Below are 46,697 nucleotides of genomic sequence, written 5' to 3'. Positions count from 1 at the left end.
CTGCTCGTTGCTAGGGCGGCGATTCTGGAAATCGAAGTCGCCGGCCTTGTAGCACTCCAAGGCTTCGACCACATCTGTCTCGGCCTCGAAGAAGTCCAGCGCGAGATCTATGCGCGTGAGCTTTCCGTCCAGTTCGCGGATGTAGCTCTCTATGCGCTGCTCCCACCCTGGAAGGGCGAAGGTGCATCCGGCGCCGGAGATGTTGACGCAGACCGTCCCGCGCTGCCGGTCATTGCCGGCGGAGGCATAGCCCATCTCCACACCATCGCCATTTGTGATGAGCACGGTGTGCTGGTAGAAGTCGCGCCCCTTCCGGGTGTCTCCAACACTGAAGCCCATCAGCGCAGCGACTTCGCCAGCAACGGCGCGTGCGAAGTGCTCGGCCGTGAGGCCCTGATACGTGCCGGTCCGGAGATGAACAGCCTTTGCTTCGAGGAAGGTGAAGCGGAGCCAGTCCACGACGACACCTTGATGCTGGCCAGCGGCGAGCTGCCGTTCCGCGCAGAGCACCTTGAGGCGACGGCCTTCCAGGACGAGGCGTTCAGACTTGGTGTCGCTCATCGCGCGTTCCCCGCTCCGCTCTTCTCATTCCCCGTGTTACCCGCGGGGGGAGCCTTGCGGCTTGCCGGCACCGCGCTGCGCTCCTCGCTGACGCTGCGGTGCTTCGCGCGGCTGCCGACCAGCCGTGCGACTGCGACCATTGGCGACGAGGAAAGCTCAGGCCAGAAGTCCAGTTGGCGCTGCGGACGAACAGATCCAGCGGCCTTCACAGCACGAACTCCTGCGCCCGTTCTGCGGCCTTCAGGCGTACGGCTTCAACGTTGATGAACACGCGCTTGCCAACCGTGACCTGAGGCCAGTAGCCGCGCTCGGCCTGAGCAACCAGCACGCCGAGAGGAAGGCCAATGGCAAGCGCGAACGCTTCCCGGGTCATCACTGGCACGACAAAGGCGTGCGGCTGTGCAGAGCTTTCGAACGAACCCATAATCGCTACCCCTAAGCCCCTTCGACTCAATCAAAGTCCACAGGGCTACACTTCATCCGTTATGGCTAAATTTTAGCCGTTTTGGACATTCTACAGTCGGAGGTAGCTGTGTCAAGCAACGAAGTTGGCATCTCGGCGCGGGTGCGCGAAGTGATCGAGGCGAAGACAGCAGAAAAAGGACGCGTCAAAGAACTTGAGGCGCTGACGGGCATCGCGGCTAGCAGCTGGAAGAACTTTTTGAATGGGCAACAAAAAGCGACCATTGCCATGGCTGAAAAAGTCTCTCAGGCCTTTCCTGAAATGGCCTTCTGGATTGCCACAGGAATTAGCGATGACCAATATGGTCACGTAACGCCGAAGTGGAGTTCAAAGCATTACGCAGGAAGCAGAAAAACAAAGGCAAGTTCAACCTACTTTGAAGAGGCATTAAAGCCTCCGCCCGAGGAGCTTGAAAACGTTCAGACTGCGCTGCAAGCGCTGGATGGCCTAGGCCTGTTAAAGGTCGGCCAGGGCGATCCAATGCCGGCATCAGAAAGATCTTCACTTCTGAAAGCATTCCGCTGGATGCACATATTCCTAGATGAATACATATTGAATCTTGGAATAGAGACCTCCATTTCCGCCTTCAATGAAATGAGAAGCGAGGCGCAGAGGATGAAAGGGAGCGCAATAGATCTAAATGAAACAGAGGCGTATGAAGCCTTGCAGGCGCACTTTGCAGAAAAGAAGGCAGAAATCGAGAAATTAGCAGGAAGACTCAACCGGGAACTAGAAGAGCGAATGAAGCAGATAAACATCACCAAAGATAATGGCGATCACAAAAAGTAATGGCGGCTGGCTAGTCGATGTGCAGCCCGGCGGGCGAGGAGGGAAGCGCTTTCGCAAGACGTTCAAGACGCAGGCGGAGGCCAAGGCCTATGAGGCCTGGCTGACAACTCAGGTCAACCAGGACGCCAAATGGCAACCCGAACGCCGTGACACTCGACGCCTCTCTTCATTGGTCGAGCTGTGGTTCACTCATCACGGCTCGGGGCTTTCAGCTGGCCATGACATGCACCGCCGCCTAAAGGCAATGGTGGAGGCAATGGGTGATCCAGTTGCCGACCGCTTCAAGGTCGAAATGTTCGCCACGTATCGCACGGCACGCATGGAGGCGGGCATCACAGCCAGCAACATGAACCGAGAACATGCCTACCTGCGAGCAATGTTCAACGAGCTGGTGAGACTCGGTCACTGGACAAAGGACAACCCGCTCGCCAATCTGCGCCAGTTCCGGGTCCAGCAGACCGAACTGAGCTATCTCACGGATGCGCAGATCGCGTTACTTCTCGCCGCGCTGAAGAGCTCCCGAAATCCGCACGTGCTGCTGATCAGCAAAATCTGCCTCTCAACTGGGGCCCGGTGGAGCGAAGCCGAGGAATTGCGTGAGAGCCAGGTGCGAAATGGTCTCATCGAGTACGCCCGAACGAAATCCGGCAAGACACGCGCCGTGCCTATCAGCGACGAGCTGGAGCGCGAAATCCTTGAACATGCCAAGGTCCACGGCAGCATTGGCCGAATCTTCGGCTACGCGATTTCAGCGTTTCGAGAGGGGGTCGAGCGAGCAGGCCTGGAACTTCCAGATGGCCAGATGACTCATGTGCTAAGGCACACCTTCGCAAGCCACTTCATGATGAACGGCGGCAACATCCTCACGCTGCAGCGCATCCTTGGCCACGCCAACGTCACGATGACGATGCGCTACTCACACCTATCGCCAGAACACCTCCAAGAAGCGAAGGCATTGAACCCGTTGGCGCGGTTGACACTTGGTTGACACCACAAAGAAAAACGGGCTACGCCGCTAAGCGTAACCCGTTGATTTCTTTCGCGAATTCTGGTGGCCAAGGGCGGAATCGAACCACCGACACGCGGATTTTCAATCCGCTGCTCTACCAACTGAGCTACTTGGCCATCTTTGCTTCCTTGACCACCCTGTCTTGCAACACAGCGATCAGCGAAGACCATGACTATAACACTAAATTTGGCTGTTGCGCTTATTTCTTGAAAGATCGACGCCCAGCTGCTTCAGCTTGCGGTACAGGTGGGTGCGCTCCAGGCCGGTCTTCTCGGCCACGCGGGTCATGGAGCCGTTCTCCTTGGCCAGATGGAACTCGAAGTAGCTCTTCTCGAAGGCGTCGCGCGCCTCGCGCAAGGGGCGGTCCAGCTCGAACAGCTGCTCGGAAGCCAGGGCCTGCACAGGCGCAATGGCCGGGGCGACACTGTGGCCGCCGTGGCTCATCACCGCACTATGCGCATGCAAGGGCAGCTCAGGCCGCACAGCGTAGCTGGGCAGGCCAGGTGGCGGCGCAACCGGGCGAGGCGCCGTCTTCACCAGGGCCTGCTCCACGGCTCGCAGCAGCTTCTGCAGGGTGATGGGCTTTTCCAGGAAAGCAATGGCGCCGAACTTGGTGGCCTCCACCGCGGTGTCGATGGTGCCGTGGCCGCTCATCATGATCACGGGCATGGTCAGCTGGCCGCTGCTGCCCCACTCCTTGAGCAGGGTGACGCCATCGACGTCAGGCATCCAGATGTCCAGCAGCACGAGATCGGGCCGCATGCGCTCGCGAACGGCGCGCGCCTGACCGGCGTTCTCGGCCAGTTCGATGGTGTGACCTTCGTCGGTCAGGATTTCAGACAACAGGGCCCGGATGCCCAGTTCGTCGTCAACAACAAGAATGGTTGCCATGTATGCCTACTGTTCACGCGGCCCCGGGAGCTTCGCTCGGCTCGGCCGGGCTCGGTGCAGTCGCGAGTTTTGAAAATGATAACGAAACTTGGGCGCCGTTCGGCGGCAAGGACTCGTCGCCGTCAGGATGCAGATTGCTGAGGCGGATACGCGCCCCATGCTCATCGGCGATCTTCTTGACCACGGCAAGTCCCAGGCCCGTGCCCTTGGACTTGGTGGTCACGTAGGGTTCGAAGGCTCTCTTGAGCACCTTCTCCGCAAAGCCGGGACCGTTGTCCGAGATCACGAGGCGCAAGCCACGCAGCTCGCCAGTGTCGCCGACGGATTTGAGCGTGCGTACCCGAACATGCCCTTGCTCTCGGTCAGCAACCGCGTCCAGCGCGTTCTGCACGAGGTTGTGGATGACCTGGCGCAGCTGGGTGGCATCCCCCACGATCAGGGGGAGTTCGGGGCTCAGCTCGGCATGCAGGCGGCCGGCCTCCTGCGCCGAGACGTAGAGCAGCAGCACCTCGCCAACCAGGGCGTTGAGGTCCAGGGGCTTGAGCTGGGCGGCGGGCAGGCGGGCGTAGTCGCGGAACTCGTTGACCAGCTGCTTCATGGCCTGCACCTGGTTGACGATGGTGCCCACCGAACGCACCAGCATGGCCTGGTCCGGACCTTCCAGCTTGGCCTCGAGCTTGTGCTGCAGGCGCTCGGCAGAGAGCTGGATGGGCGTCAGCGGGTTCTTGATCTCGTGGGCCAGGCGCCGCGCCACCTCGCTCCAGGCGGCCGAGCGCTGGGCCGACACCACCTCGGAGATGTCGTCGAACACGATCAGGCGCTCGCCCTCGGGCAGGCTGGCGCCGCGCACCAGCAAGTTCAACGCCTCCGCATTGCCGGGCAGCTTGAGCTCGAAGCTGTCCTGCCAGGTGCCGTCGTTGTCCACGCTGCTGGCGAAGCGCTGGGCCACCTCCGCCGCGAAGTCCTGCAGCTCGGGCACGGCCTCCATGCGCTGGCCCTGGTAGGCCGACAGCGGCAGGCGCAGGATGCGGGTGGCGCCAGGGTTGATGGTGTCCATGCCGCCGCGGGCGTCGAAGCCGATCACGCCGGCGGTGAGGTTGTCCAGGATGGTCTGCAGATGGGTGCGGGCACTCTCCAGCTGGGTCACGCTCTGCTCGACCATGTGGCGGGCATCGGCCAGCTGCTGTGTCATGTCGGCAAAGCTGCGGGTCAGGCCGCCCAGCTCGTCGCGCGAGGCGATGGTGGGCTTGGCGGTGAGGTCGCCCTGGGCCACCTGGCGCATGCCGTCGGCCAGCAGCAGCAGAGGCTGGGCGAGTTGGTCGCCCAGTGTCACAGCCAGCAGCAGGGCCGCGAACACGGCCAGGATCAGCACCAGGGTCAGGGTGCCGAGGTAGATGCGGCGCATGCCATCGCGCTCCAGAGAGCGCTGCTGGTACTCGACGTTGGCGTTCTGCACGGCCAGGGCATTGGCCAGCACCGAGCCGGGCAGGCCCTGCACCACCATCAGGTAGCGATCGCTGGCGCCCAGGCTGAAGTCATTGCTGGGCACCAGGGCCAGGGCGCGGATGCGGGCCTGGCCCTCCAGCGCCTTGGCCTCGTCCTCCAGGCCTTCGATCTTGCTGATCACGCCCTGGCGCCGGGCATCGCGCAGCAGGTTGCTGCTGGTGCGGCTGAGGGTCAGCGCGGGGTTCTCGGCGCCCCCCACCACGACCAGGGGCTGGCCGTTGGCGCCCAGCAGGCTCACCGAGCGGGCTGAGAGCTGGTCCCGCAAGCGCTCCAGGGCCAGGGTCATGGGCGTGCCGCCCTGCTCGCCCAAGCGCTCGGCGGCGCTGCGGGTCTTGCTGCCCAGCTCGTTGACCAGGCCGTCCAGCGTGCCCTGGCCCAGCTTGAGGCCGGACTCCAGCGCGCTGGCCAGGCGCACGTCGAACCAGCTCTCGATGGAGCGGTTCACGAACTGGTAGGACACGGTGTAGATCAGCACACCAGGCACCACGCCCACCAGGGCGAAGATGCCGGCCAGCTTGAGCAACAGGCGGCTGCCGAACTTGCCGCGGCGCACCCGCAGCACCAGGCGCACGCCGGCGCTGATGATGACGGTGGCCAGCACGCCGGCCACGCCGATGTTCAGCCCCAGAAGCCACTCGTAGTGCCGCTCGAAGAAGCCGCGCTCGGCGGTCGCGCCGATGGACAGCAGAAAGGCCAGCAAGCCGCTCGCCCCGGCAACGGCCAGCAGCGAGACCAGCCAGGCCCAGCGTCTCACGCGGCTCATTGGGGCACCCTTCGCACTGCGTGCTGTCCCGCCAGGCGGGAATGAACGCCTTCGGGCGGCCGTGCGGCGCGCACTTGGGGCACCCTTCGCACTGCGTGCTGTCCCGCCAGGCGGGAATGAACGCCTTCGGGCGGCCGTGCGGCGCGCACTTGGGGCACCCTTCGCACTGCGTGCTGTCCCGCCAGGCGGGAATGAGCGCCTTCGGGCGGCCGTGCGGCGCGCACTTGGGGCACCCTTCGCACTGCGTGCTGTCCCGCCAGGCGGGAATGAACGCCTTCGGGCGGCCGTGCGGCGCTCATGGCTGCAGCCGGGCGCTGAAGTCAGGCGCGAGATTGAGCTTGTGCTCCACGCTCAAACCCCAGCCCTGGGGTGCGCCCAGGCCGATCTGCATGGGGCGGGGCAGCTGGGAGGTGTCCAGCTTGTAGCTGAACTCGAGGTAGTACTTGCCGTCTTCGTCGATGTCGCGCGGCTCGGCGATGCGCCAGCCGGAGACGCCCCGCATGAAGGCCAGGGCCTCGGGCAGGCTGTCGAAGTTCTGGTGCAGGCCTTCGGTGGTCACCCGGTACTGGCGGGTCAGGGGCTGCCAGACCAGACGCCAGCTGCGGGCCGCCCGGGCCGCCCGGGCGTCGCGCCAGTACCAGCGGCCGCGCATGACGTTGACTTCGGCCTGGAAGTAGACGGGCAGGCCCTTCAGCAGGGCCTCCTCGACCGGCTTGGTCAGCTCGAAGCGGGCGCTGAAGCTCAGCAGCAGGCCCTCGTCCGTGCGCTCGGTGCGCAGGTCGGTGAGGTGAATGCCCTCCGCCCGAGCTGTCGACACCGCTCCCATCAGCAGGGCCAGCGTCAACAGCAGCCCCACCACCCACCGCAGGCCCCGCTGCCCCCAGGCCACGGCGCGGCCCAGGCCCTTGGCAGACCAGGCACAGCGCAGCAGACATGGCGCCTCGGGCGCCAGGGGGGCGAGAACCATCAGCGGGTGGAAGCAGGCGATTTCAGGAGCAGGGCATAGAAGAAGCCGTCCAGCGGAACAGCCTGCCCGGCCGCGTCTTGGGCGCCATTGTCAGGCACGGGCAGCAGATGACCCGTGAGCCCTGCGCACTCCACGGCCCCGGCATCGGGCTGGCGTTGCAAAAACGCGTCGACCTGGTCCTGGCCCTCGGCCTTGAAGAGCGAGCAGGTGGCGTAGACCATGCGCCCGCCCGGCTTGAGCAGGGGCCACAGGGCATCCAGCAGCTCGGCCTGGATGCGGGCCAGTTGAGCGATGTCCTCGGGGCGACGCAGCCAGCGCACGTCCGGATGGCGGCGCACGATGCCGGAGGCGCTGCAGGGGGCGTCCAGCAGGATGGCGTCGAAGGAGCGGCCGTCCCACCACTGCGCGGTCTGGCGGGCGTCCACGGCGCGGACCTGGGCCTGCAACTGCAGGCGGCGCAGGTTGCCTTCCACGCGGGCGAGGCGCTCGGGGTCGGCATCCAGGGCCAGGAGGTCCAGGGCCTGGAGCTCCAGCAGGTGCGCGGTCTTGCCCCCGGGCGCGGAGCAGGCGTCCAGCACCCGGGCGCCGGGCGGCAGGGCCGGCAGGGCCAGGTCTTGCCCCTGCGGTGTGCGCGCCTGCAGCGCGGCCACGGTCAGCGGGGCGGCGATCTGGGCGGCGGCATCCTGCACCGAGACAGCCCCATGCTCGAAGCCCGGGAGGGCCGCCACAGGCTGGGGACGGTCCAGCAGCAGAGCCTGCGGCAGGCGGTCGCCCAGCAGGCGCGAGGCCATGCCCTGCTCCGCCAGCCGCGCCTGGTAGGCCGCGGCACTGCCCTGGCGGGCGTTGGCGCGCAGGGTCATGGGCGGTCGGCTGTTGTTGGCAGCGAGGATGCCCTGCCAGTGCTGGGGCCAGTCCTGGCGGACGCGGTCTATCCACCACTGTGGATGGTTGTGGTGCGCCACCGGATCGCGCTGCAGGCCCTGCACCAGGGCCTCGCGCTCGCGCAGGAAGCGGCGCAGCACGGCGTTGACGAAGCCCGCGCTGGGGGCAGCGCGCTGGCGCATGGCGCGCACGGCCTGGTCGACCACGGTGTGGGCGGCATAGGGCGGGTCGTCCGACGGCCACAGCAGGGCCAGGGCGCACAGCAGCAGGTTCTCGACCTTGGGCGGCGGCGCCTTGGGCGCCAGCTGGCGGCGCAGGGCCTGGGCAGCGCCGAGCTGGCGCAGTACCTGGAAACTCAGGGCCTGGGTGCCTGGACGCAGCTCGCGCGGGCAGCGGGCCAGCACATCGGTGAGCGAACGCCCCTGGCGCACGGCCTGGACGGCGTCCGCGGCCTGCAGCAGGAGACGCTGCAGGGGGATGCCGGCAGCGGAGGGAGAGGAGGTTTCTGACACAGGGGCAGTGTAAGTGCGGGCCTCGGGCCAGGCTTAGGCGGGCGTGAAGCAGGCGGCGGGCGCTTGTCCGGTCAAGGTCTGGGGCCAAGTGCGCACCTCACACGCCCGATTCATTCAAAAGGGCCACAATCCGCGCCATAGAAGAACCGAGAGGCCCCCATGCCTGGCAAGACCGCCCCCCTCCCCGCCCTCAGCGCCGACGAGCTGGCCGCCCTGCCCGCCTCAGAGCGCGTGCGCTACCGGCTGCTCGCCGCCGACTGCCGTCACCACGCCAATGACAACATCGCCGACTTCATCGAGGCCGGTGAGCTCGACGAGATCCAGGCCGAGGTCCAGCAGCAGCTGCAAGGCGTGCTGCGCGCCCTGGTGATCGACACCGACAGCGACCACAACACCCAGGAGACCGCCAAGCGCGTCGCCAAGATGTTCGTGCGCGAGGTCTTCAAGGGCCGCTACGTGCAGGCCCCGGACGTCACCGAGTTCCCCAACATCACACGGCTCAACGAGCTGATGATCGTGGGCCCCATCACCGTGCGCTCGGCCTGCTCGCACCACCTGTGCCCCATCGTCGGCCGGGTGTGGATCGGCCTGCTGCCCAATGAGCATTCCAACCTGATCGGCCTGTCCAAGTACGCGCGGCTCACCGACTGGATCATGAGCCGTCCCCAGATCCAGGAAGAGGCCGTGACCATGCTGGCCAACGAGCTGCAGGAGCGTGTGCAGCCGGACGGCCTGGGCATCGTGATGGAGGCCGACCATTTCTGCATGCACTGGCGCGGCGTCAAGGACAGCGAGTCCATGATGACCAACAGCGTGATGCGCGGCGCCTTCCTCAAGGACCCCAATCTGCGCCGCGAGTTCCTCTCCCTGCTCAGCAAGAAGTAATCCCACCCCAGGAGCCAGCCATGCTCGTCCGTCTTCTCTACGCCAGCCGTGCCGCCGAAGGCACCAAGGAGGCCCAGCTGGCCGCCATCCTCAAGCAGTCCCGCGAGCACAACCCGCCCGAGGGCATCACCGGCCTGCTGTGCCTCAGCGACGGCGTCTTCATCCAGGTGCTGGAGGGCGCCCGCGATGCCGTCAACGCGCGCTACAAGGCCATCGTGCAGGACCCGCGCCACCACGACGTCATCCTGCTGAGCTATGAAGAGATCGACGAGCGCCGCTTCGCCGGCTGGAGCATGGGCCAGGTCAACCTGCACCGGCTCAACCCCGCCCTGGTCCTCAAGTACAGCGAGACCACTCGCCTGAATCCCTATGCCATGCGCGGCCAGGCCCTGATGGCCCTGTTCCAGGAGCTGGTGAGCTCGGGCGTGATCGAGTGCAGCTGATCAGCCGCGCCGCCTGATCACAGCGAGCGCGCCTCGCCAAAGCCGAAGAAGCTGGCCAGCAGCCGCGTGGGGAACTGCTGCACTGCTTCGTTGTAGACGCCCACCGCCTGGTTGAAAAGCTGGCGGGCGAAGGCGCGCTGGCGCTCCACCATCTTCAGCTCGTCCACCAGGACGAAGACCTCCGGATGTTCGGCCAGGGCGCCATGGTGCTCGACCAGGGACATCAGCCGCGTCAGCGCCGCCGCATGCACCGCCGCGGCCACGGCCAGGGCAGCCACCGGGTCGGCCGCATAGGGCCTGGCGCGCACCGCATTGGCGGCGGTCTGGGCCTCCCCCTGCGCGTTCTCCAGCGCGTCGAAGGTGGCCTGCTCGTTCTGCAGCAGGGGGCGCAATTGCTCCAACAGGCGGGCGCAGAGCTGGGCCCGCTGCACCAGCAGACCGTCCAGCTGGGCATAGGCCGTGCCGATGGCATTGCGCAAACGCATCATGCGGTTGTAGCCCCCCACGCCCCAGAAGAAGAGCATGGCGGCCAGCAGCCAGGGGGTCCAGGACCAGGAGCTCATCCAGGACATCATGCGCCAGCGCGCCCCTGGACCCGATAGCCCTCGTAACCCTGGGCCCGCAGCTCGCAGGCCGGGCAGCTGCCGCAGCCGTAGCCCCAGACATGGCGCTGCTGGCGCTCGCCCAGGTAGCAGGTGTGGGTGTGCTCGATCACGAGCTCGTTCAGGGCCGCGCCGCCCAGTTGCTCGGTCAGGGCCCAGGTCTGGGCCTTGGTGATGAACATCAGTGGCGTCTCGATGGTCATGGGCTGGTCCAGGCCCAGGCTCAGGGCCACCTGCAGGGCCTTGAGGGTGTTGTCGCGGCAGTCGGGGTAGCCGGAGTAGTCCGTTTCGCACATGCCGCCCACCAGCACCGAGGCGCCACGGCGGTAGGCCAGGGTGGCAGCGAAGCTCAGGAAGAGCAGGTTGCGCCCCGGCACGAAGGTGTTGGGCAGGCCGTTGGCCTGCATCTCGATGGCGCGGGATTCAGTCAGCGCGGTGTCGGAGATCTGGCCCAGCAGGGCGAGGTCCAGCACATGGTCCTCGCCCAGCTTTGCGCCCCAGGCGGGGAACTGGGCGGCGAGCTCGCGGCGCACGGTCTGGCGGCAGTCCAGCTCGATGCGGTGGCGCTGGCCGTAGTCGAAGCCCAGGGTCTCGACCTGTGCGTAGCGCTCCAGGGCCCAGGCCAGGCAGGCGGTGGAGTCCTGGCCGCCGGAGAACAGCACCAGGGCCTTGCGGGTGGAATTGGCTTGCGGAGGAAGACTCATGGGCCGCAGTGTGCCATTGCCAGGTGTCACGGCGTCCCGGGAGCCCTCTCCACGGCGGCCGGCAGCGGGCCGGCGGTGTTAGGCTGAAGGCCCCATCGAAAGCCTCTCAGCCATGCCACAAGCGACACCCCTGCTGTCCCTCCTCACCCTGGCCGGCCTGGCCCTGCAGGCCCAGGCGGCCGACACCCTGCGCCAAGTCACCCTGCACCCCCAGGGCGCCACCATCGAGCGGGCCCTGACCCTGGCGCCCAATGCCCGCGAGGCGCGCTTCAGCTGCCTCAGCCCCGAGCTGGTCGCCGACTCCCTCCAGCTGCTGCCCGCCCCGGACATGGGCGTGGGCGAGATCCGCCTGGAGCTCAAACCCGCCGAGCTGCTGCCTGAATGCGACCGCGGCAGCAAGGTGCGCGAGCTGGAGCAGCAGTCGAGGCAACTGCAGGCGGAGTCGGAGGCCCTGGCCGTCTCGCTCAATTTCCTCAAGCAGCTGACCGGCAAGGAGCTGCCGCCCGGCGCCAAGCTCTCGGAGACCCTGGAGACCCTGCGCCGCCAGACCCTGGACCAGTTGCAGCGCCAGCAGGCGCACAAGGAGCGCATGGAGTCCCTGGACCGCCAACTGGCCCAGGCCCGCGAGCAGGAGGGCGACCAGCGCCAGTACCAGGTGCTGAGCGTGCCCGTGGACACCCTCCAGGGCGGCGAGCTGCGCCTGCGCTACCGCAGCGAGCAGGCCGGCTGGACGCCGCTCTACCGTGCGCGCCTGGACACGGCCACGGGCCAACTGAACCTGGAGCGCCGGGCCGAGGTCTCGCAGCAGACGGGTGAGGACTGGAGCAATGTGAGCCTGCGCCTGAGCACCGAGCTGGGCCGGCCGCAGGGCGGCCCGGGCTATCTGTCACCCTGGCTGCTGGACATCCGCCCCAAGCAGGAGCCCAACCACGTCTATGAAACCAGGCCTGTGCCCATGGCGGCACCAGCCCCCATGGCCAAGGCCGAGTCCGTGGCCGTGTCCGGCTCGCGCGTGCGCACCGACTTCCGGCCCGAGGTCTTCGTTGGCGAGTTCGCCAGCGAGTACGCCATCCCGACCCGCCAACGCCTGCTGAGCGGCGCGCGCCCGCTGCAGCTCTCGCTGGGCAAGGAGGCGGTGGACACCACGGTCTACAGCCGCGTCCAGCCCCAGGTCGACAGTGCCGCCTTCCTGATCGCCGAGCTGGCCCGTCCCGCCGGCAGCTGGCCGCGCGGCAAGCTGCAGCTGTACCGGGACGGCCTGCTGGTCGGCGAATCGCAGCTCTTCTTCAGCGGCGAGCAAAAGGTGGACTGGGTCTTCGGCCGTGACGACCGCCTGCGGGTGCGCCGCCTGCCCGAGCGCCTGGAGGGGGCGAACGCCGGCCTGATCAGCCAGCGCCAGGAGCGCCAGGTGGAACGGGTCTACGAGGTGGAGAGCCGCGCCGACAAGCCCCTGCCCCTGCTGGTGCTGGAAGCCAGCCCGGTGAGCCAGCACGCGGACATCCGCATCGAGGCCCAGCTCAGTCCCGAGCCCCAGGCCGGCGACTGGCGCGAGCAGCGCGGCATCCGTGCCTGGCGCCAGACCCTCGCGCCCAGGCAGACGCAGCGCTTCACGGCCCGCTACAAGCTGTCGGCCCCGGCCGATGCGCAGGTGACGGGCTGGCGCTGAGCCGGCCGCCGGCTCAGCGCTTCCCGGCGGCCTTCTCGCTGCAGCGCTGCAGGTTGAAGCGGGCGGCGCGCAAGAGCGGCAGCAGGTTGTCGTGGTCGGTCGGCGCGGTCTCGCGGAAGACCTGCAGCTGCTGGTCATCGGCCACCGGGCGCGAGAGCGCCACGCAGGCCGCGAAATCGCCCAGGTGATAGGCGGCCACGGCGCGGTCATTGTTCAGCGCGTAGGACTCCGTCCAGTGCATGAACACCCCGCAGGAGCGCTCCAGTTCGGCCCAGCGGCTGGCGGCCTCGGCATGGCGGCCGGCCTTGTAGGCCTGCAGCCCCTGGGCCTGGCGGGCATGACGCTGCTCGTCTTCGCAGCCCTGCGGCATGGGGTGGTAGACCCCGTCGAAGCTGGCCCGGGCGCCGCAGAACATGCGGCAGGCCTGGTCCATGGACGGCGAGGCCGGCAGCACCTCCAGCCGCCCGCCCGGCAAGGGCTTGAACTGCAGCTTGCAGCCTTCGCCTGCGTCTCCCACAGAGCCCTGGCGCGCGCCGTCCAGCACGCAGCTGTGGCCGTTGCTGCCAGTGGCCAGCAGCTCGAAGCGATCGCCCTGCAGGCTCAGATGTCCCCAGCCTGCCTGCGTGACATAGATCGAGGCGGACGGCGCCGACTGGGCGCACAGGGGCAGGACCAGGGCGGCCGCCAGCGTCAGCGCGAGACGGAAGGTGAACGGGCGATGAGCAGTCATGGCCGGACAAGGGATGGAGAGGCGAGGACCATAACACGCTGGCTGCGCACCCTGCCCACCCATGCAGGCCGGCTGTTTCAAGCAGCGCCCTTCAGCCCCGCACCTCGCCCTGCCCCAGCACGATCCACTTCATCGAGGTGAGCCCCTCCAGGCCCACCGGGCCGCGGGCGTGGAACTTGTCGGTGGAGATGCCGATCTCGGCGCCCAGGCCGTACTCGAAGCCATCAGCGAAGCGGGTGCTGGCATTGACCATCACGCTGGCGGAATCGACCTCGCGCAGGAAGCGCATGGCGTTGGGGTGGTTCGTCGTGAGGATGGCGTCGGTGTGGTGCGAGCCATGGCGGTTGATGTGGGCCATGGCCTCGTCCAGGCTGTCCACCACCTTGATGCTGATGACGGGGGCGAGGTACTCGGTGCTCCAGTCGGCCTCGGACGCCGCCGCCAGCGTGGCGCCCGGCACGGCCTGCAGTGCGGCCAGGCTGCGCGGGCAGCCGCGCATCTCCACGCCCTTGGCCGCGAACACGGCGCCGATGCGGGGCAGGAAGGCCGCCGCCTGCGCCGCATGCACCAGCAGGGACTCGGTGGCGTTGCAGGGGCTGTACTTCTGGGTCTTGGCGTTGTCGACCACACGCAGGGCCAGGTCCAGGTCCACCTCGGCGTCCACATAGCAGTGGCAGTTGCCGTCGAGGTGCTTGATGACGGGCACGCGGGCCTCGGCAGCGATGCGCTCGATCAGGCCCTTGCCGCCGCGCGGGATGATCACATCCACGAAGTCCGGCATGGCGATCAGGCGGCCCACGGCGGCGCGGTCGGTGGTGCCGACGAGCTGCACGGCGCTGCCCGGCAGCCCAGCTTCATCCAGGCTCTGGGCCACCAGCGCGGCCAGGGCCTGGTTGGAGTGGAAAGCCTCAGAGCCGCCGCGCAGCAGACAGGCATTGCCGCTCTTGATGGCCAGGGAAGCCGCCTCGATGGTCACATTGGGCCGGCTCTCGTAGATCATGCCGAAGACGCCCAGGGGCACGCGCATCTGACCCACGCTGATGCCACTGGGGCGGCGCTTGACGCCGGTGATCTCGCCGATGGGGTCGGGCATGGCGGCGATCTGCTCGCAGCCCTCGGCCACAGTGGCGATCACGGCGGGCGTGAGGCGCAGGCGGTCCAGCATCGGTCCGGCCAGGCCGGCGGCCTCGGCGGCCTGCAGGTCGCGGGCATTGGCTGCTGCCAGGGCCGGGCCTGCCTCGCGCAGGCGGCGCGCCAGGGCCAGCAGGGCGGCGTTCTTGGCAGCCGTGGGGGCGGCGGCCATCTGACGGCTGGCGGCGCGCGCGGCGGCGCCCAGGGCGTCCATGTAGGCGGGAAGGTCCTGGGCGGGATCGGGCAGGGAAGCGAGCGAAACTGCGGTACTCATGCGCCCGATTCTCCGACAAGCGCCCCCGGCATGCCCCGCGAACGGCTTTCGCCGCTGGACAAGCCCTTCTTTCGACGCCGCGGTCTGCCCAGGTCCGCAAGAGCGGCACGGCGGGTTTTCGCCCTTGTCCCTAGGCTTCGCCCCACGATGAACGCGCCCGAGAAGCCCTCCTCCACCGAATCCCTGCGCCGCTGGCAGGCCCGCATGCAGCAGGTGCTGCGCCATGTGGACAGCCAGCCTGAGGCAGCCCTGGACCTCGGCGGCCTGGCCGCCCTGGCCCACAGCTCGCCCTTTCACTTCCACCGCCAGTTCGCCGCCCTGTGCGGCCTGCCCCTGGCCCGCTATGTGCAGCTTTCACGCATGCGCCGCGCGGGCCAGTGGCTGGCGCACCGGCCTGCCATGCCGGTGCTGGAGGTGGCCCTGGCCAGCGGCTACGAGAGCCCGGAGGCCTTCACCCGCGCCTTTCGTCGTCTGTTCGACAAGACCCCCAGCCAGTGGCGGCGCGACCCGCGCTCCGCGGCCTGGGCGGCCTGCGAGCGGCTTCTTCATCAAGCGGAGCAATGGCCCATGCATCACGATCCCTTCCAGCTCGACCAGGTGCGCCTGGCACAGACCCCTGACATCCCCGTGGCCCTGCTGGTTCACCGGGGGCCCATGCAAGACCTGGCCCCCAGCCTGCAGCGCTTCATCGCCTGGCGCAAGGAGCGCCAGCTGCCGCCGGCCAAGGCCGCCACCTACAACCTGCTCTACGACGACCCGGACTCGGTGCTGCCCGCCGACTGCCGCTTCGGCCTGGCCGTGGCCTGGGCGCAGCCGGTGCCGCCGAACCCGCAGGGCCTGGTCGCCGACCGCATCGAGGGCGGACTGCATGCGGTGCTGCGCCACGAGGGGCCGGATGCCAGCCTGGACCAGGCCATACGCTGGCTCTACGGCGTCTGGCTGCCCCAGAGCGGCTTGGAGCTGCGCGATGCGCCGTCCTTTCTGAAGCGCCTGCGCTTCTTCCCCGAGGTGCCGGCCCACGAGGCGCTGGTGGAGATCCACCTGCCCCTGCAGCCCGCCTGATCACAGCGCCCGTCGCATCCAGAGTTGGTGCAGGGGCATGCGCTGCAGGCCCAGGCGCTCCAGGGCCTGGCCGCCCACCGAAGGCCGCAGCAGCTGGGGCATGCGCCAATCCTGCCACTGCGGATGCTGCGCGGCCAGACTCTGCAGCAGGGCCTGTGCGTCGACCTGGCGGGGCGAACGGTCCACCAGAGCCCCGATCTGGAAGACGCCAGCATCGTCCGCCTTGGGCGCCCCCGTCAGCAGTGCCGATCCCCAAGCCCAGGCCCGCTGCCCCTGGGCGCTGGCCAGACCCAGGCGCGTCTGCTGCAGCGGCAGTGCCAGGCCGTGCGCCTCGGCCTCGTCCAGCCAGTGCAAGGCCTCTTCCCAGGCCAGCTTGCGCTGGGGCAGCGCCGGGCCGGCAGGCACCCTGCCGGTGTAGCCCTGCAGTGCGTCCTGCACTGCGAAGCCGTGGCGCTCATAAAGCCGGCATGCCCGCTCGTTCTGGGCAAAGACCTCCAGCTCCACGCGCCGGCAGCCGGCCTGGCGCGCACGCGCGAGGAAGTCCTGCAGCAGGGCCGGCGCCGCGCCGCTGCCCCGCGCAGCCGGCAGCGCGCCCATGGTGCCAAGACGCCAACTGGCCTGCAGCAGCCGAGGTGCTGTGAAGGCAAAGGCCAGGACGCGGCCCTCGCCATCCAGGGCGACGCGACTCAGGCCCAGGTCCACGCCCTGGCGCGACAGGAAGCCGGGCCAGGCCTCGTAGGGCAGCACGAAGGGACCGATCAGGTAGTCGGCAAAGGCAGCGCCGAAGGCCTGGTGCAGCGCCACGGACGGCAACTGCGTGGCGGGATGGATTTCAAGAGGCGTGGACATGGGGCAAGACCTGACACCCGCACAGGGCAAGGCGAAGCCCGCAGTACATCAGAGCAGCCGCAGGTGCACCAGTCCCGTCAGCCACAGCGGCGCGCTGCAGGCGAAGAGCAAGGTGCCCAGCACCACGGCAGCCGTGGTTTCGGCTTCCTCGCAGCGGTAACGCTGGGCAAAGATCAAGGCATTGGAGCCCGGTGGCAGCGCCGCCATCATCACGATCACCGCCAGCGGCAGCGCGGGCAGTTCCAGCACCCACAGGCCCAGGGCCAGCACCAGGCCCGGCAGCACCAGCAGCTTCCAGGCCAGCAGGCCCAGCACCGAGCGCCAGCGCGCCGGCCAGCCGTAGTAGGCCAGGGACATGCCGATCAGCGTCAGGCACAGCGGCACCACGGCCGTGCCCAGCATCTGCAGCACCTCGTCCAGGGCCTGGGGCAGGCGCCAGCCCGTGGCGTTCCAGAGCAGGCCAGCCAGCACCGGCAGCACCACCGGGTGGATGATGGTGTTGCGGGCCGTGGCCCGCATGGTGGCGCGCAGGCCTTGCGGGTTGTGGGCATGCGCGACGCGGGCGAGGTCCAGTTCCACCAGCAGAGTCAGCACGCTCAGCAGGGTCAGCGCATGCAGGCTCACCACGGTGATGTGGATGGCCAGGCCCTGCTCGCCGAACACCGCCGCCGCCAGCGGCACGCCCACCTGCAGGGTATTGCCGAAGCTGGCGGTGATGGCCCGCACGCTGGGGCTGGCCACCGCGCCCTGGCCGCGCCAGCGCAGCCAGGCATAGCAGGCCAGCATGCCCAGCACCACGGGCAGGAAGAAGCCCAGCAGCGTGGCCCAGGGCAGGTGGTGGAAGTCGATGCGGGCCGTGGTGCGGAACATCAGGGCCGGCACGAAGATGTAGAAGGCCGCGTTGGACAGCACCCGGGCCGGATCACCGCCCGTGCCGCCGGCGTCAAGCCCGCCCAGCCAGCGCATGCGGCCCACCAGCCAGCCGATGCCCACCGCCACCATGATGGCCAGCAGCTTGGCCAGGACGGTCTCGTTCATGGCCGGCAGTATCGTCCCTGCCGCATGGGCTTCAGGACTGCAGGGGCAGTTCCAGGTCGAACCAGAAGCGGCTGCCCGCGCCCGGCTCGCTGTGCACCTCGATGCGGCTGCCCATCAGGCGCACCAGTTGCTGGCTGATGGACAGGCCCAGGCCGGTGCCGCCGGTGCGGCGGGCGTCCTCGGCCACCTGCTCGAAGGGCTGGAACAGGCGGCTCACCTGAGCCTCGTTCATGCCAATGCCGGTGTCGCTGACCTCGATGCGCACCGTCGCGGTCGCGGGCGACTGCCCGACCAGCTCGGCCACCAGGCTCAGCCGGCCGTGGTCGGTGAACTTGACGGCATTGGACAGCAGGTTGAGCAGGACCTGACGCAGGCGCTGGCCGTCGACGCGCACGCGCAGCGGCAGGTTCTCGTCGATGCGGACCAGGAAGGCCAGGCGCTTCTCGGCCACGCGCAGGCGGATGGCGTCGCAGGCCACCTCCAGCAGGGCGCGCAGGTCCACGGTGGCGGGCTGCAGGCGCACCTTGCCGGCCTCGATGCTGGCCATGTCCAGCAGGTCGGTGATCAGGGCCAGCAGGTGCTCGCCGGAGTCGCGCACCAGGTTGATCTTGTTGCGCTGGGCGTCGTCCAGGCCCTCGTCCATCTGCAGCAGCTGCGCAAAGCCCAGGATGGCATTGAGCGGGGTGCGGAACTCGTGGCTCATGGTGGCCAGGAAGCGGCTCTTGGACTGATTGGCCGCCTCGGCGCGGATCTTGGCCTGGGACAGCTCCATGGTGCGGGCCTCGATCAGCTCCTCGAGGTGGTCGCGGTGGCGGGTCAGCTCCTGCTCGGCCAGGCGGCGCTGGGTGATGTCGCTGATCATGCCCTCGATGCGGGCCTCCTGCCCCTGGCTGCCGGGCACGATATGGGCGCTGAGCTCGATCCACAGCTGCCGTCCGTCGTGGGTGCCCACCAGCATGGGCACCTGCTGCAGCAGGCGGTGGCGCATCAGCGCACGCACCACGCGGCGCAGCTCGCCCGGCTCCAGGCGCACCAGGCGACGGAGATTGCGCGAGCTTGCCAGAGCCAGGGCGGGCCGCTCATAGCCCAGCATCTGGGCCATGGCCTTGTTGAGCCCCAGCAGGCGGCCGCGGCCGTCGGTCTGGAAGATGCCCTCGGTGGCGTTCTCGAAGAGGCTGCGATAGCGGGCCTCGCTGGCACGCAGGCCGTCGGAGGACTGGCGCAGCTGCTGGCTCATCCGGTTGAACTGTTCGGTCAGCTCGCCGAGTTCGTCCTGGCGCTCGACCTCCAGCATGACGCCCAGCTCGCCGTGCGAAACCCGCTGCGCCAGCGCGCCGAGCCGCGAGACCGGCTGCTTGACCAGGCGGTTGACCAGCCAGTAGCAAGAGGCCAGCACAGCCACGAGCACGGCTGCGAGCAGCATCACCACGAAGCGCCGCATCTCTGTCACCGCTGCGGCCACGCGCTCGCCGGTGAAGTGGAGCCGCGCCTGGCCCACCTTCACCGGCCGCTGCTGCGACACGGCCTGGTAGACCACGTCGAATTCCTTGACCAGAGGCGCAACCGCAGCGGCGGCGGCGTGGTCACGCTGGCGGCGCAAGGGCTGCACATCCACCCCCAACGCCTCCAGCTCGATGGCCTGCACCTCGGGATCGGCCATGACGGCGTCCAGCAGGTTGGAAATGGCCGCGATGTCCAGGTTCCAGATGGGGCCGGCGAAACCGCGCGCGGCGATCTGGGCCAGGCGCTCCTGGCGCTGCAGCAGGGCCTCGGTGAGCTGGCGCTCCTCGCGGCTGGTCCAGTAGGCGCCCACGGCCAGCACCAGCAGGGTGGCGACCGCACCCAGGCCCGCCATCAGGCGCGTCTGGATGCTCCAGTCCCTCAGCGGTGCCCTCATGCGACTCCTTGCGACTCCTTGCATGGGGACACCCCCGCCGTCCACTCAGGCCTTGCCGGCCGTCGACTTGGACACCGTCTTGCGTGCCGCGGTCTTCGCCGCCGGCTTGGCCGCCCGCGGCTCAAACTCGAACATCACCTTGCCCGCCTTGGCGTCGTAGCTGAGGAAGGCCTTGAACTTGCGGCGAGTCTTGTTGGAGACGAAGTTCTCCAGCAGGTCCGTCTTGCCGGTCTCCAGCAGCTTGCGCATCTGATTCAGCTCGATGGGCTGCTGCAGGATGATCTTGCCGCTCTTGAAGTCGCAGGAGGACGCCGGGCCGGTGCTCTTCTCGCAGACGTAGTTGCTGCCGTGCTCGTAGACAGTGCCGCCGCACTTGGGGCAGGCGCCCAGGGGTTCGGACTGGCTGAAGTCCACGGCCTCGGCGGCCTCGTCGGCCTTCTTGGCGTCCTCGCCGAAGTCGAACTCCAGCTTCCAGTTCTGGAGCTCCTCGTCATAGACCAGGGCCAGCTCGGCGGTGAAGGGCCAGCCCGCCTTGGAGCGGAAGCCTTCCAGCGGGCCGATCTTCTTGTCATGAAGGAACTGCTCGACCTCATGCAGCTCGAAGCTGCGACCGCCCGGGATCTTGCCGATGGAGAAGCCGCAGCCCTCGCCGTCCGCCGGGCCGCTCCCGAGGACGGTGGCGTCCCCACGGGGGACCGCACGCGTACTCGCGGGCGAGGGGCCAGTGCCCTCGCCGGACTTGCCGCAGCAGGTGAAGCGGCGGTAGTTCTCCTTCACCACGCCGCCGCACTTGGGGCAGGGGGTCTTGAGGGTGGCGTAGTCGCCGGGGATGGTGTCGCGGTCGTATTCCTTGGCCTTCTGCACCACGCGCTCGGTCATCTCGGCGATGCGGGCCATGAACTCCTCGCGATTCAGGCGGCCCTTCTCCATCTCGGCCAACTGGTGTTCCCAGTTGCCGGTCAGCTCGGGCTTGGTGAGGTCCTCCACGCCCAGGCCGCGCAGCAGCGTCATCAACTGGAAGGCCTTGGCGGTGGGGATGAGCTCACGGCCCTCGCGCAGCATGTACTTCTCGGTGATCAGGCCTTCGATGGTGGCGGCTCGCGTGGCAGGCGTGCCCAGGCCCTTCTCGGCCATGGCCTCGCGGAGCTCGTCGTCGTCCACCAGCTTGCCAGCGCCTTCCATGGCGGAAAGCAGCGTGGCTTCGGTGTAGCGGGCCGGGGGCTTGGTGGCCAGGCCCTTGACGTCCACATGCTCGGTGCGCACCACCTCGCCGGGCTTCACCGGCACCAGGCTGGCGCCGCTGCCCTCATCCTCGTTCTGCGCTTCCTTGCCGTAGACGGCCAGCCAGCCCGGGTTGACCAGCACCTTGCCGTTGGTCTGGAACTTGTAGTCCTTGCCGCCGGCCTTCACGGTCGAGATGCGGGTCGTGACCTGGAACTCGGCCGCCGGGAAGAACACCGCGAGGAAGCGCTTGACCACCAGCTCGTAGAGCTTGGCCTCGGCCTCGGTGAGGCTGCGGGGCGCCTGCAGCGTGGGGATGATGGCGAAGTGGTCCGAAACCTTGGCGTTGTCGAAGACCTTCTTGGTGGGCTTGATGTAGCCCTTGTTGAGCGCCACGCGGGCATGGCCGGCCAGGGCCTGCAACGGACCGGGCAGGTCCTCGCTGGCGATCATCTCGGCGGTCTGCTTGGCGACGGCCAGGTAGTCCTCGGGGAGGTAGCGGGAGTCGGTACGCGGGTAGGTCAGGACCTTGTGCTTTTCATAGAGGGCCTGCGCGAGGCCCAGCGTGGTCTTGGCCGAGAAGCCGAAGCGCGAGTTGGCTTCGCGCTGCAGCGTGGTGAGGTCATAGAGGCCGGGGCTGCTCTGCGAGCTGGGCTTGCTCTCCTCGGTGACGGTGGCGGGCTGGCCCTTCACCGCGGCGGCGATGGCCTCGGCCTCGGCCTGGGTCCAGACGCGGTCGGCCCGGAGCTCGGCATCGTCCGGGTTCTTCTTCCAGGCGGGGTCGAACCATTTGCCCTCGTACTGGCCGGCCTCGGCGTCGAAGCTGCCGCGGATCTCCCAGTAGTCACGGGCCACGTGCTTGCGGATCTTCTCCTCGCGCTCGACGACGATGGACAGCGTGGGTGTCTGCACCCGGCCCACCGTGGTCAGGAAGAAGCCTCCGTCGCGCGAGTTGAAGGCCGTCATGGCCCGCGTGCCGTTGATGCCCACCAGCCAGTCGGCCTCGGAGCGGCAGCGGGCGGCGTCGGCCAGAGGCAGCATCTGCGCGTCGCTGCGCAGCCGCTCGAAGCCCTCGCGGATGGCCTGCGGCGTCATGGACTGCAGCCACAGGCGGCGCACCGGCTTGTTGATGGCGGCCTTGGCCGTGCCTGCGTACTGCACGATCAGGCGGAAGATCAGCTCCCCTTCGCGGCCCGCGTCACAGGCATTGATGAGGGTCTCGACGTCCTTGCGGCGGATGAGCTTGACCAGGGCATTGAGCCTGCCCTTGCTCTTGTCGATGGGGTTGAGGTCGAAGTGCGGCGGGATCACCGGCAGGTGGGCGAAGCTCCACTTGCCGCGCTTGACGTCGTATTCCTCCGGCGCCTTGATCTCCACCAGGTGACCGACGGCGGAGCTGACCACGTACTGGTCGTTCTCGAAGTACTCGTCGTGCTTGTCGAACTTGCCGGACTGGGGCGTGAGGGCGCGCACGATGTCCTGCGCGACGGACGGCTTCTCGGCAATGATCAGGGCTTTGCTCATGGTCTCTTCTGACGTTCCTGGTGGGGCTGGCCGCCGGCAGTGAAAGCTCTGCCTACAATGCGGCCTCGCGCGCACGCACACGCGCACGCACCCATGATTTCAATGTAACCAACTCGAGCCATGCCGCAAGCCGCCCGCAAGAAGTCCGCCGATGCGCCATCCTCCATGGCAGTGAGAAAGGCGGCCAAGGTCGTCAAGGGCAGCGGGCGGCGCATCCAGGTGCGGCGCTCAGGTGTGCATGGCCGCGGGGTCTATGCACTGACCGAGATACCGGCCGGCGAGGTCATCGTCGAGTACACCGGCGAGCGCATCGACTGGGAGGAGGCCATGGACCGCCACCCCCACGACCCCAGCCAGCCCAACCACACCTTCTACTTCGGCCTGGACGACGGCTCCGTGATCGACGCCCTGCACGGCGGCAACAGCGCCCGCTGGATCAACCACAGCTGCGATCCCAACTGCGAGGCCGACGAGGTCAACGGCCGCGTCTTCATCAAGGCCCTGCGGGACCTGATGCCTGGCGAGGAACTGTTCTACGACTATGGGCTCACGGTGGACGAGCGCTACACCCCCAAGTTGAAGAAGGAATACGCCTGTCATTGCGGCGCGCCGCAATGCCGTGGCACCATGCTCACGCCCAAACGCTGACACTCCTGCCCCACATGGCTGCCAATCATCAGAACTGGGGCGCCGAGTCGCTCTGGCAAGACCTGGAACCGCTGCTGCCCGGCCTGTCCATCGAGGTCCTGGCCCGGACCGACTCCACCAACAGCGTGCTGCTGGAGCGCGTGCGTTCTGAGCACCGCTCCGCCGGCGAGCGCAGCAACGAGCGGGCGGGCGAGCGCGGCGGCTTCGGTCGCCGAGCCCACGACATGCAGCCCTGCCTGCTGGTGGCCGAGCACCAGACGGCCGGCCGCGGCCGCATGGGCAGGCTCTGGCATGCCGAGGCCGGCGCCTCGCTGACCTTCTCCCTGGCCCTGCCGCTGGCACTCTCGGACTGGTCCGGCCTGTCCCTGGCCGTAGGCTGCGCCATGGCTGAGGCCCTGGAGCCCCAGCCGGCCAGCCCGCCCCGCCTGCAGCTCAAGTGGCCCAACGACCTCTGGCTGGACGGCCGCAAACTGGGCGGCATCCTCATCGAGACCGTCACCGCGGGCGAGCAGCGCATCGCGGTGATCGGCGTGGGGCTCAACATCCGGCCGCAAAAGACCGGCAACGAAAGCCAGTTCATGAGCGGCTACGCCAGTCTTGACGAACTCGGCCCCGGACTGACCGCGCCCGAGGTGCTGCGCCGCGTCGCACGCCCGCTGATCCTGGCCGTCACCGGCTTCGCGCAGGGCGGCTTCGGTGCCTGGCAGCATCGCTACGAAGCTCGTGACCTGCTGCGGGGCCGCCCCCTCACGGCCGGAGGCACCGAGGGCGTGGGAGCAGGCGTCAGCGTCCAGGGCGAGCTGCTGATGGACGTGCAGGGGCAGCGCCAGACCATCAGCGCGGGCGAGGTGTCCGTGCGTCTTCAAGCCAGCGAGCCGCCCGCATGCTGAGAATCCTCTTCGTCACAACGCTGCTGCTGAACCTGCTGGTCTTCGTCTTCACCCAGGGCTGGCTGGACGGCCTCACCGGCCTGCGGGCCCGCGGCGACAGCGACCCGGCCCGGCTGCAGCAGCAGGTGAATCCCGAGCAGATGCAGCTGCTGAATGCCCAGGCCGCGAAATCAATACAGGCCCGCAGCTGCCTGGAATTCGGGCCCCTGGTGGGCGACGAGGCCCTGCGCAGCGTGCAGGGCCAGCTGGAGAAGGCCGGCATCGCCGCCTCGCAGTGGCAGGACCTGCGGGCCGAGCAGGCCGGCGTCTGGGCTGTGGCCACCATCCGCTTCCCCAACAAGGACTTCCAGCAGCGCAAGGAAGAGACCTACAAGCGCATGCGCATCAACTTCGAGTACCTGGCCGGCCCGCCCGAAGAGGTCCCCACCATGGTGCTGTCCCGCCATGGCAGCGAAAAGGCCGCCGAGGCCGCCCTGGAAGCCATGAGCCAGCGTGCGCTCAAGGGCCTGCGGGTGATGCAGCTGCAAGCCGCCAGCACCCTGCACGTGCTGCGCTTTGCGCAGGCCGACGGGGTCACCCAGGGCCGGCTGCGCGGCATCAGGGAGCTGGGCGAGGGCCGCAGCTGCAGCGCAGGCGCAGCGGCCAGCGCCGCCAGCGCCAACGAAGCGGCCAGCGCCACCCCGTCAGGCCGCTGAGTCAGGGCTGGCGCCGTGAGCGGCGCAGCAGTGGCACGCTGGCCAGCAGGGCCAGCAGCCAGGCCGGGCTCATGGCCCCGCCGCCACCGCCGCCGCCGGAAGTGGCAGGCGGCGGGGCCACGCTGGCCAGGGCGGCGCGTGCGTCCAGCATGCCGGCGCCGCAGGTGCTGGTGGTGCAGTAGCACTCCAGTTGTTCTGAGCCGCTGGGGGCCGCGCAGGCCGGCGGGTTGACGTCGCCGGCTGAACTGGCGCCCGTGGTCGGGAAGGGACGCACGGTGCTCACCAGGGCCTGGCGGACTTGGTCAGGCGTCAGATCAGGCCGTGCAGACAGCAGCAGTGCTGCGACACCAGAGACCAGGGGCGCAGAGAAGCTGGTGCCCACCGACGCGTCGCTGTTGGTGTAGGCGTTGTCATTCGCGACCGGCCCCTGCTTGCCCGAGTTGGTGGTGCTGAGCATGGGATAGAGACAGGCGCCGCTGGCATTGACGCAGTTGCCCCCCGGAGCGGCCAGCGCGACCTCGGGCCCCACGCTGGAGAAGCCCACCTTGGTGCCAACGTGGCGCAGGCCCGCCACCGCGATGACGCCGCTGCAGTTGGCCGGCAGGCCGACCGCCAGGCCGGACGTATTGCCCGCCGCAGCGACGATGACCGCACCCTTGGCGCGCACCGCGGCCACAGTTTCGGCGTACATCGTGGCGGTGCTGCTGCCGTCACTGCAGCTGCCGCCGCCGCCCAGGCTCATATTGAGCACCCGCGCAGGCGTGGGATTCAAGGGCAGGCCAGGGACGGCGATGCCCGCCGCCCAGCGCATGCCTGCCCAGATGTCGGAGTCATACCCGCCGCACTTGCCCAGCACCCGCACCGGCAGGATCTTGCTGGACCAGCTGACACCGGCAATGCCGACGCCGTTGTTGCCAGCCGCGCCGATCAGGCCTGACACGCGCGTGCCGTGCCAGGAGCTGTTGGCGACATCGTCATAGGTACAGCCGCTGATGCTGCCCGCCTCGATGTCCGCGTTGCTGACCCAGTCGCCGGGGTCGCTGGCATCGCTGTCAGCCCGGTCGCCGTCGTTGGCGATGGCCAGGGCGTCGATGTCATTGGTGACCGCGCCGATCATGTCGTAGCCAGGCAGCAGCTTGCCCGCCAGGTCAGGATGGTCGTAGCGAACGCCGGTGTCCAGCACGGCGACGACCACGCTGCTGCTGCCCGTGTTGAGGTCCCAGGCACCTTCAGCATTGATGCTGGAGACCAGGTCCTTGCTGGGCGGCATCAGATACCACTGACCATGGCCATTGTTGCCCTGTGCCTGGTTGACCTGCGGATAGAGGGGGTCGTTGGGCACGGTGACGGCACGCCGACGCTGGTCCACGGCCACAAACTCGATCTCGCCGTCACGAGCGAGACGGGCCGCCAGGGCCTCGGAACTCAGCCCCCTGGCCAGCATGACCTGGGTGCGCTCATCCAGGCTGTGGTGGGCGCGCAGGGCCAGACCCGTGCGATGGCCCAGCCCCTCGGCGCGGACGCGGGCAATCTGCCGCGCGGTGGCCACATCCACTCTGGCGCTGAGCGCGTGGGCACGCACGCTCTGGGCACTGGCCTTGAAACGCACGACCACCCGGCCAATGGGCTCCGCCCCCGGGGAGGGGGCAGCGCTCGGGGCGGTCGCGGACTGGGCCTGCAGGCCCAGGGGGGCCGCCAGGGCGGCCATCAGCAGGCCCAGGGCCAGCGGACGCAGGGATGTCGGAAGAGACATGCGAAAAGCTCCAGATCGGGGACGGTCCATGGCCCGGCAGTGTAGGGATATCCGGGCCCCGTCAGACGCAAAGACAGGCTAGGCAAAACACGCAGGCGACAGGCCGGCGCAGGCTGAGTGCGCCGACAGGCTCGATCACGCACAGTCACCAGCAGCCATAACCAACAGGCGGCGTCAATACTTTTCCAGCCATCTAGTAACAAATTACACCTGTCACTTCTTACATAGTAATTCATTACATCCTGACTTTCCCTTTTCGCTCCTCGGCACCTTGATGCAACGCAAATCTTTTGCCATAGACTCCGGCCGCACCGCCAACATTGCAACTTCAGCCATATTCAATCTGTCAATTCGACATTGGCCGTTTCGTTTTCGTCCAGGCATCGCCCACCATGCAGTCCCCTACAGCAGTCAATACAACCGCGCAAGGTGCCGCGCGGCCGGAGGCCATATGGCTCCGTATTGGCATACTGTTGATTCTCATCGTTGCCTTTGTATTGGGTCTGATTGCGTTCCTGAATTACGCAAACTATAGAAAAACCATTCACGAACTCAACCAGAACAGCATCATGGTGCTTGCCAGGGATCTCCGGCAGGCCATCACACTGGGCCTGGCCGCCGGACTGCAGCCACAGGAAAATGCCCAGCTGAACACCATCATTGGTGAAATGCTGCACAAGCATCCCGACATCGACTACATCGCCGTCATCGGAAACAGCAGCAGGGAGCTGGCCAAAGGAAACGTCAGCACAGAATCTAGAGAAATCTGGTCAAAGAAGTATGCCGAAGCCGGCGCAGACCAGATTTGGCAAGTGCAGGATGGCACCAATGACCAGATTGGCCTGTCTTACGCCAACGATTTCGGCGTCAAGGCAGGCGCGGTGGTGATTTCCTACAGACGTACTGCGGAGGAGCAGCAGACGCACCGAATGGGCCAGCAACTCAGCCAAGATGCCCTCCTGAATCTCGTCGTATTTGGCGGCATCACGCTCGCAGGTGTGTATCTGCTGGCGCGCCGGATGATGGGAAACATCAACAAAGTGGCCAGCTATATTCAGGACGCATGCAATGGCACGACCGCCGTGCCGCTGGATGATCATTTGCTGGACGAACATACCCATGGCGCCGTTGCCGATTTCGTGGCGACAACGCAAGAGGTTTCCCAACAGATCGCAGCCCTTGAGCAGCAGCTGAGCCTGTTACCTGATTCAAAGACCCGTTGAGTCCAGCACCATGGATGCACTGCGAATCAGGCTGACCATTTTCATCTCTGCCCTGCTGGTCGTTGCGGCCATGCTTCTGACCTGGCTCACTCTCCAGCGCTTCGAAGACAACATCATCCCGGAGATGGAGCGCACCACCAAGATTATCGGTGAGTCCGTATTTTCTGTTTTCGAGCGTGCACACCAGTACGGCATCGCCCTGCCAGACATGGTTGGCGCCAATGAATTCATTGACGAGGCCATGCGCGAACATGCTGGACTGGCCTATATGTATGTCGCCGATGCGGGTGGCCAAGTCCTGTTCAAGAACTCTGCCAATGCCGCCGACGGGGCCTTGCCCACCACCTGCGCGTCAGATAGCACCACTTTGCAGGGCGCCTATTTCCACACCTGCATGCGCATCCAGCTTTCAGGTGAAAACTGGGCATCGCTACACATAGGACGCCCGGCCTCCTTCGTGACCGAGCGCATGCGCGCCATTTTGTATGACCTGCTGGCAGTGCTCGTGGTATCCGGCCTGATTGCGGTGGAACTACTTCGATTCACCCTGACCTTTGTCTTTGCAACGCCGATGAATGCCACGCAGATCCTGCTGCGAAAGGTCAAGGAGCGAGATTTCTCATACCGTCTCCCGCATGAAAGGCTCGGGGGCATCGCTCAACTTGGTCGCGCCTTCAATCTCGCAGTGGATGCACTCAACCGCCGCGTCCTGGCGCTGCAGCGTCGATGGGACTCCGCCACCCTTGCGAACCATCCAGATTTCAGAAACCTCGTTGAGAAAAACAAGTTCAGCGCAGCCAGCAAGCAGAATGTCATTGAATGCGCGGCCGTTGACCATATTCGCTGGCCGTTTTTCCTTCTGATATTTTCAGATTCACTTTCCCTGTCCTTCTTTCCGGTTTTCGCAGGCCAGTTCTACACCGCCATCGGCGGGCTCTCACGCGAAGTGGTGGTGGGCTTGCCCATCTCGATTTTCATGTTCACCTGGGCCTTGTCCATGCCCTGGGTGGGCACCTGGAGCGACAAGGTAGGCAGCCGAAAGGCCTTCCTCGTGGGGGCGGGCATCACCACCATCGGCCTGCTGATGACCGCCACCGCCAGCAGCCTGACGCAATTGCTGGTATGGCGCAGCCTGACCGCCCTGGGCTATGGCCTGGCATTCATCACCACGCAAAGCTATATCAGCGTGAACACGCCACCAGCCCAGAAGACCAAGGCGATGGCGACTTTCATTTGCACCTTCTTCGCTGGCTCACTGTCAGGATCGGCCATTGGCGGCATCCTGGCAGACCGTATCGGCTATTCCTCCACCATTTTGTTGTCAGGCCTCCTCAGTGCTGCGGCCGCCTTTGTGGTTCTGAGTTTCATCCATGGTAGCGACGCCGCGGCTTCGCCGCGCCGCCCCCCGGGTATGAAGGAATTCAAGCGCCTACTTTCAAATCCGAAGTTCGTGCTGGTGACGTTCTTTGCAGCCGTTCCATCAAAGATTGCGCTGTCAGGCTTTCTCTATTACACCGTGCCGCTTTATCTCAAGCTGCTCGGAAACAGTCAGTCGACCACAGGGCGAGTTCTCATGGCCTACGGGCTGGCAATCATCTTCCTGTCACCCTTCATCGCCAATCTGGCTGATCGATTCGGGAAACTGCGTTGGTTTGTCGGCCTAGGGGGATTTCTATCAGCAACGGCCATGCTGAGCCTGACCTCATTCGAGTCCCTCACTGGCGTGCTGATCAGTACCACCCTCTTGGGCGTCGCCCATGCCATTGGCGTCTCGCCGCAGTTGTCGCTGATCAACGAATGCTGCAAGGAGCTTGTCCAGGAAATGGGCGCCGGGACGACGACCGGTATTTTTCGGCTGATCGAGCGCCTGGGCAACGTCCTCGGCCCCATTCTCGCCGGCCTGTTGATTGCGCGATTCGGTTTCTCCGGGGCATTCGTTGGTATAGGCGCCATTGTCATGACCTGCGCCCTCGTTTTCATGCTCGGCCTGCAATGGCTCGAATCCGGCGAAAGAGCCACCACCCAACCCAAGCCGCTTTGACCCCATGAAAGCCATCCGAAGAATATTTGTGCCGCTCATATCGGCGCTGATACTGCTCTCGCCGGCAGTGGCGAGCCAGCAGCCGCGCCCTCTGAAGATCATGATGATTCTCTACCGGGGCACGACGGACGCGGAAAAAGGGTTCATGTCCTATTTCGACAAGCACGCCATTCCGGTCGAGTTCATCGTGCGAGATGCCCAGGCTGACAACCAGCGCGTGAGCGAATTCGTCAAGGAAGCTCGGGCCATGCGGCCGGACCTGATCTACACATTCGGAACGACCGTGACCTCCAAGGTCGTCGGCACCCTGGATGAAAACAGCAGGGAAGAGCGCGTCACAGATATTCCAGTCGTCTTCAATGTGGTCGCGGACCCGCTGGGCGCCAATATCACAAAGTCGCTCAAGTCCTCGGGGCGCAACTTCACCGGCGTGACCCACCTGGCACCACTCACCGCGCAGATTCAAGCCCTGCTTGCGATGCGCAAGGTCAAGAGCCTAGGGGTGCTGTACAACCCCTATGAGAAGAATTCGACACTGACCGTCCAGGATCTCAAGGCAGCAGCGGAGAAGAATGGAATTTCCGTTCAAGTCGGTCAACTCGCCGCAGACGGGCAGACCCAGCCCACCGTGGAAATGCTGAGGGGCGCTCTTCATAATCTGCTGGCAAAGCAGCCTGACTTCATTTATCTGCCCTCTGATTCTTTCCTGATCAAGCATGCCAGAACGGTCGTGGACATGGCCCGCGCTGCCAGGATCCCTGTATTTGCCGCAACAGAGGCGCCGATTCGAAATGACGGCGCGCTGATCGGGCTGGTTTCCAACTATTTCAGCGCTGGCGAACTCGCAGCCCACAAGGCCGAGCAAATCCTGCTGAAGAACGCCCAGCCTGCAGCCATCCCCATCGAACCGCTCAACCGGTTCACTTATCTCATCAACATGAAATCGGCCAAGCAACTGGGGACCTACCCGCCAGTCTCGCTATTCAAGGTCGCCGAGGTCGTCAACGATTCAGCGGACGCGCGCGAATAGCCTGCCGCGCGTTCCAGACATTGAATTCATCCGATACGCAGTTTTTGCGGATGGGCTCAATCCCGTGGGGATTACCCCGCTTTATTCAACCAGGAGATCAAAATGACCAAGCTGAACGAAGAAATCAAGAAGGCCGAACAAGACAACGTGCCGGCCGTGCAACCCAGCGTCGAGCAACTGACCGAAATCGTCGAAGCCGAACTGGAAGTGCTGTCCGGCGGCGTTCTGGACATGGAAGCTGAAGGCTGCGGCGGCTACAGCCGTTACGAAGCCAAGCACGCCAAGAGCTGATCACCGCGAGCATCGCCGGCACCGCCTGAAAAGGGGTGCCGGCCTTGCACGCGCTGTGTGCGCAAGGACCTGCCGGAGCGTCTCGCTAACCGAGACGCTGGCCGCGCCCGCCACCTGGCACGGCACCGTCAGGCTCCTCTGCCGATCACGGCACGGCTACGTCACTTGCGGGCCATCGGCCCGACCACAACAAATCTAGAAATCATGGGATCTGCAGCCGCTCTTGCGCCCTGGCGCCATGGCGCGGGCCGTGCACGGCTGCGCAGCCATGCTCACCTGCCAGGCACCTGATGGAAGCACCGCTCACCTATTTCCCGAGACCATCGACGGTCCTGTCGGGAAACCAGCCTGCGGGCGAACCACAGCGCTTTCACACGCTCAGCGTCATCCTCAAAGTGACGGAACGCTGCAATCTTGCCTGCCCCTATTGCTATTTCTACTTCAGCGGCGACGACTCCTACCGCGAGCATCCGGCCTTCGCCGACGACCAGATGCTGAGCCGGACGGTCTCATTCATCGTTGACGCCATCCGCGAGCAAGGCATCCGTCAGGTGCAAGTGGGCCTGCATGGCGGCGAACCGCTGCTGCTCAAGCCTGCACGCTTCGACGCCATCTGCCAGGCCTTGCGCGATGCCATCGAGCCCTTGTGCGAACTGATGCTGCTGGTCCAGACCAATGGTGTGCTGCTGGACGAGCGATGGGTCGAGGTGCTCGCCAGGCATCAGGTCCGGGTCGGCGTCAGCATCGATGGCGACCCGGCCACTCATGACCGCAACCGCATCACCAAGAAAGGGCGCGGGACCTATGCCGAGACGCTCAAGGGATGGCGGCTTCTCAACAAGGCGGTGAAGGACGGCCGCGCGGCCTCCGCCAGCATTCTGGCGGTCGTGTCCCCCGATCAATCCGGGGCTGCGCTCTACCGGCACTTTCGCGAGGAGCTGGATGCAGATGGCATGAACTTTCTCCTGCCTGACCTCACGCACGACGCTGAGCAGGCGACACCCGAACACATCGACGCCTGTGGCGACTTCTTGATTGGCGTCTACAACGCCTGGGCCGGGCTCGGTGCCTCGAGCAGCCGCGGCAGCGTGCGCTTCATCGAAGAGATTGTCGGCCCGTTGCTGGACGATCGGCTGTGCCGCCGCGCGGCGCTGGGCCGGCGACGCCTGCCGAACCAGTTTGCCATCTCCACCGATGGCGAAATCTGCCCTGACGACGTCATCCGCGGCTTCGCGCCGCGACTGCGCAATCTGCCCTACCGGGTAGGCACGGACCAGGCGGCCAGCTTGCGGCAGAGCCCGGTCTGGCAGGAGTTGGCGCAGGCCCAGGCCCAACTGCCCACCGAGTGCGGGTCCTGCCTATGGCGCAACATCTGCGGGGGGGGTGCGCTGGCGCATCGCTTCTCCAGCGCCCGAGGATTCAACAACCCGAGCGTCTATTGCGCCGGCCTGAAGAAGCTGTACCGCCACGTGGCCGCAAGCCTGATCCAGGCGGGCGCCTCGCAGGAAGCCATGGAGCGCCGACTGCTGACCGAGTGGACGCCTGCAACGACCAAGCAAGAGGTGGCTCATGTCTGACATCTGCTCTTCATCGGCACCGGACTGGATGCTCTCGCTTCTTGTTCCCCTGCATGGAAGCCAGCCTCAGGCAGGCGCCCATGCGCTGGCCACCGCACTGGCCAAGACGACCTGGCGCAGATTGCAGCAGGCCTGCCAGGACGATGGGCAGTTTGCCGACCTCTGCGTGGCGCTGGCCGGCATGGAGCTCCAGGAGTGGCCGACGACGGCCGCCTGGTGGTGCCCCGAGCTGGGCATGGCCATGGCCCACTTCAGGCGGGGCCGCCTGCGCGACAGCGTTCTCTTTTTCCTTCTGGCGGCGCATGGTGCCGGCGTCTCGGGCGAGTGGGAGCTGCCTCTGGCCCAGGCGCAGCGTCTGTCCTTCGCTGGCAATCTGTTCAACGCGGAGGGCCGCGTGAAGGCCCGCTGCCACCAGGGCAGGCTGCAACTGTGGGTGCTGGCCGCCCCTGCGGCGGCGTTGTGCTGGCAACGCGCTGGCGCCCGCTGGGTGCTGGAGTCGGGCCAGGAGGCCTCCCCCATCTGCCAGCTCGCGTCAGGCGCCGCACTGCAGCGCCCGGGCTTCGAGGACAAGATGGTCCAGTCATGGACCCTGCCGAGCAGCTACCAGAGCGGCGACGACCCCGAGGTGAACTGGCCTCCCTCGCTGCCAGAACCCGAGCTTGGTCATGACTGGCGCACCCAGGTGGCCATGCAGGCCAGCGATGCGCTGGGCCTGCTCGGCGAATTGCATCCGAACTACCTGCCCTGGTGCCAGCCGCTGCTGCGCGGAATTGCGGCGTGCAAGGTCCCCAACCCGCAGATGCTCATCAGCGGCAGCTACCGCACGCATGCCGGCATGTTGACCGTGGGATTCCCGGTCCAGCTGCCCCTGCTGGCCGAGACACTCGTTCACGAGATCAGCCACCAGTACTACAGCCTGCTGAGTCTTGCCGTTCCACTGATCGACAAGCAGGTGGCCACGGGCCTGTACTACTCCTCGTTCAAGCGGAAGCACCGCCCGCTGGAGAAGATTCTTTTCGCCTTCCATGCCACCGCCAACATGGCCTTCTACTGGCACCGGGTGCTGCAGCAATCCGGGCCTTGGCAGGATCTTGCGGATCGGGAACTCGGCAAGCTGGTGGGCTACATCGGCAGCCTTGCGCAGACGCTTCGGGATGCCCCAGGCCTGAGCCCGACAGGACAGGCCTGCTTCGCGCTTCAGTCGACGATGCTGCTGGAGCGCGGCCTCTCCCTGACAGAACTGGCGCCGCACTGAGCCGCCCCATGCAGACGTCCCCACTGAGCCCGGCACTCGTCAGGCAGGCCCGCGACCAGGCCTTGGCCTGGCTCGCGGCGCATGCGCAGTTCTGTGACCCGCATCTGGGTGCAACACCGCAGGAATACCTGTTCCGGCGCAAATGCTTCAACGAGCTGGCCATGCTCCTGATGGTGGGCGAGCGCCTCTGCATGCCGCCCACTGGTGACTGGCTGCGCCTGCGCGGCCACGTCGCCCGGCAGATCGATGACCGCTTCCTCGCCCTGGCAGCGAGGCGCAACGGCACCTTGCTCATGTTCACAAGCGCACTCGGGCTCGCCGTGCAGCAGGGCTGGCTTGACGACGAACGCAGCGCCTGGGTCAGGCGCCTGCTTTGTAGCCGGTACGCCTGGGGCATAGACGGCGGACCGTTCCGGCACCTGGAGCTGCTGACCGCGTGCCACTATGCCGGCGCACCCGCCCCGGTGGATGTCGAGGTGGTCCTGCGGACCTCCGCCCTGGCTCACGCGCCCTCCCCGATCCATGCCAGCCAGGATGCGCTCTTTGCGCTGACGCACGCCGAGTACTACCGCACCTTGCTGGACCACGATTTCGCTGGCGCAGACCCCTACCTGCCCACGGCGCTCTCGGGCGCCATGGCTCGCTGCCTGGCGGGCCGCGACCTGGACCTGGGCCTGGAACTTGTCGAAACCGCCTGTCTTCGCGGCCTGCCACTGGGTGCGGAGGCGCAAGAGCTGCTCATGCTGACCCTGCCGGCCTTGGTCCAGCAGGGATGGCTGAGCCCTGATGCACCGACCTGGGTGGCCAGGGACTTCGCCGCCGCCTGCCCCGAACAGGCGGCGTGGGCGCAACGCTTTCATCTCACCCTGGTCGCAGCCACCTGCTGCATGTCGCTGCTGGCGCCAGCTGCGCCTGCCTTGCCAGCCCACGACGCCGGACAGCTGCGCAATGCCCGGCAGTTGGGGGCCGCCCTGCTGGGCCTGCACCAGTACAAGTTCGAAAGCGCGCTCGCCGCACTCGGCAAGCTGGCACCGCTCAGCCCTCCTCATGCGCAGCTGCTGGACGACATCCGTGAGTTCATCGTCTTCAGCCAGCGCCGCGACGGCCACTTCGGCCACTTTGTCGATGAGCTGCGCAGAGCCGGCATTTCATCTGACGACGCACCCGCCATCGAACGCCTCTTCGCAGGGGTGGACCAGGCCTGCCTAGGCTTTCTTGCGCAACCCGCATGCACACCTGCCACAGCGGTCCGCGCCCCCACACGTTCTCCCGACAGCCATGCCCAGCACTGAAGCCCAGATCGTTCATTTCCGCAAGCCGCGCCCCGTGGCGGGCCGGGCGCGTCGCCCCTCGTCATCCTCACCGTATGGTGCGCTGTTCGTGATCCTGAAGATCACCGAGCGTTGCAACCTCGCTTGCCCGTACTGCTACATGTTCTTCATGGGCGACGAGTCCTACAAGCAGCACCCCCCGGTGATGGCCCACGACACTCAGGCGGGACTGGTGGCCTGGCTGCAGGACGCCATCCGGCAGCAGGGCCTGCGATCCATCCACATCGGCCTGCACGGCGGAGAGCCTCTGCTGCTGAACAAGAAGGCCTTCCGCCAGCTCTGCCAAGCCTTGCGCGGGGGATTGGACGAGCACTGCCGGCTGAAGATCTCGATGCAGACCAACGGCGTGCTGATCGACGAAGAGTGGATCGAGATCTTCTCTCAGTACAAGCTTTCGATCGGCATGAGCATGGATGGCGATGAATCCATCCACAACCTCACGCGGGTGACCCGCAGTGGCCGTGGCACCTACCAGGAGTCCCGCAGGGGCTGGGAGCTGCTGCAGCGCGCCGCAGCAAAGGGTCGGATTGCGCCCCCCGGCATCCTTTGCGTGGTGTCGCCCGAGCAGCCGGCCGCGCGGATCTACGAGCACTTCGCGCAGGACCTGGGGGCGAACTCCGTGAACTTCCTGCTGCCGGATTACAACCATGATTCGCCAGAGGTCACGCCGGCGCTGATCGAGGCGTGCGGCGACTACATGCTTGAAGTCTGCCGGGCCTGGTTCGCGCAGCGCCGCCGGCCGCAGATCCGGTTCATTCGCAACATCATCAGCGCATTGCTTGATGACGAGACTTGCGCGAGGCTGGCCGCCAACCAGCACAACCCCTTCGAACTCATCACGGTCTCAAGCAACGGAGAGATCTCGCCTGACGATGCCATCCGTGTCCTGGCCCCCCGATTCCGGCAGACCGGCCACACCGTGCATGACAGCAGCCTGTCGGACCTGATGGACTGCGACACCTGGCTGGAAGTCTACGAATCGCAAGTGCAGCTTCCCACGGCCTGCACCGAGTGCCTCTGGCGCCATGTCTGCCGCGGCGGTGCCCCGCAGCATCGCTTCTCTGCGGCCGGAGGCTTTGACAACCCCTCCATCTACTGCAGCGCGCTCAAGCGCATCCATGCCTACATCGCAGCCATGCTTGTTCAGGGCGGCGCTTCCGCGGAGGCCATCGAGCGGCGCCTGACGGCCGAGGTGGCAGCCCCGCTTTCCTGACCCCGGGATCATCACCATGACCAGCTCCTTGATTTCCAACGGCTTCGCCCCCCAATTGTTCAGCAGCTCCAAGCCCATGGGCGTGATGGCCGCGACCTTCCATCGCGGCGTGCTGGATGCCGTTTCCAAGACCATCGATGCCCGCTCGCCCCTGATGCCCTTGCTGGATCAATGCCACACGCTGTCGTCCCAGGCGCTGCGGCCGCTTCCCCAGGCCTGGCAGCCGGAGGTGGGTGCGGCACTGCGCAAGACCCAGCAAGGCCGCCCTGACGAGGCGCTGCTGCATCTGATGTGTGCATTGCACACGCTGCGCATTCCCGCGCAATGGCAGTGCCAACTTCAGGAACCCGTGCGGCTGGCCGTGGATGGCCACATCTTCGACGCCTCCGGCAGCATCCGGATGACTTGCACAGAGCAGTGCCTGCAGGTCGAGCGGCTGGACGCCGCCGTGCCGCCCCTGGTGCTGCGCTGGACCGACCAGGGCCTGCGCGCCGACCCAGATCAGCAACCCGATCCCCGCTGGTGCTACGTCGAACCCGTGCACCTCCAGGCGGCCGGTTTCCAGCATCTGTACCTGCAGAGCTGGAAAGAGCCCGATGAGTCCACGGTGACGGACATCTTCGTGGACTGGCCCGTGCAGCGGCAAGCCGGCGAGGATGGCCTGACCGCCGCCCGGTCGGCGCAGCAGGTCGGCGAGGCGCTGCAGCTCCTCCGGGAGGCCGATCCCTGCTATGTCGACTGGATCCTGCCCTTGTTGCGTGGCCTGGCCTGCTGCCCGCTGACGAGTCAGGACATGCGCCAGAGCGGCAGCTTCCTGAGCAGCTCGGGCGTATTCAGCTGCGGCTTCCCGCTGAGCACCGACTTCCTGGGTGAAGTATTCGTGCACGAGATGAGCCACCAGCACTACCTGCTGATCAGTGCGATCCAGCACTTGACGGACCCGGCCCGCAAGGAAGCCGAGCACTACTCCACGCTGAAGGGACGCAAGCGCACGATCAGCAAGATCCTGCTGACCTACCACGCCACCGCCAACATGCTGCTGTACTGGCACGACGTGATCCACAAGCTGGGTCGGGGTTCCCAGGAGAACCTCAAGGAGCACGATGTCATGCTCAGGCACACGCTGAGCCTCGCGGACATTCTGCGCCAGAGCGACGCTCTGATGCCTGGCGGCAAGGCGCTGTTCCACGGCCAGGCCGATCTCCTGATCGCACGAGGCTACGATGTCCCGACGGCAGCATGAGACTGCGAACGAAGCTCGCGATAGATGGGCTGGCCTTGGCCTTGCTCGGCCTGATGGAGGGGCGCTGCGTAGCCGATGAACTGTCTCTGGCGCAGGTCCTGGCTCAGGGCATGGCCGGCAACGTGTCTATCCGCCTGCAGCGCCATGAGCTGGGGGCGGCGTCTGCCCGCGCGCTGCAAGCCCAGGGCCAGTACGACTGGACGCTGTCCTCGGGCGCGCAGCATGACAGGAGCATCACCCCATCGCCTCCGTCCGGCACCCCGGATCAATCGACCCGGACCGTCAGCACCTATCGCGTCGGCGCCGAGCGGCTGCTGGCTGACGGCGTTCGCATGGAAACCGGCCTGGAGTCGACAGGCGTCCTTGAAGCGCCAGCGGACGCCCCAGTGCGGCTGCACCAGACCCGGCTCAAGCTGCAGTTCGTGATTCCGGTGCTCAAGGGCCGAAAGCAGGCGCAGGCACAGGACGAAGCTGCACGCCTTGCCTGGGATGAGCAGCGCTGGCGCGTGCGGGCAGCCGCCAGCGATGCGGTGCTGGCCATGACTCAACGCTACTGGGAATACCGGGCGGAATGCGCGCTCATGGCCATCGCGGCGCAGTCCTTGGAGCGGTCCAGGAACCTGCTCGCCTCCAATGAAAAGCTGGTCGCGGCTGACGAGAAGCCGGCCGGTGACCTGGTCCTGCTGCGGGCCGACCTCACCGACAAGTCCAATGCGCTGGAGGCGGCGCAACTGCGCATGCGGGATGCACGTCGCCGTCTGGCCCGCAGCATGGGACTGGACGCCCGGGCCGGCGACCTGCTGCCAATGGCCGCCGACCCCTTCCCCGCGCCCTCCCCGACAGCGGGTCAGTTGCTCGAGCAATCCGGCGCCCTGAAACAGCAAGCCCTTCACACGCGCCCGGACCTGCGCGCCAACGAACTGCAGCAGCTGGCCCTGCGCGCCCTGCTTGACGCGGCCAGGGATACCGAGCGCGCCCAGCTCGACCTGAAGTTCGGCGTCAGCTACGGCCAGGCCTCGGAAGGCAGCCGACTGCTCGGCCTGCCGCCGCTTTCCGGCAGAAGCCAGTCCGGGCCTTCCTGGTTTGCCGGGCTGAACTATCAGTTCGCCATGGAGAACCGACAGGCCAGCGGCAGGCTCCGCGAGTTGCTGGCCACCCAAGAGCAGTTGCAACTGCGCGCGCTGGACAGCCGGGAAGCCGCCCTGTCCGAGGTGGAGGCGGCCCTGCAGACGCTGTGGCGCACCGGCCAGCAGATCCGCACGGCGAGCGAAGGCCTGGGCTACTACGAGAAAGCCGTGACCCAGGAGATGACCAAGCTCCGCGCCGGCATCTCCACCCTGATGGACGTGATCAACCTGGAGACGCGCTACGTGAACGCCCAGGTCGGCATCACGCAGCTGCTGCTGAGCCATGCGACCGCTCTGGCCCGGCTTCGCCATGAGACTGGCACGGTGTTCCAGTTCCCTCAAGACGAGCGCATCGCCGACGAGCTGGGCAGCCTGGATGTCCAGGCCTTCAGCACCCTGGACTCTCTTCAAAGCATGCAGCGCCAACCCGACACGCTGCCCGGAAATCTCCCATGAAAGACGGTCTGTTCAGAAAGGCGGCACTGGACCGCTTGTCCTCTCCCGACGAGCTCGACAGCCTGCTCCAGGTGACATCGCCCAAGGCCTGGATCGTGCTCCTGGCCGTCGGGCTGGTGACGGTGGCCGTGCTGCTGTGGTCTGTCTTCGGGCGCTTGCCCAGCAAGGTGAACGCACAGCAGTGCATCCTGGTGAAGAGCGGTGGCATCACCCTGACCACCGCCTCATCCAGCGGTCGACTGACCGACCTTTCCGTGGAACGTGGCGACCGCGTGGTGCGCGGCCAGATCATCGGCCGCATCGACCAGTACGACACCCTGCAGAAGATCAAGGTCACCGAAGCGCGGCTCATCGAGGCGCAGTTGCAGCTGCAGCAGACACGCCAAGCGGGCCAGGAACTGGGCCGCCTGCGGGCGCTCAGCTACCAGCAGCAGCGTGAAGCCTCCCTCGCGCAGATCACCGCAGCCGAACGGCAGATCGGCCTTCTGAAGGAGCGGATTCGCTCCCAGCAGGCGCTCCTGGAACAGGGCCTGCTGACCCGCCAGACGCTCATCTCCACCCAACTGGAGCTGAGCGCTGCCCAGCTCCAGGTGGAGGCCAGCAAGTCCCAGATCAAGCAGGCGGAAGTCAGCCGGGAAGATGCCAACACCCGCAGCAGCAACGAGATTGCACAGGCCGCGCGACAGGTGGAGGAGATCAAGGCTTTGCTGGACTCGTTGGGCCGGGAAGCCAAGACGGCAGGGCTGGTGGTGAGCCCGGCGGCCGGGCGCGTTCTGGAAGTCACGGTCAGCGACGGTCAGTTCGTTGACCGCGGCATGCCCATGGTCAGCATCGAGTCCAGCGGCAATGACCGCAACGAGGTCGAAGCCTTCATCTACCTGCCCGCAGCCGAGGGCAAGCGCATGCGCATCGGCATGAGCGCCGAGATCAGCCCCAGCACGGCACGCCGCGAAGAGTACGGGTTCCTGTCGGGCAGCATCGCGTCCGTCGCGGAGTACCCCTCGTCTGACAAAGGCCTGATGCAGGTATTCGGCAACGAAAAGCTGGTGCAGCAGTTGGTCGGCAGCACGCCCCCCATCCAGCTGGTGGCGACACTGAATCCTGCGCCGGAGACCCCCAGCGGCTATGCGTGGTCCACGCGGCAGGGGCCGCCGTTCACCATACAGAACGGCACGCTGTGCCAGGCGTCCATCACGCTCTCGGTCAGGCGGCCCATCACCTTGGTCATTCCTGCGCTCAAGCGCTTCCTGGGCCTGGAGTGAACAAGCCATGCCTGCATTGATAACGCGCTTGTGGCGCGCCCTCCGTGGTCGTCATGGAGCAGGGCGCCGGGTCAGGGCACCGTCCATTCTTCAGATGGAAGCTGTGGAATGCGGCGCCGCGAGCCTGGCAATGGTGCTGGCGTACCACGGAAAATTCGTGTCGCTGGCCGAGCTGCGGACGGCTTGCGGCGTCTCCAGAGACGGCACCAAGGCCCTGAACATCGTGAAGGCGGCGCGTGGCTACGGCCTAGAGGCCCGCGCCTTCAAGGCGGAACCCGCCAACCTCGCCGCCCTGCCGCTGCCGGCGGTGCTGTACTGGAATTTCAATCATTTCCTGCTGCTGGAAGGCGTCGGCAAGACGCGATTCTTCCTGAATGATCCGGCGCGAGGTCGCCGCGAAGTCGGCGCGGCCGAGTTCGACCAGTCCTTCACAGGCATCGTGCTGACATTCGAGAAGACCGAGCGCTTCGAACCAGGCGGCAGCCCGGACAGCCTTCTGCTCGCCCTGCGCTCCAGGCTGGGCGACACACGCTGGGCCCTGGCCTACCTGCTGCTGGTGGGCCTGCTGCTGGTCGTGCCGGGCATCGCAGTGCCGGCCTTCAGCGCCATCTTCATCGACAACATCCTCGTGGGGCAGATGCAAGGATGGGCCGGGCCGCTGATCACGGGGATGATCGGTGCCAGCGCACTGCTGGGCGTCCTGACCTGGCTGCAGCACTACTACCTCCTCCGGCTGGAAGCTCGCATCGCGCTGAGCACCTCGGCCCGCTTCTTCTGGCATGTGCTGCAACTGCCGTTGAGCTTCTTCCAGCAGCGATCGGCGGCGGAAGTCAGCTCGCGGGTGCTCATCAATGCGCGTGTCGCCGAGGTTCTGTCGGGTGATCTGGTCGACGCGGTGCTGGGCCTGATCACAGCGCTCTTCTTCGCCACGGTCATGCTTTTCTACGACCCCTGGATGGCCATGCTGTGCATTGGCGTGGCCGGCGCAAACTTCGCCTTGCTGAGCCTCATCTCCATGAAGCGGCGCGAGCTGAACATGCGTCTGGCCATCGATCAGAGCAAGGTGATGGGCACCTCGATGGACGGCCTGATGCTCATCGAAACCCTCAAGGCCTCAGGCTGGGAGACTGACTTCTTTGCTCGCTGGGCCGGCTTCCAGGCCCGGTTCGCCCGTTCGCTGCAGGACATGAGCCGGGCGTCCATTCCCCTGGACCTTGCACCCAGGCTGCTGAGCGGTCTCAACTCGACCGCCATCCTGGCCATCGGCGGACTGCGCGTGATGAGCGGCGAGATGTCCATGGGATCGCTGATCGCGTTCCAGATGCTGGTGGCCAGCTTCATGGGCCCGATCAACACGCTGGTCTCGCTCGGTGCCAAGCTGCAGAACTTCCACGGCGACGTCAAGCGCCTGGATGATGCCCTGCATGCGACGATTGACGCCCTCCCAGACGACGACGCCGAGCATTCCGACGGTACGCGACTGAGTGGTGCGCTGGAGCTGCGGCAGCTGAGCTTTGGCTTCAGCCGCATGGAGCCTCCGCTGCTGGAGAACTTCGATCTGCAACTCAAGCCGGGCCAGCGCGTGGCCCTGGTCGGCCCCTCGGGCTGCGGCAAATCCACCATCGCCAAGTTGGTGGCCGGCCTTCACGCGCCCTGGCAAGGGGAGATCCTCCTGGACAAGATTCCTCGTTCCTCGGTGCCACGGCACCGGCTGCTGAACTCCGTCGCCGTGGTCGACCAGGACATCTCGCTGTTCTCCGCAACCGTGCGTGACAACCTGACGATGTGGGACCGTACCGTGCCCGACTCGGTCATGATCCAGGCGGCCAAGGACGCACAGATCCACGACTTCATCTCCTCCCGCCCTGGGGGCTACCAGAGCCTGGTGGCAGAAGGGGGCGCCAACTTCAGCGGCGGCCAGCGGCAAAGACTTGAAATCGCCCGCGCACTGACCACCAACCCGCGCCTGCTGATCCTGGACGAAGCCACCAGCGCGCTGGACCCACTGACCGAGAAGCTGGTGGAGCAGAACATCCGTCGGCGCGGTTGCAGCTGCCTCGTCATCGCGCATCGACTGAGCGCCATCCGTGACTGTGACGAGATCATCTTCCTGGATCGCGGCAAGGTGCTGGAACGCGGCAGTCATGAGGCGCTGATGCGCCTGGGCGGCCACTATGCAAGGTTGGTGTCCGATGAATGATGCTGCCCGCCTGCTGCAGTACTTCGAGGCCTCCGGCGCAGCGCGCATCGACGTCACGGACCGCTGGCGGCCCGAAAGCGCCCTGTGCCTGGTGGAATCCGGCACCGTGGACCTGTTCCTCACGGTACAGGACGTCGACGATGGCGTGCGCCGCACGCACTGGCTGACCCTCGGGCCCGGCCAGGTGTTTGCATTGCCAGGGTCGATCGAGCCTGCCGTGGACGGCTGGGCCCTGGGCGCCCGGGAAGGAGCCCTGTGCCGTGTGATGCCCATCGAGGGCCTGGGGCACCTCCTGACGAATGCCGATGCCAGGCAGGCACTGGCAGCGGCATTGGAGTGCTGGTTCGCCCGCGTGTCGCCCGGCGCCAGCTCCACAGCGGCCGGTCCCGAGCTCTTGCCCCCAGGCCAGACTGATCGACTCAACGCGCAGAAGCTCCTGGACCATACTGCGCCCGAGGCCATCATCGAGGCCCTCCTTCAGGCCGGCCGGGACATGCTGCAGACCGCCCATGAGCAACGGCGTGACCAGGACATGGAAGAGGCCATCCGCCTGCAGCGCAAGGCCGCGCTCAGCCGCGAGGCGCTCTCGCAGGCCCTGGGCAACCTTGCCGCCCTGTTCTCGCCATCGGCTCCGCTGGCCGAAGTCGAGGGTGATGCATTGCTGGTCGCCTGCCAGCTGCTGGGCTCACGGCAGGGAATCGAGTTCAAGCCCCCCGTACCCGGCCAGGCAGCAGGCAAGCGAGGCCCTCTGGGGACTCTTGCGGAGGCCTCGGGCGTGCGCATGCGCACCACCTCGCTCAAGGGGCGCTGGTGGGAGGAGGACAACGGCCCGTTGCTGACCTTCGTCAACGACGGCCGGCGGCCGGTGGCGCTGCTGCGCAATGACAAAGGCCATTACGAAGCGCGGGGGCCCAAGGACGGCATCCACTTCATCGTCGACGAGCACACCGTCCAGCGCCTGTCGACCCTCGCCTTCATGTTCTATCGCAAGCTGCCGTCCACGGCCGTGGGTGCCAGGGACCTGCTGCGTTTCTGCCTGCAGGATCTGCACCGCGATGCCCGGGGCATCCTGCTCATCGGCCTGCTGGGCACGCTGTTGTCGACGCTGATACCGATCGCCAGTGGCCAGTTGTTCGACGACATCATCCCGGCCGCAGACAGCAGTCAACTGGCGCAGATCCTCGCGCTGCTCGCCGTGGTGTCGGTGGCCAGCTTCATCTTCGAACTCTATCGATCGCAACTGCTCCTGCGCATCGAGAGCCGTGCCGGCAGCGACTTGCAGGCCGCCGTCTGGGACCGGGTCCTCAAGCTTCCCGTGCCCTTCTTCAGAAGCTACTCCGCCGGCGACCTGGCCACGCGAATCAACGGGATCAACGAGATACGGCAGCTCCTCTCGGGCGCGCTCATTGGCACAGCCATGAGCTTCCTGTTCTCGCTGGTCAACCTCATCCTGATGCTTCACTACAGCCCCCAGCTCACGGCTCTGGCCGTGGTGCTCGTGCTGGGCGCGGCCGGCTTCCATGCCTACATGGGGCGCCGCCGCTACCGCTTCACCAAGGCCAGTGCCGACATCCGGGGAGAGGCCGCCGGGCGCGCGCTGGAGTACCTGGCCGGGCTGTCGAAGCTGCGGATGACGGGTGCGGAGTCCAAGGCCTTTGCCAACTGGAGCCGTCACTTCGCGGAACAGCAGCGGCTGCAGATGCAGTCCGGCATCCTGGGCTGCGGCACCCAGGTTTTCAACAGCTGCTTTCCGGTGCTGGCCAATGCCATGCTGTTCGCCCTGATCTCCTCCACGGCACTCTCGCAGCACACCGACCGTTTCTCCAGCGGGGACTTCGTCGCCTTCAGCGCTCTGTTCGCGCTGTTCCTCAGCGCCATGCTGGGCATGGTGCGCGTCGGGGTGACGCTGCTGGACGTGATCCCCATCTACCAGCGTGCACAGCCCATCCTGACGGCGACCCCGGAAGCCGACGAACGGCGACAGGACCCCGGCCCGCTGCGCGGCGCGATCGAGGTCGCCAGCCTGAGCTTCAGCTACCCCGGTTCGGAGCAGCCCGTACTGCAAGACGTCTCGCTGACGGTCGAGCCCGGCCAGTTCGTCGCCCTGGTCGGCGAGTCAGGCTCCGGAAAATCCACCCTGCTTCGTCTCCTGCTGGGCTTCGAGAAGGCCCAGCAGGGTGACATCTACTACGACCGCAAGAACATCCACGACATCGACCTCGTGGCGCTGCGCTGCCAGCTGGGCGTCGTTTTGCAGGGCGGCAAGGTGATGAGCGGCGACATCTACAAGAACATCGTCGGCGCCTCCTCGCTCACCCTGGAGGACGCCTGGGCCGCCGCGCGCGCCAGCGGCCTTGCCCAGGACATCCAGGCCATGCCCATGGGCATGCACACGGTGGTGAGCGATGGCGGCAGCACGCTGTCAGGCGGGCAGCGCCAGCGCCTCATCATCGCCCGGGCGATCGCCCACAAGCCGGCCATCGTGTTCTTCGACGAAGCTACCAGCGCGCTGGACAACCGCACGCAGGCCATCGTCAGCGACAGCCTGGGCCAGCTCAAGGCTTCGCGCATCGTGATCGCGCACCGACTCAGCACCATCATCCATGCCGACTGCATCTACGTCCTTGAAAAAGGGCGCATCGTGCAGCGCGGCACCTACCAATCGCTGATGCAGGCGCCCGGCCTGTTCGCAGACATGGCAAAACGTCAACTCGCATGATCGGTCCCATGCTTAGATCAGCCTTCATCCTCATCCTGTGCGTGCTGCTCAACGCCTGCCAGAAGCCAAGCCCCCAGCAGGAACGCGAACAGCACCTGGCTGCCGCTCGTGGCGACCTGGTCGTGGCCGTCACCTGGCCGCTGGGTGGAGGCAAGTCCTCCCTGCTCAAGGGTGTCCAACTGGCCGCAGAGCAGATCAACGCCGCCGGTGGCGTCATTGATGGCCGCAAGCTCAGATTGCTGGTGAAGGACGACGGCGGCACACTGGCCCACGGGCGCATGGCGGCCCAGGAGATCGCCAACCAGGCCGACGTGGTGGCGACCATCGGCCATCTCAACACCTTCATTGCCATCCCGGCAGCCCGCATCTACGAGCGGGCCGGCATCCTGTTCATCTCCCCTGGCTCCAGCGGCGAAAAGCTCACGGAAGGGGGGGGTGGCCTGACCTTCCGCACACTCCAGAGCAACAGCGACCAGGGCCGGCAGATCTGCGCCTACGCGCGACGCCAGGGCTTGAAGAGCATTGCGGTCTACTACATCAAGAACGAGTACGGCACGGACCTCGCGAATCACTTCGAGCAGCAATGCCGCGAGATGAACGTGCAGATCGCGGACCGTCGCTCCTACCGCATGGGCGGAGACAACTACGCGTCCGTCATGCATGACTGGGCTTCGCTGCTGCACTTCGACGCCATCTTCCTGGCGGGCTCCCTGCCCGAGAGCGCCCAGATCGTGCGGGAGGCGCGCCAGGCGGGCATCCAGGTGCCCATATTCGGCGCCGCAGGACTGGACTCGGTACAACTGATCGAGCTGGGCGGGCGGGACGTGGAAGGTGTCGTTGTCTTCTCTCAGTTCAGCCACCAGACGCAACGGCAGGAGGTTTCGTCCTTCGTGACGGCTTACCGTGCGCGCTTCGACACCCTGCCGGACAGCAGCGCAGCGCAAGGCTACGACACCCTGATGCTGCTGACCCTGGCCATGCGCGATGCGCACTCAGGCGTGCCTGGCCGCATTGCCGAAGCGCTGCGCAAGGTCCGCGACTACAAGGGTGTGACCGGCACCTTTTCCATCAGCCCGACTGGCGACGTGATCGGCAAGCCCATGACGCCGCTGGTGGTCAGGGAGGGTCGATTCGAGCTGCTGGCTCAACCCTCGGGCATTGAGCAGGCGCACAATGAGCCCGCCTCGGCGCCGCCTGCGCCCTGACCTGCTCATGCCATGGCCGATACCTGCGCACCGTTCCCGGGAGACTGCATCGACAGCGACACGCTCGTGCATGGCTGGCGCCAGCTGCAGCAGGGCCCCATCCTGTTCGCCGACGTGTTCGCGCAGTCCTGGCAACGATCGGCGTGGGTCCATCGCAATGGCAGGCTCC

General features: G+C 66.6%; 38 protein-coding genes, 1 tRNA gene and 1 pseudogene (1 of these 40 only partly in view). 24 read left to right on the top strand and 16 right to left on the bottom strand.

What is annotated here, in order from left to right; translation table 11 throughout:
- A pseudogene (locus ACS5PK_RS19175) lies at positions 1 to 561 on the bottom strand (replication initiation factor domain-containing protein); the annotation flags it as partial.
- A gap of 205 nt (positions 562 to 766) precedes the next feature.
- A complete protein-coding gene (locus ACS5PK_RS19170) occupies positions 767 to 985 on the bottom strand; it encodes a hypothetical protein (protein ID WP_439441869.1) in 219 nt (72 codons plus the stop codon).
- A 108-nt stretch (positions 986 to 1,093) separates the two neighbouring features.
- Here ACS5PK_RS19170 and ACS5PK_RS19165 point away from each other — a divergent pair, with 108 nt between their 5' ends.
- Together ACS5PK_RS19165 and ACS5PK_RS19160 are read left to right on the top strand one after the other, a co-directional pair.
- Positions 1,094 to 1,813, top strand: coding sequence for a hypothetical protein (locus ACS5PK_RS19165; RefSeq protein ID WP_439441868.1), 720 nt, complete (start codon positions 1,094 to 1,096; stop codon positions 1,811 to 1,813).
- Entirely contained in the window at positions 1,794 to 2,801 is a 1,008-nt protein-coding gene (locus tag ACS5PK_RS19160; protein WP_439441867.1) for a phage integrase, read from the top strand. Before ACS5PK_RS19165 ends, ACS5PK_RS19160 begins: the two co-directional genes overlap by 20 nt.
- A 61-nt stretch (positions 2,802 to 2,862) precedes the next feature.
- Here the strand turns inward: ACS5PK_RS19160 and ACS5PK_RS19155 are convergent.
- The 5 genes from ACS5PK_RS19155 to rsmB all read right to left on the bottom strand — a co-directional run bounded on the left by ACS5PK_RS19155 (position 2,863) and on the right by rsmB (position 8,343).
- Positions 2,863 to 2,938 (bottom strand) — tRNA-Phe (locus ACS5PK_RS19155).
- Positions 2,939 to 3,002: 64 nt separating this feature from the next.
- On the bottom strand, positions 3,003 to 3,713 hold the full coding sequence (locus ACS5PK_RS19150; RefSeq protein WP_439441866.1) for a response regulator: 711 nt from the start codon (positions 3,711 to 3,713) through the stop codon (positions 3,003 to 3,005).
- Positions 3,714 to 3,726: 13 nt separating this feature from the next.
- On the bottom strand, positions 3,727 to 5,982 hold the full coding sequence (locus ACS5PK_RS19145; protein ID WP_439441865.1) for an ATP-binding protein: 2,256 nt from the start codon (positions 5,980 to 5,982) through the stop codon (positions 3,727 to 3,729).
- A 295-nt stretch (positions 5,983 to 6,277) separates the two neighbouring features.
- Positions 6,278 to 6,949 (bottom strand): DUF4390 domain-containing protein, encoded by a 672-nt coding sequence (locus ACS5PK_RS19140; RefSeq protein WP_439441864.1) that lies wholly within the window; start codon positions 6,947 to 6,949, stop codon positions 6,278 to 6,280.
- Positions 6,949 to 8,343, bottom strand: coding sequence for a 16S rRNA (cytosine(967)-C(5))-methyltransferase RsmB (gene rsmB / locus ACS5PK_RS19135; protein ID WP_439441863.1), 1,395 nt, complete (start codon positions 8,341 to 8,343; stop codon positions 6,949 to 6,951). Before rsmB ends, ACS5PK_RS19140 begins: the two co-directional genes overlap by 1 nt.
- 159 nt (positions 8,344 to 8,502) lie before the next feature.
- Here rsmB and folE point away from each other — a divergent pair, with 159 nt between their 5' ends.
- Positions 8,503 to 9,228 carry a GTP cyclohydrolase I gene (gene folE / locus ACS5PK_RS19130; protein WP_439441862.1) on the top strand — a complete coding sequence of 242 codons (726 nt, stop codon included), beginning with the start codon at positions 8,503 to 8,505 and terminating at the stop codon, positions 9,226 to 9,228.
- Between the two features lie 20 nt (positions 9,229 to 9,248).
- Complete coding sequence (locus ACS5PK_RS19125) at positions 9,249 to 9,671, top strand: BLUF domain-containing protein (RefSeq protein WP_439441861.1); 423 nt, start codon at positions 9,249 to 9,251, stop codon at positions 9,669 to 9,671.
- A gap of 17 nt (positions 9,672 to 9,688) precedes the next feature.
- Here the strand turns inward: ACS5PK_RS19125 and ACS5PK_RS19120 are convergent, their stop codons facing one another.
- Complete coding sequence (locus ACS5PK_RS19120; protein ID WP_439441860.1) at positions 9,689 to 10,234, bottom strand: LemA family protein; 546 nt, start codon at positions 10,232 to 10,234, stop codon at positions 9,689 to 9,691.
- Positions 10,235 to 10,242: 8 nt separating this feature from the next.
- On the bottom strand, positions 10,243 to 10,977 hold the full coding sequence (gene queC / locus ACS5PK_RS19115) for a 7-cyano-7-deazaguanine synthase QueC (protein WP_439441859.1): 735 nt from the start codon (positions 10,975 to 10,977) through the stop codon (positions 10,243 to 10,245).
- A gap of 112 nt (positions 10,978 to 11,089) precedes the next feature.
- Here queC and ACS5PK_RS19110 point away from each other — a divergent pair, with 112 nt between their 5' ends.
- Positions 11,090 to 12,643: a mucoidy inhibitor MuiA family protein gene (locus ACS5PK_RS19110; protein WP_439441858.1), complete on the top strand. Its 1,554-nt coding sequence runs from the start codon at positions 11,090 to 11,092 to the stop codon at positions 12,641 to 12,643.
- 13 nt (positions 12,644 to 12,656) lie between these two features.
- Here the strand turns inward: ACS5PK_RS19110 and ACS5PK_RS19105 are convergent, their stop codons facing one another.
- Complete coding sequence (locus tag ACS5PK_RS19105) at positions 12,657 to 13,373, bottom strand: hypothetical protein (RefSeq protein ID WP_439441857.1); 717 nt, start codon at positions 13,371 to 13,373, stop codon at positions 12,657 to 12,659.
- A gap of 91 nt (positions 13,374 to 13,464) precedes the next feature.
- Positions 13,465 to 14,718: a glutamate-5-semialdehyde dehydrogenase gene (locus tag ACS5PK_RS19100; RefSeq protein ID WP_439441871.1), complete on the bottom strand. Its 1,254-nt coding sequence runs from the start codon at positions 14,716 to 14,718 to the stop codon at positions 13,465 to 13,467.
- Between the two features lie 207 nt (positions 14,719 to 14,925).
- On the opposite strand from ACS5PK_RS19100, the gene ACS5PK_RS19095 reads away from it, so the two are divergent.
- Positions 14,926 to 15,840: an AraC family transcriptional regulator gene (locus tag ACS5PK_RS19095; RefSeq protein WP_439441856.1), complete on the top strand. Its 915-nt coding sequence runs from the start codon at positions 14,926 to 14,928 to the stop codon at positions 15,838 to 15,840.
- Here the strand turns inward: ACS5PK_RS19095 and ACS5PK_RS19090 are convergent, their stop codons facing one another.
- The 4 genes from ACS5PK_RS19090 to ACS5PK_RS19075 are packed head-to-tail and all read right to left on the bottom strand — an operon-like array spanning position 15,841 to position 22,369.
- Positions 15,841 to 16,689, bottom strand: coding sequence for a GNAT family N-acetyltransferase (locus ACS5PK_RS19090; protein WP_439441855.1), 849 nt, complete (start codon positions 16,687 to 16,689; stop codon positions 15,841 to 15,843).
- Between the two features lie 48 nt (positions 16,690 to 16,737).
- Positions 16,738 to 17,727: an AEC family transporter gene (locus tag ACS5PK_RS19085; protein ID WP_439441854.1), complete on the bottom strand. Its 990-nt coding sequence runs from the start codon at positions 17,725 to 17,727 to the stop codon at positions 16,738 to 16,740.
- Positions 17,728 to 17,758: 31 nt separating this feature from the next.
- Positions 17,759 to 19,624: an ATP-binding protein gene (locus ACS5PK_RS19080; RefSeq protein ID WP_439441853.1), complete on the bottom strand. Its 1,866-nt coding sequence runs from the start codon at positions 19,622 to 19,624 to the stop codon at positions 17,759 to 17,761.
- A 45-nt stretch (positions 19,625 to 19,669) separates the two neighbouring features.
- Complete coding sequence (locus tag ACS5PK_RS19075) at positions 19,670 to 22,369, bottom strand: DNA topoisomerase III (RefSeq protein ID WP_439441852.1); 2,700 nt, start codon at positions 22,367 to 22,369, stop codon at positions 19,670 to 19,672.
- Positions 22,370 to 22,534: 165 nt separating this feature from the next.
- On the opposite strand from ACS5PK_RS19075, the gene ACS5PK_RS19070 reads away from it, so the two are divergent.
- Genes ACS5PK_RS19070 through ACS5PK_RS19060 form a run of 3 tightly spaced genes read left to right on the top strand, consistent with a single transcriptional unit; the run spans position 22,535 to position 24,602 of the window.
- Positions 22,535 to 23,017 (top strand): SET domain-containing protein, encoded by a 483-nt coding sequence (locus ACS5PK_RS19070; RefSeq protein ID WP_439441870.1) that lies wholly within the window; start codon positions 22,535 to 22,537, stop codon positions 23,015 to 23,017.
- 14 nt (positions 23,018 to 23,031) lie between these two features.
- On the top strand, positions 23,032 to 23,907 hold the full coding sequence (locus tag ACS5PK_RS19065; RefSeq protein WP_439441851.1) for a biotin--[acetyl-CoA-carboxylase] ligase: 876 nt from the start codon (positions 23,032 to 23,034) through the stop codon (positions 23,905 to 23,907).
- Positions 23,901 to 24,602: a hypothetical protein gene (locus ACS5PK_RS19060; RefSeq protein ID WP_439441850.1), complete on the top strand. Its 702-nt coding sequence runs from the start codon at positions 23,901 to 23,903 to the stop codon at positions 24,600 to 24,602. Before ACS5PK_RS19065 ends, ACS5PK_RS19060 begins: the two co-directional genes overlap by 7 nt.
- 1 nt (position 24,603) lies before the next feature.
- Here the strand turns inward: ACS5PK_RS19060 and ACS5PK_RS19055 are convergent, their stop codons facing one another.
- Positions 24,604 to 26,355 (bottom strand): S8 family peptidase, encoded by a 1,752-nt coding sequence (locus tag ACS5PK_RS19055; protein WP_439441849.1) that lies wholly within the window; start codon positions 26,353 to 26,355, stop codon positions 24,604 to 24,606.
- Between the two features lie 392 nt (positions 26,356 to 26,747).
- Here ACS5PK_RS19055 and ACS5PK_RS19050 point away from each other — a divergent pair, with 392 nt between their 5' ends.
- The 15 genes from ACS5PK_RS19050 to ACS5PK_RS18980 all read left to right on the top strand — a co-directional run.
- Entirely contained in the window at positions 26,748 to 27,578 is an 831-nt protein-coding gene (locus ACS5PK_RS19050) for a hypothetical protein (protein ID WP_439441848.1), read from the top strand.
- 10 nt (positions 27,579 to 27,588) lie between these two features.
- On the top strand, positions 27,589 to 29,619 hold the full coding sequence (locus tag ACS5PK_RS19045) for an MFS transporter (RefSeq protein ID WP_439441847.1): 2,031 nt from the start codon (positions 27,589 to 27,591) through the stop codon (positions 29,617 to 29,619).
- Positions 29,620 to 29,623: 4 nt separating this feature from the next.
- On the top strand, positions 29,624 to 30,649 hold the full coding sequence (locus ACS5PK_RS19040; protein ID WP_439441846.1) for an ABC transporter substrate-binding protein: 1,026 nt from the start codon (positions 29,624 to 29,626) through the stop codon (positions 30,647 to 30,649).
- A gap of 102 nt (positions 30,650 to 30,751) precedes the next feature.
- Entirely contained in the window at positions 30,752 to 30,940 is a 189-nt protein-coding gene (locus ACS5PK_RS19035; protein ID WP_439441845.1) for a hypothetical protein, read from the top strand.
- Positions 30,941 to 31,230: 290 nt separating this feature from the next.
- Positions 31,231 to 32,517, top strand: coding sequence for a radical SAM protein (locus ACS5PK_RS19030; protein ID WP_439441844.1), 1,287 nt, complete (start codon positions 31,231 to 31,233; stop codon positions 32,515 to 32,517).
- Positions 32,510 to 33,772 carry an aKG-HExxH-type peptide beta-hydroxylase gene (locus tag ACS5PK_RS19025; RefSeq protein ID WP_439441843.1) on the top strand — a complete coding sequence of 421 codons (1,263 nt, stop codon included), beginning with the start codon at positions 32,510 to 32,512 and terminating at the stop codon, positions 33,770 to 33,772. The genes ACS5PK_RS19030 and ACS5PK_RS19025 overlap by 8 nt, the downstream gene beginning before the upstream one ends.
- Positions 33,773 to 33,780: 8 nt before the next feature.
- A complete protein-coding gene (locus ACS5PK_RS19020) occupies positions 33,781 to 35,064 on the top strand; it encodes a DUF6895 family protein (RefSeq protein ID WP_439441842.1) in 1,284 nt (427 codons plus the stop codon).
- Positions 35,051 to 36,316: a radical SAM protein gene (locus ACS5PK_RS19015; RefSeq protein ID WP_439441841.1), complete on the top strand. Its 1,266-nt coding sequence runs from the start codon at positions 35,051 to 35,053 to the stop codon at positions 36,314 to 36,316. The genes ACS5PK_RS19020 and ACS5PK_RS19015 overlap by 14 nt, the downstream gene beginning before the upstream one ends.
- A gap of 16 nt (positions 36,317 to 36,332) precedes the next feature.
- Positions 36,333 to 37,559: an aKG-HExxH-type peptide beta-hydroxylase gene (locus ACS5PK_RS19010; protein ID WP_439441840.1), complete on the top strand. Its 1,227-nt coding sequence runs from the start codon at positions 36,333 to 36,335 to the stop codon at positions 37,557 to 37,559.
- Positions 37,556 to 39,142, top strand: a complete 1,587-nt coding sequence (locus ACS5PK_RS19005) for a TolC family protein (protein ID WP_439441839.1) — start codon at positions 37,556 to 37,558, stop codon at positions 39,140 to 39,142. The genes ACS5PK_RS19010 and ACS5PK_RS19005 overlap by 4 nt, the downstream gene beginning before the upstream one ends.
- Positions 39,139 to 40,404: an NHLP bacteriocin system secretion protein gene (locus ACS5PK_RS19000; RefSeq protein ID WP_439441838.1), complete on the top strand. Its 1,266-nt coding sequence runs from the start codon at positions 39,139 to 39,141 to the stop codon at positions 40,402 to 40,404. The genes ACS5PK_RS19005 and ACS5PK_RS19000 overlap by 4 nt, the downstream gene beginning before the upstream one ends.
- A gap of 7 nt (positions 40,405 to 40,411) precedes the next feature.
- Positions 40,412 to 42,604 (top strand): NHLP family bacteriocin export ABC transporter peptidase/permease/ATPase subunit, encoded by a 2,193-nt coding sequence (locus ACS5PK_RS18995; protein ID WP_439441837.1) that lies wholly within the window; start codon positions 40,412 to 40,414, stop codon positions 42,602 to 42,604.
- A complete protein-coding gene (locus ACS5PK_RS18990) occupies positions 42,597 to 45,323 on the top strand; it encodes an NHLP bacteriocin export ABC transporter permease/ATPase subunit (protein WP_439441836.1) in 2,727 nt (908 codons plus the stop codon). Before ACS5PK_RS18995 ends, ACS5PK_RS18990 begins: the two co-directional genes overlap by 8 nt.
- A gap of 8 nt (positions 45,324 to 45,331) precedes the next feature.
- The gene (locus ACS5PK_RS18985) at positions 45,332 to 46,528 is read left to right on the top strand and encodes an ABC transporter substrate-binding protein (RefSeq protein ID WP_439441835.1); all 1,197 of its coding nucleotides are present in this window, start codon (positions 45,332 to 45,334) and stop codon (positions 46,526 to 46,528) included.
- Positions 46,529 to 46,540: 12 nt separating this feature from the next.
- Positions 46,541 to 46,697 carry the beginning of a TldD/PmbA family protein gene (locus ACS5PK_RS18980; RefSeq protein WP_439441834.1) on the top strand. It continues 1,280 nt past the right edge of the window, so the window shows 157 of its 1,437 coding nt (coding positions 1-157); the start codon lies at positions 46,541 to 46,543; its stop codon lies beyond the right edge, outside the window.

The organism is Roseateles sp. DB2, assembly GCF_051857535.1.
Lineage (GTDB): Bacteria > Pseudomonadota > Gammaproteobacteria > Burkholderiales > Burkholderiaceae_C > Roseateles_B.
This window is presented reverse-complemented; position numbering and strand designations above follow the sequence as displayed.

Coding starts and splice junctions, on each gene's coding strand:
- folE (WP_439441862.1), top strand. CDS start 8,503: ATGCCTGGCAAGACCGCCCCCCTCCCCGCCCTCAGCGCCGACGAGCTG.
- ACS5PK_RS18995 (WP_439441837.1), top strand. CDS start 40,412: ATGCCTGCATTGATAACGCGCTTGTGGCGCGCCCTCCGTGGTCGTCAT.
- ACS5PK_RS19050 (WP_439441848.1), top strand. CDS start 26,748: ATGCAGTCCCCTACAGCAGTCAATACAACCGCGCAAGGTGCCGCGCGG.
- ACS5PK_RS19060 (WP_439441850.1), top strand. CDS start 23,901: ATGCTGAGAATCCTCTTCGTCACAACGCTGCTGCTGAACCTGCTGGTC.
- ACS5PK_RS19045 (WP_439441847.1), top strand. CDS start 27,589: ATGGATGCACTGCGAATCAGGCTGACCATTTTCATCTCTGCCCTGCTG.
- ACS5PK_RS19095 (WP_439441856.1), top strand. CDS start 14,926: ATGAACGCGCCCGAGAAGCCCTCCTCCACCGAATCCCTGCGCCGCTGG.
- ACS5PK_RS19055 (WP_439441849.1), bottom strand. CDS start 26,355: ATGTCTCTTCCGACATCCCTGCGTCCGCTGGCCCTGGGCCTGCTGATG.
- ACS5PK_RS19070 (WP_439441870.1), top strand. CDS start 22,535: ATGGCAGTGAGAAAGGCGGCCAAGGTCGTCAAGGGCAGCGGGCGGCGC.
- ACS5PK_RS19120 (WP_439441860.1), bottom strand. CDS start 10,234: ATGAGCTCCTGGTCCTGGACCCCCTGGCTGCTGGCCGCCATGCTCTTC.
- ACS5PK_RS18990 (WP_439441836.1), top strand. CDS start 42,597: ATGAATGATGCTGCCCGCCTGCTGCAGTACTTCGAGGCCTCCGGCGCA.
- ACS5PK_RS19035 (WP_439441845.1), top strand. CDS start 30,752: ATGACCAAGCTGAACGAAGAAATCAAGAAGGCCGAACAAGACAACGTG.
- ACS5PK_RS19025 (WP_439441843.1), top strand. CDS start 32,510: ATGTCTGACATCTGCTCTTCATCGGCACCGGACTGGATGCTCTCGCTT.
- ACS5PK_RS19170 (WP_439441869.1), bottom strand. CDS start 985: ATGGGTTCGTTCGAAAGCTCTGCACAGCCGCACGCCTTTGTCGTGCCA.
- ACS5PK_RS19110 (WP_439441858.1), top strand. CDS start 11,090: ATGCCACAAGCGACACCCCTGCTGTCCCTCCTCACCCTGGCCGGCCTG.
- ACS5PK_RS19125 (WP_439441861.1), top strand. CDS start 9,249: ATGCTCGTCCGTCTTCTCTACGCCAGCCGTGCCGCCGAAGGCACCAAG.
- ACS5PK_RS19140 (WP_439441864.1), bottom strand. CDS start 6,949: ATGGTTCTCGCCCCCCTGGCGCCCGAGGCGCCATGTCTGCTGCGCTGT.
- ACS5PK_RS19090 (WP_439441855.1), bottom strand. CDS start 16,689: ATGTCCACGCCTCTTGAAATCCATCCCGCCACGCAGTTGCCGTCCGTG.
- ACS5PK_RS19010 (WP_439441840.1), top strand. CDS start 36,333: ATGACCAGCTCCTTGATTTCCAACGGCTTCGCCCCCCAATTGTTCAGC.
- ACS5PK_RS19040 (WP_439441846.1), top strand. CDS start 29,624: ATGAAAGCCATCCGAAGAATATTTGTGCCGCTCATATCGGCGCTGATA.
- ACS5PK_RS19145 (WP_439441865.1), bottom strand. CDS start 5,982: ATGAGCCGCGTGAGACGCTGGGCCTGGCTGGTCTCGCTGCTGGCCGTT.
- ACS5PK_RS19100 (WP_439441871.1), bottom strand. CDS start 14,718: ATGGACGCCCTGGGCGCCGCCGCGCGCGCCGCCAGCCGTCAGATGGCC.
- ACS5PK_RS19030 (WP_439441844.1), top strand. CDS start 31,231: ATGGAAGCACCGCTCACCTATTTCCCGAGACCATCGACGGTCCTGTCG.
- ACS5PK_RS19020 (WP_439441842.1), top strand. CDS start 33,781: ATGCAGACGTCCCCACTGAGCCCGGCACTCGTCAGGCAGGCCCGCGAC.
- ACS5PK_RS19080 (WP_439441853.1), bottom strand. CDS start 19,624: ATGAGGGCACCGCTGAGGGACTGGAGCATCCAGACGCGCCTGATGGCG.
- ACS5PK_RS19075 (WP_439441852.1), bottom strand. CDS start 22,369: ATGAGCAAAGCCCTGATCATTGCCGAGAAGCCGTCCGTCGCGCAGGAC.
- ACS5PK_RS19015 (WP_439441841.1), top strand. CDS start 35,051: ATGCCCAGCACTGAAGCCCAGATCGTTCATTTCCGCAAGCCGCGCCCC.
- ACS5PK_RS19150 (WP_439441866.1), bottom strand. CDS start 3,713: ATGGCAACCATTCTTGTTGTTGACGACGAACTGGGCATCCGGGCCCTG.
- ACS5PK_RS19000 (WP_439441838.1), top strand. CDS start 39,139: ATGAAAGACGGTCTGTTCAGAAAGGCGGCACTGGACCGCTTGTCCTCT.
- queC (WP_439441859.1), bottom strand. CDS start 10,977: ATGAGTCTTCCTCCGCAAGCCAATTCCACCCGCAAGGCCCTGGTGCTG.
- ACS5PK_RS19065 (WP_439441851.1), top strand. CDS start 23,032: ATGGCTGCCAATCATCAGAACTGGGGCGCCGAGTCGCTCTGGCAAGAC.
- ACS5PK_RS19105 (WP_439441857.1), bottom strand. CDS start 13,373: ATGACTGCTCATCGCCCGTTCACCTTCCGTCTCGCGCTGACGCTGGCG.
- ACS5PK_RS19005 (WP_439441839.1), top strand. CDS start 37,556: ATGAGACTGCGAACGAAGCTCGCGATAGATGGGCTGGCCTTGGCCTTG.
- ACS5PK_RS19160 (WP_439441867.1), top strand. CDS start 1,794: ATGGCGATCACAAAAAGTAATGGCGGCTGGCTAGTCGATGTGCAGCCC.
- ACS5PK_RS18985 (WP_439441835.1), top strand. CDS start 45,332: ATGCTTAGATCAGCCTTCATCCTCATCCTGTGCGTGCTGCTCAACGCC.
- ACS5PK_RS19085 (WP_439441854.1), bottom strand. CDS start 17,727: ATGAACGAGACCGTCCTGGCCAAGCTGCTGGCCATCATGGTGGCGGTG.